The sequence below is a fragment of the Serratia sp. JUb9 genome (assembly GCF_014298095.1).
Lineage (GTDB): Bacteria > Pseudomonadota > Gammaproteobacteria > Enterobacterales > Enterobacteriaceae > Serratia_B > Serratia_B rhizosphaerae.
In genome coordinates this window covers 4,532,563-4,588,943 of the sequence record NZ_CP060416.1, presented here as the reverse complement: position 1 = coordinate 4,588,943, position 56,381 = coordinate 4,532,563, and the positions used below count along the sequence as shown (strand labels likewise).

The window sequence follows — 56,381 nt, the reverse complement described above, 5'->3', positions numbered from 1 at the left end:
CACGCGCAGGTCGACCGTCGCTGCCTGCGCCGTGGCGGAAATCAGCAGGGCGAGGGCGGATAATGCCAGCGGACGTTTCATCATTATTGGTGTTCTCCATACCATGATGTTTTTGGCGCCTTCTTGGTGAGAAGCCGCAAAGAACGATGTAATTATGCTTACTTGCCATCAGAAAACGTGAAGTGTGGCAGAAAATACCCGTTGGCACCGCGGGAAAGCTCACAGTTACGCGCCGGCAAACTTGAATTATTACCTGCCGTTACCACGCCGGGATGGATATTCCCGGCAAAAAAAACTAGTCTGCTAGCAAAGGTAGCGGGAGATTTCCCACGGAATTGTTTGATCTGAGGTGAATGATGTTAGAACAAATTTGCCAGCTTTCCCGCGAGGCGGGCGCAGCAATTATGGCGGTCTATCACGGCGAACAGCCGCTTGAGGCCGCGGTGAAAAAAGATGATTCACCGGTTACCGCCGCCGATTTAGCGGCCCATGGCATCATCAAGGCGGGCCTGGCGGCGCTGACGCCGGATATCCCGCTGCTGTCGGAAGAAGACCCGCCAGCGTGGGAAGAGCGCCAGCACTGGACGCGTTATTGGCTGGTGGACCCGCTTGATGGCACCAAGGAGTTTTTGCAGCGCAACGGTGAATTTACCGTCAACATCGCGTTGATTGAGGACGGCCAGGCGGTGATGGGCGTGGTGTATGCGCCGGCGCTGGACGTGCTGTATCTGGCGGAGCGCGGCAAGGCGTGGAAAGAAGAAAAAGGGCAGCGCCGGCCTATTCATGTGATGGAAGGGCAGCCGCCGTTGGTGGTGGTCAGCCGTTCGCACAGCGATGATGAGCTGAAGGACTACCTGAAACAGCTGGGCGTGCACCAAACCATCTCGGTGGGATCGTCGCTGAAATTCTGTCTGGTGGCGGAGGGCAAGGCGCAACTGTATCCGCGCTTTGGGCCGACCAATATCTGGGATACCGCAGCAGGGCATGCGGTGGCGATCGCTGCCGGGGCGCAGATTCACGATTGGCAAGGCAAGCCGTTGCTTTATTCGCCTCGTGAATCTTTCCTCAACCCCGGCTTCCGCGTGTCGCTGTTCTGATCGGTTAGCGCAGCATCTGGTGCAGCATGTTCATCACTTGCTGCACTTCTTCTTCCGTCAGCTTGCCGTCTTTGGCGAACTTCACCCGTCCCTGATCGTCCAGCACGATAATGGCCGAGCCGTTGCTTTGCAGATCCCAGGCCTTCTTCACGTAGCCCTTGTTGTCGACGATAAACTGCGACCACGGGAACTCTTTTTTGTTGTCTTCAATACTGCTGCGCACAAACATGCCGGTGCCGACGATGGCGTCATCAATATTGATGATTGTCGTCGTTTGGTAACGATCGCGTGGTAGTTTGGCGGCCTTGATGGCTTCAATCAATGGATCGTTCATGTCTTTGGCGGAACCGCGGCCGGCAATATGCTGAATTACCCGCACTTTTCCGCTGAGCTTGCCACTGCTCCATTTTTCGTAGCTGAAGTCGCCGTTAGCGTAATGTAGCTCGCCACGGTCAGTGACGCTGACCGGCGCTACGCGCTGCAGCAGTTGAAAGTTGTGCGCTGAGGCCAGTAGGGGGGCGAACAGCAGGGACATCATTAGCATGCGACTCTTTTTCATGCTTGCTCCTTGTTATGGGGGATAGTGCGAACAGTCTCCGCAGCCTAAATCTTAGGCAGTGATCGGAGGTCTGTCCTGTTAGCGCGATCTCAGTTTTCCCTATCGGTCTCTAACGCCTTTATTTTGAAGGGATATTCTGAATATGCCGTAAATAATCATATACAAATCTGTCAACAAGTGTAAATCCAGTGAAGACGTCCAGGCGAAAGTGAACAAAATGGTCTTAACTAGGTCTACACCACTGCAATCAATTGCGTTCTTGTATAAGAAACCGCCCGATTAGCGGTTCGAATGAACGCTAGGTCCAACGGAGGAGCACAGAACAAAATGAGAATCTTCCAGCGTTATAACCCTTTGAAAATTGCCAAATATGTGAAGACCCTATTCCGCGGACGTTTATATATCAAGGACGTTGGTGCATTTGAATTCGACAAAGGCCGAATCCTGGTGCCGAAAGTCCGCGACAAGCGTCATCTCAGCGTGATGTCTGAAGTTAATCGGCAAGTGCTGCTTTTGCAATCGGAAATGGGTTAAAACGTTGTTATGGCTGTAGCTTGAGGGCTGCCGCGATAACAGCGTACAGATGTAAGCGCGGCCCCAAACGGGGCCGCTGATGTTTTTAATGGCCGTAGCGCATCAGGCCGGCAGGTTTTCATCCGCCGCTTTCGGCAGCGTCGCCGCCGGCTTATCGCTCAGCTTGGTGACCAGCAGCTGGTCGATCTTGTAGCTGTCGATATCGACCACTTCAAACTTGTAGCCAGCATATTTGACGAAGTCGGTGCGTTTCGGGATCTTGCGCAGCATATACATCATAAAGCCGCCGATGGTTTCATAGTTGCCCGCCTGCGGGAACTCGTCAATATCCAGCACGCGCATCACGTCGTCGATTGGCGTACCACCTTCAATCAGCCAGGAGTTTTCGTCGCGTGCGACGATTTGCTCTTCCTGCCCTTGCCCCACCAGGTCGCCCATCAGGGTGGTCATCACGTCGTTGAGCGTGATAATCCCCACCACCAGCGCATATTCGTTCAGGATCACCGCGAAGTCTTCGCCGGCCGCCTTAAAGCTTTCCAGCGCCTCGGACAGCGTCAGGGTATCCGGCACAATCAGCGCGGAGCGGATCTGTACGCCGCTGCTCAGCACCAGGCTCTGATTGCCCAGTACGCGGTTCAGCAGGTCTTTGGAATCCACATAGCCCACTACCTGATCGATATGACCGTCACACACCAGGAATTTAGAGTGCGGATGGGTGGAGACTTTCTCTTTAATGCTCTCTTCGCTCTCGCGCAGGTCGAAATAGACCACGCTTTCACGGGAGGTCATCGAGGAAGGTACGGTACGTGATTCCAGCTCGAACACGTTCTCAATCAGCTCATGCTCCTGCTTGCGCAGTACGCCGGCCAGCGCGCCAGCTTCCACCACGGCGTAAATATCGTCGGACGTGATGTCGTCTTTACGCACCATCGGCAGTTTGAACAGGCGGAAAATCAGGTTCGCCATACCGTTGAACAGCCAGACCAGCGGACGGAAAATCATGATCGAGAAACGCATCGGGTTGATGATCCGGACGGCGACCGCCTCTGGTGCAATCATACCGATGCGCTTCGGGGTGAGATCTGCGAACAGGATAAACAGGCTGGTGACCAGTACGAATGAGCAGATAAAGCTGAGCTGTTGCGACAGTTCCGGCGACAGGAAGCGATCGAACAGCACCTGAAAGCTCGGGGAGAATGCCGCGTCGCCGACGATACCGCCCAAAATGGCGACGGCGTTAAGGCCGATTTGCACCACGGTAAAGAACAGGCCGGGTGTTTCTTGCAGTTTCAGCACTTTGGCCGCGTTGACGTTACCTTCGTCAGCCATCAGCTTCAGTTTAATCTTGCGCGAGGCGGCCAGAGAAATTTCCGATACAGAGAAGAAGGCGCTCACTGCGATCAGAAAAAGAATCAGTAAAATACTGTTTAACATAATCTATCCATACGTGCCGACGGGATGACGGCGCTCTTGAGGAAGGGCAATACATTGTAAAAAAGAGTTGCCGGACGCGTTTGACAGCGCCCGTTTTGCCGAAGCAAAAAGCAGGCCGCGTATCGGCGGCCTGGATAGTATAGCAGCAGCCCGATAAGGCCCGCCAGTGGTTAAAAATTAACGCGTTAGGCCTGCGGGGGCAGACAAACGCCGATGCCGCCCAGCCCGCAGTAGCCGCCCGGATTCTTTTCCAGGTATTGCTGGTGGTCGTCTTCGGCGTAGTAGAACGGCGCGGCCGGGGCGATTTCGGTGGTGATGACGCGCTGGTCTCCCGCGGTGTCCATCGCCTGTTGGAAGCTGGCCAGGCTGCGCTCGGCGTCGGCCTGCTGCTCCGGCGTCAGGTAGTAGATTGCAGAACGGTACTGGGTACCGATATCGCCGCCCTGACGCATGCCTTGGGCCGGATCGTGATTTTCCCAGAACACCTGCAGCAGCTGCGGATAGCTGATGACTTTCGGATCGAAGATCACGCGCACCGCTTCGGCGTGGCCGGTCTGGCCGGTGCACACCTCATGGTAGGCCGGATTCGGCGTGTAGCCGCCGGTGTAGCCGGCGGCGGTGCTGTAGACGCCCGGCTGTTGCCAGAACAGGCGCTCGACCCCCCAGAAGCAGCCCATGGCGAAAATCGCCACGTCCATACCGGCCGGCACCTCTGTCATAGAGTGCTGAGTGACGATGTTGAGCGCGGCGACCGGCACCGGCGTGGTGCGCCCCGGCAGCGCGTTGGCCTGGTCGACCAGGCGAGATTTATCTGTATTTTGCACCGCGATTGACTCCTGTTGTCTTCATAAGAATTGGCCCCAGACGGCATTGTGCGAGTTGTAACTCGTCGCTTATTTGCCCACAATAAGGCCGATGTTGCGTTTATGTGTAAGCTTAACGCAGTCTTTTGAGCGCAAAAAGCCAAGAATACGTCCTGTTTATGCCAATTTGTGCGCAGGTCGGTGGGAGTCGGCCATGGGAGAGTCGCCATTTTGATAGCGTGGCGGCATGGTCTGGCGATCTGAACGACGGTTTTTACAGGAAAGTACAATAAATTAAGGAGAACGTGTGCCACGTTACCGTGTCCTTTGCGTTTTATGCGCGCTATTTGTCGCGCCTGCGGCGCTGTCGGCCAATTTGCGGCTGCAGGTCGAAGGGCTGAGCGGAGAGTTGGAAAAAAACGTGCGGGTTCGTCTGTCAGCCATCACCCCCGAAGAGGTGAGCGCCGACGGTCGCTTTCGTGCGCGGGTAGAGCAGGCGGTGCGTCAGGGGCTGCGCGCGCTGGGCTATTATGAGCCGACCATTGAATTTACTCTCGACGACAACCCCAAGCTGTCGCGTCCGGTGCTGCATGCCAAGGTTAAGCCCGGCGAGCCGGTGCGTATTGCCGGCGCCAATATCACGCTGGAAGGCGGCGCTAAAACCGATGAAGACTATCTGGCGCTGGTGAAGAAGGGACGGCCGACCATCGGCGAGATCCTTAACCACGGCACCTATGAAAGCTTTAAAAGCTCCCTGAGCGGTCTGGCGCTGCGCAAAGGCTACTTTGACGCCGAGATGACCAAGAGCCAACTGGGCGTGTCGGAAGAGCTGCGTAAGGCGTACTGGGATTTCGACTTTAACAGCGGCGAGCGCTACCGCTTTGGTAAAGTGAAGTTCGAAGGTTCGCAAATCCGCGAAGACTATCTGCAAAACCTGATCCCCTTCCATCAGGGGGAGTATTACAGCTCGCAGGATTTGGCCGAGCTGAACCGCCGTTTGTCTGCCACCAACTGGTTTAACTCGGTGGTGGTGTCGCCTGATTTTGAAGATGCCAAAGAGAGCAAGATCCTGCCGCTGGATGCGCTGGTGACGCCGCGCAGCCGCAATACGCTGGAAACCGGCGTGGGTTATTCCACCGACGTCGGGCCGCGGATAAAGGGCACCTGGAAGAAGCCCTGGCTGAACGATCGCGGCCACAGTCTGGAAACCAGCGCCTATATTTCGGCGCCGGAGCAGCAGCTGGATCTGACGTATAAAATTCCGCTGCAGAAGAGCCCGCTGGAAGAGTATTACCTGATGCAGGGCGGCTATAAGCGCAGCGACCTGAACGACACCAAGTCAGACAGCACCAAGGTGGTGGTATCGCGTAACTGGGATAAATCCAGCGGCTGGCAGTACGCCATCAATATGACCGGTCGTTTTGACCACTTTACCCAAGGTAATGTCACCAACACCACCGTGCTGCTGTATCCGGGCGCCAGCCTCAGCCGCACCCGCTCGCGCGGCGGTCTGATGCCGACCTGGGGCGACAGCCAGCGCTATTCCATTGACGTTTCCGATACCACCTGGGGCTCAGGCGTCGATTTTGCGCTGCTGCAGGCGCAGAACGTCTGGATCCGCACGCTGGCGGATAAACACCGCTTTGTGGCGCGTGGTCAGGTGGGTTGGATTGAAACCAATGATTTCGATAAGGTGCCGCCGGATCTGCGCTTCTTCGCCGGCGGCGACCGCAGCATCCGCGGCTACAAATATAAAGACATCTCGCCGCGTGACGCAGACGGCAAGCTGACCGGCGCCTCTAAGATGCTGACCGGCTCGCTGGAGTATCAATACAACGTGACCGGCAAGTGGTGGGGCGCGGTGTTCGTCGACTCCGGCGAAGCGGTGAATGATATCAAACAGAGCAATTTCAAAACCGGCGCGGGCGTTGGCGTGCGCTGGCAATCGCCGGTCGGGCCGGTGAAACTGGATATTGCCGCCCCGGTCGGGGATAAGGAAACCCACGGGATGCAGTTCTATATCGGTTTGGGGCCTGAACTATGAGCCTGGTGAAAAAGATTTGTCTTGGGGCGCTGATCGTTCTGCTGTTGCTGGTGGGAGGCGTTGCCTACCTGCTCGGCACCACCAGCGGTCTGCATATGGTGCTCAACGGCGCGGCGCGCTGGGTGCCGGGGCTGGATATCGCCAGCGTCAGCGGCGGCTGGCGCGATCTGACGCTGAAAGGCGTGAAATACCAGATGCCGGGCGTGACGGTGAATGCCGGCCAGTTCCATCTGTCACTCGATTTGTCATGCTTTAAACGCAGTTCGCTGTGTGTGAACGCCTTGACCGCTGATGACGTCGACGTGGTGGTGAAAACCAGCGAAATGGCGCCGTCCGAGCCGGCGGCGGAGAGCAGCGAACCAACCACCGATCTCAGCACTCCCTACCCGATTATCCTGCGCAAACTGGCGCTGAATAACGTCAAGGTCAACGTTGACGACACCGCCATTTCACTCGGGGAGTTCAGCACCGGTGCCGAATGGCAGGAGCGCGCGCTGCAACTGCAGCCGACCAAAATCGCTTCGCTGTTGATTGCCCTGCCGAAAACGCCGGCCAATCCGCTACCGGAAGAAGTACAGCCGGCGGTCGATATGGTGAAGAAAGCCGGAGAGAAAGCGGGCGATGCGCCGAAAGCGGCGCCGCAGCCGGAAGAGAAACCGCTGGGCGAGACGTTGAAAGAACTGTTTGCCAAGCCGCTTCTGCCGGATCTGCCGGAAGTGCGTCTGCCGCTGGATATCACGGTGAAAGAGATCCGCGGTGAACAGCTGCGTCTGACCGGCGATACCGACGTGCTGATCACCAGCCTGCTGCTGAAGGCCAGCACCAAGGACCAGCATATCCAGCTGGACAACTTTGACGTCAGGTCGCCGCAGGGCACGCTGTTCGCGCACGGCCAGGCCACGCTGAAAGATAACTGGCCGGTGCAGATGAGCGCCAACAGCACGCTGAATATCGATCCGCTGAAAGGCGAAAAGGTGAAGCTGACCCTCGGCGGCGGCCTGCGTGAAGCGTTGAACGTAGCGCTGAACCTGTCCGGACCGGTGGGGGCGCAGCTCGATCTGCAGACCGAGCTGGCAGAGGCGGGTTTACCGCTCTCGCTGACGCTGCAGAGCAAACGGCTGAAGTGGCCGCTTACCGGCGTATCTCAGTACCAGGTGAATGACTTACGTCTGCGCCTTAACGGCAAAGCCACCGACTATGCGCTGTCGACGCGCGCCGATATCAAAGGGCAGGATCTGCCGCCGGCGCTGCTGACGTTGGACGGTAAAGGCAACGTCGAGCAGTTCAGACTTAACCGCCTGCGTCTGGCGGCGCTGCAGGGCAATACCGACCTGACCGCGCTGGTGGACTGGAGCAAGGCCATCAGCTGGACGTCGCAGTTGACGCTCAGCGGCATCAATACCGCCAAACAGTGGCCGGAATGGCCGGCGAAGCTGAACGGCAAAATCACCACCCGCGGCAGTCTGTACGGCGGCAGCTGGCAGCTGCAGGTGCCGACGCTGCAGCTGGACGGCAACGTGAAGCAGAACAAGGTGTCGGCTCGCGGCTCGCTGAGCGGCAACGCCGCCGGCCAGTGGAAGATTCCCGGCGTCGACCTGGCGCTGGGGCGTAATAGCCTGAACGTGAAAGGGCAGTTGGACGAGAAAAGCTGGAATCTGGACGCCAACATCGACGCGCCGCAGCTGGACGGCGCGCTGCCGGGTCTGGGCGGCACGGCGAAGGGCTTGCTGAAGCTGCGCGGCAATCTGCAGGCGCCGCAGCTGCTGGCGGACCTGACCGCGTCCGGCCTGCAATGGCAGGCGCTGCATATCAAACGGGTGAAAGTAGACGGCGACGTGCGCTCCACCGATCAGATTCAGGGCCAGCTGGCGGTGCGGGTCGAGCAGCTGAAGCAGGATGCGCTGGAGGTGAACCTGCTGCAGCTTGACGCTAAGGGCACGGAAAAGCAGCACACGCTGCAGTTGAAGGTTGACGGCAAGCCGGTCTCCGGCCAGCTGGCGCTGGCGGGCAGCTTCGATCGCCAGCAGCAGCGCTGGCGCGGCAATCTGAACAATACCCGTTTTGATACGCCGGTAGGCGAATGGCGCCTGACGCGCGCCATCGCGCTGGACTATCTGAATACCCAGCAAAAAATCAGCGTCGGCCCGCACTGCTGGCAGAACCCGGATGCCGAAGTCTGCGTGCCGAAAACCATCGAAGCCAGCGCCGCCAATGGCCAGGCCAGCGTGGTGCTGAACCGCTTTGATCTGAAAATGATCAAACCGTTCCTTGGCCCGGAAACCGCGCTGAACGGCGTCTTTACCGGCCGTGCCGACGTGAGCTGGAAAGAGGGCGCCGCGCTGCCGCAGGCGAAGGTATCGCTGGTGGGCAACGGGGTGAAAGTAGTGCAGCAGGTGCAGGGCAACGCGCTGCCGATCGCCTTTGATACGCTGAACCTCAACGCGGGTGTTAACAACGGTCGCGCGCAGGCCGACTGGCTGATTAAGCTGCATAACAACGGCCAACTGGACGGTAACATCCAGGTGACCGACCCGCAGAAGCAGCGCAATATCGCCGGTAACGTCAATATCGCCAATATTTCTCTGGCGATGATCAACCCGGCGCTGATGCAGGGTGAAAAAGCCGCCGGTATGCTGAACGCCAATCTGCGGCTGGGCGGCAATGCGCAAAAACCGCTGGTATATGGGCGTCTGGCGCTGGACAAGGTGGATATTGACGGCAGTTGGATGCCGTTCGATATGACCGACGGCCGGCTGGCGATTGACTTCAACGGCATGAATTCGACGCTGGATGGCCTCATTACCACCACGCGCGGCCAACTGAACCTGACCGGCGATGCCGACTGGCGCGATATCAACGCCTGGCGGGCGCGCATCGCCGCGAAGGGCGACAAACTGCGGGTGACGGTGCCGCCGATGGTGCGTATCGACGTGTCACCGGATCTGGTGTTTGAAGCAACGCCGCAGCTGTTCTCGCTGAACGGCAATGTGGATATCCCATGGGCGCGCATTACCGTGCAGGAGTTGCCGGAAAGCGCGGTCGGCGTCTCGTCGGATGAAGTGATGCTGGATAAACAGCTGAAACCGATCCAGCCGAAGAGCACCGCGGTGGCGATTAACAGCAACCTGATGATTCACGTGGGCGACGATGTGCGGCTGGATGCGTTCGGTCTGAAGGCTCGGCTCAAGGGCGACCTGAAAGTGGTGCAGGATAAGCGTGGCCTGGGGCTGAACGGCCAGATTGATATCCCGGCCGGCCGTTTCCACGCCTATGGTCAGGATCTTATCGTACGTAAGGGACAATTATTGTTCTCAGGCCCGCCGGATCAGCCATACTTGAATATGGAGGCGATTCGTAACCCGGAGGCCACCGAGGATGATGTGACCGCCGGGGTGCGCGTCACCGGACTGGCGGACGCGCCGAAGCTGGAAGTGTTCTCCGATCCGGCCAAATCGCAGCAAGAGGCGCTGTCTTACCTGCTGCGCGGACAGGGCCTCAGCAACTCCGGCGCCGACGGCAACGCGATGACGTCGATGTTAATTGGCATGGGGGTTGCACAAAGTGGTCAACTTGTGGGTAAAATCGGCGAAGCATTTGGCGTTAGTAATCTGGCACTTGATACCGCCGGCGTTGGCGACAGCTCCCAGGTTGTCGTGAGTGGTTATGTTCTCCCCGGCTTACAAGTAAAATATGGGGTGGGTATTTTCGACTCGCTGGCTACGTTGACGTTGCGTTACCGCCTGATGCCTAAGTTGTATCTTGAAGCGGTGTCTGGTCTCGACCAGGCGCTAGATTTGCTCTATCAGTTTGAGTTTTAGCAATGCGAATAATTGTCTACGGCAGTTTACGACGCAAACAGGGAAACAGCCATTGGATGACCAACGCCCAATGGTTAGGCGAGCATGAGCTCGACGGCTATCAGATTTATAATCTGGGCCATTACCCGGCAGCGATCCCTGGAGAGGGCACGATACACTGTGAGGTGTACCGTATTAACTCATCGATTTTGGCCGAGCTTGACGAGCTTAAAAGCAACACCAAGGACTATAAGCGCGAACTGATCCAGACGCCTTATGGTAGTGCGTGGATCTACCTGTATCGACACAGCGTAGAGGGGTATCCGCTGATTGAAAGCGGTGACTGGCTGAAGCGTCACGACGAAGCATAATAAAAAACACCGCTCATTGAGCGGTGTTTTTTTTCATCGGCGGCGCAAAAAATTATTTTTTAGCGGCGCGCTCGAAGGAAGCCACGATCTCTGCTTTAGCGGCAGCGGCGTCATCCCAACCTTCAACTTTCACCCACTTGCCTTTTTCCAGATCTTTGTAGTGCTCGAAGAAGTGAGCGATCTGGGCTTTCAGCAGTTCTGGCAGGTCGTTCACGTCTTTGATGTGATCGTACTCTTTGCTCAGCTTGCTGTGCGGTACGGCCAGCAGTTTGGCGTCTTCACCGGCTTCGTCGGTCATTTTCAGTACGCCAACCGGACGGCAGCGAATCACTGAGCCTGGCTGCAGCGGGTACGGGGTTGGCACCAGCACGTCAACCGGGTCGCCATCCAGAGACAGGGTGTTGTTGATGTAGCCGTAGTTGCACGGATAGAACATCGCGGTGGACATGAAACGGTCAACGAACAGCGCTCCGGTTTCTTTGTCAACTTCATATTTGATCGGGTCAGCGTTGGCCGGGATTTCGATCACAACGTAGATGTCTTCTGGCAGGTCTTTACCCGCAGGTACCTGATTCAAGCTCATGTCGGTTTCCTTTTTTCAAACCAGAAATGGAGTGCCGGGTATTATAGCCAAAACGTGATCAAAGTAATGACCTTTTTGGCTTCAGGTATGGTATGTGCGAGCATTTAGGACAGACGGCAATCGCCGCGGGTCTTGTCCCGCAGCGATTGCCGGAAGGGGCTTAGAACATCGGTTTTTGCGCCTTGAGGCCGAGGCCGTTGCGGACGATGGAGACAATACCGGAGCCGATGCCGAGGATGGCGGTCAGTGGCGACAAGCCTACCGCTGCGCCGATGCCGGCGCCCAGCAGCGCGCCTGACCCTTTGAAGTTAGAGTCACGGCCGGAAAGACGGTTGCCGGCATCAACGATGGAGCCGATCGCGGCGCCGAGAATGCCGCCGATAGGCGCGGTGATAAGGCCAAACAGACCGCCGCTGACTTCCTGCTGTTCGCTTACAGACAGTTCTCTCATGATAAATCTCCTTGAGTGATAAAATTTCCTGTAATATTCAAACGTTAAATCATTTAAATCGATGGGTGTTTAAATAACGAGCCCGAAGATAAAACGCCAATATTATTCTTGGTGGTTGATTTTTTACAGAAACCATATTTGTTTTTTGATATATGGTTCTGCCTGATTGCAGAGAACGAGGGAATAATTCGTCTTTAAGATCTGCTGGGCTAATGGTAGTAAAGTATGCCTGTTATCGAAAGCCTTTATTCTTGTTGTGGATCAATGAATGTTGTCTTTGTTTAATTACTCATAAGGTATTAATTTATTATTATTCGATAGCATTTTTATTATATATAGATTTGCTTGATTTGACCGTTAAACGGGTATGATCTGCTCTCCTCGTTGGGGGGCAGCGGTTGATTGCCCATGTTTGGTACCTTGCGGAGAGGTATCAGACAGCATCTGAGAGGCGGGTGTCGACAAGTCAGATTCATCATGACGCTTGTATGTCTGTTTATTTTATTCGGTTTGGTTTTACGCCTGATAAAATAGCGGTAATATCTGAAGTGTAATCAATTTAGCCTGTGGTTTAATCTGGGGTTATATTTCTTCGATGACTTATACGGTAATTATCCATTTGCTTTTCCCTTTTCATTTTTCTGCTTTTAATTACTCATTGACTGATTGTGGTGAATGCTATAGTGCCTATTTGTTTTAAGTGTGATGATATTTCGATAGCGCGCCATGACCAATCGCAAGATAAGATTGCTTCACCGGAATCAGTATTGTCTGTTGGTTGGGACGCATATATTGCTCCCGCACTGACCATGATATATGCCGTGACGCTCACCATCGATGCCCTGTCTGCACGGGGAATTTTAGGGATTCATCCTTGTTCAGCATCAAGTTTCCTCCTCGGTTGTCGATAACCTAGCAAATAACAATGACGTGCTGCGGCGACGTCCTGCGTCTTACCACCCTACATCTCAGTAACCACTTATTGTCGATAGCCAGGAAGAATCCATGCTAAATAAAATTACGGTGAAGGCCGGGCTGCTTGCCCTGCTTAGCCTGCTGACGGTATTGCTGATTATGGTCAGCATTATCGGTGTCAATGCCATCAACCAGGGGTCGCGCTCGCTGCATACCCTGAACCAGATCCTGGGCGAGGAGCTGGGGTCGCTGGCGAACAGTTCCAACCTGACGCTGCGCGCGCGTACCGCCGCGTCTCTGGCGGTACGCCAGCGTGAAGTGGGCCAGATCGCAGTGTCTGACGCTACAGTCGGGCGTATTTACGGCTATCTGGCGCAGTCGCAGCGTGAAATGGCGAAGTTCGTCGGCGTGGGGACGGTCACCGAGCGTGGCAAAGAGTTATCCGAGCATTTGCAGGCCAGTTATCGCGCTTACCAGGAACAGGGCGTGCGTCCGATGGCCGATGCCATCAAAGCCGGCCAGATTGACGAGTACTACCATATTCAGGAAACGCGAATTTCTAAGCTGAGCATCGCATTTGAAAACGATCTGAGTGAATTCCGCCGTTTTGCCATGGAAACCGGGCAGCTGCAGGTGAATGACGCAGAGGGCAACGCCAGCACCAAGATTGCGTTAATCGCGGTGGCCGGGATAGTCAGCGTGCTGCTGGCGGTGCTGGCCTGGTTTGCCCTGCGGCTGATCATTCTACGCCCGCTGGATGCGTCGATCGCCGAGCTGGAGCATATCGCCAACGGCGATCTGACCCGCGAGATTCGCGGCGAAGGAGAGACGGAAATGGGCCGTCTGATCCGGGCGATGCAGCGCATGCAGCAGTCGCTGGTGATGTCGGTCAGCAAAGTGCGCGACGCCAGCAGCCAGATTGACGTTGGCTCTCGCGAGCTGGCGGCCGGCAACGTTCACCTGGCGCAGCGTACCGAGGAGTCGGCAGCTTCGCTGGAAGAGACCGCCGCCAGCATGGAACAGCTGACCTCAACGGTTAAAATGAATGCGGAAAATGCCGAGCAGGCCAATCAACTGGCGCTCAGCGTGTCTGATGTCGCCGATCGCGGCAGCGACGTGGTCAGTCAGGTCAAAGACAAAATGCTGGCGATCACCGACAGTTCCCGCCGCATTGCCGATATTATCAGCGTGATGGACGGCATCGCGTTTCAGACCAATATTCTGGCGTTGAATGCGGCCGTTGAGGCTGCGCGAGCCGGTGAGCAGGGGCGCGGCTTTGCCGTCGTCGCCGGCGAAGTACGCAGTCTGGCGCAGCGCAGCGCGCAGTCGGCCAAGGAGATTAAAGGGCTGATTGAAGCGTCGCAGGCGCGGGTGCAAGAGGGTGAACAGATGGCGGAGTCAGCGGCGCAAACCATGAACGGCATTGCCGATGAAGTCGGGCGCGTCACGGCGCTGATGCGTGAAATCTCGGCGGCGACCCGCGAGCAGAGCAGCGGAATCGAACAGGTGAATCTGGCGGTGGCGCAGATGGATCAGGTGGCACAGCAGAATGCGGCACTGGTGGAAGAATCCGCCGCCGCAACGCGCTCGCTGGAGGAACAGGCCCAGTCGCTGGCGCAGAGCATGGCGGCGTTCAAGCTATAATATAACGCGATGACGGCGCAGCGTGCTGCGCCGTGGGGCCTGACGGCCCCGGCATCGAAGGCGTTACTCGTCCGGATAGTCGGCGATAAAGCGTTCGGCGTCTTCTACCATCGATTTGGTGCCGACGAAGAATGGCGCACGCTGGTGCAGTTTCTGCGGCGTGATGTCCAGGATACGGGTTTTACCGTCGCTGGCTTTACCGCCGGCCTGTTCGGCCAGAAACGCCATCGGGTTGCATTCATACAGCAAACGCAGCTTGCCTTGCGGATGGCTGGCGGTGCTTGGGTAAATATAAATGCCGCCCTTCAGCAGGTTGCGGTGGAAATCGGCAACCAGAGATCCGATATAGCGTGAGGTGTAAGGGCGCTGCGTTGCTTCGTCCTGTTCCTGACAGTATTTGATGTATTTCTTCACGCCGAGAGGGAACTTGATGTAGTTGCCTTCGTTGATGGAATACATATTGCCGGATTCTGGGAAGCGCACTTTCTCATGGGAGAGACAGAACACGCCCAGTGAAGGGTCGTAGGTAAAGGCATGGACGCCATAACCGGTGGTGTACACCAGCATGGTGGAAGAGCCGTAAACCACGTAACCGGCCGCGACCTGGGCGCTGCCCGGCTGCAGGAAGTCTTCTTCGGTCACCGGAGTGCCGATAGGGGTGATACGGCGATAGATGGAGAAGATCGTCCCGACGGAGACGTTAACATCGATGTTGGACGAGCCGTCCAACGGATCCATCAGCACTACATACTTGCCGTTTTCAGCACGGTCGCCGTCAAAGATGACGATCTCGTCTTCTTCTTCAGAAGCGATGCCCGCCACTTCGCCGCGCGCTTTCAGCGCTGCTTTCAGCTTTTCGTTCGCGTACAGGTCCAGTTTCATCTGAACTTCGCCCTGTACGTTGGAAACGCCGCTGGTGCCCAGAATATCCACCAGACCCGCTTTGTTGATGTCGCGGTGGATGATTTTTGCGCCCAGTTTGATGGCCGACAGCAGTGCGGTCAATTCGCCGGTGGCGTGAGAGAAGTCGTGTTGTTTCTCGACGATAAATTCGCCTAACGTTTTCATGACACAATCCCTGAATCTACGGATGGATAGCAGTTTTTAACAAACCGCCAACGTTTGTGCCAGCAGTGTAGCCCAAAGCGTCGCGCTATTCATAGGCAAATCCATTTCTTCTGGACGATTCTGAGCGTTAGAATAAGCGTACATTCGACGTACTCAAATGAGAAACCTATGCGCATTCACATTCTTGGCATCTGTGGCACCTTTATGGGCGGACTGGCGGTACTGGCCCGCTCGCTTGGACATGAGGTCACGGGTTCTGACGCTAACGTCTATCCACCGATGAGCACGTTGCTGGAAAACCAGGGGATCGCGCTGATCCAGGGGTACGATCCGGCACAGCTGGATCCGGCGCCGGATCTGGTGATCATCGGCAACGCCATGACGCGCGGTAATCCGTGCGTTGAAGCGGTGCTGGAGCAGGGTATCCCCTATGTATCCGGCCCGCAGTGGCTGCACGACTATGTGCTGCGTGACCGTTGGGTGCTGGCGGTGGCCGGCACCCACGGTAAAACCACCACCGCCGGTATGGCGGCCTGGATCCTGGAAGCCTGTGGTTATCAGCCCGGTTTTGTGATCGGCGGCGTACCCGGCAACTTTGACGTTTCCGCGCGGCTGGGCGGCAGCCCGTTCTTTGTGATTGAGGCCGATGAGTACGACAGCGCCTTCTTTGACAAGCGCTCCAAGTTTGTGCATTACAGCCCGCGTACGCTGATCATGAATAATCTGGAGTTTGACCACGCGGATATTTTCGACGACCTGAAGGCCATCCAGAAACAGTTTCACCATCTGGTGCGTATTGTGCCGGGCCAGGGCAAAATCATTCTGCCGGACAATGACGCCAACCTGAAACAAGTGATGGCAATGGGCTGCTGGAGCGAGCAGGAACTGGTGGGCGAAGAGGGAACCTGGCGCGCTGAGAAGCTGACCACCGACGCCAGCCATTACGCCGTCTGGCTGAACGGCGAGAAAGTGGGCGAGGTCAACTGGTCGCTGGTGGGGGAACACAATATGCACAATGGCCTGATGGCGATTGCGGCAGCCCGCCATGTCGGCGTTGCGCCGGCCGATGCCTGCCGTGCGCTGGGCGATTTTATCAACGCCCGCCGCCGTCTGGAACTGCGCGGTGAAGCCAGCGGTGTGACGGTCTATGATGATTTTGCCCATCATCCGACGGCGATTTTGGCCACCCTGGCAGCGCTGCGCGGCAAAGTGGGCGGCACCGCGCGTATTTTGGCGGTGCTGGAGCCGCGCTCCAACACTATGAAGATGGGCATCAGCAAAAACGATTTGGCACCTGCCCTTGGCCGTGCCGATGAAGTGTTCCTGTATCAGCCGGACCATAACCCGTGGCAGGTGGCGGAAGTGGCGGAAGCCTGCGTGCAGCCGGCCCACTGGAGCGCCGACGTGGATACGCTGGCGGAGATGGTGGTGAAAACCGCTCAGCCGGGCGATCATATTCTGGTGATGAGCAACGGCGGTTTCGGCGGTATTCACGATAAGCTGCTGGCGGCGTTGGCGCAGCGGGCAAAGTAAACCGACGGGCCGATGCTGGCGTTACATGCTGATGATAAAAAGCCGCTTTGCGGCTTTTTTCTTGCCCATAAAAAAAGCCCCCGCAAGCGGGGGCAATGGGGTTTCGTCGGATAGGACGACGAGGGGTTCTTCAGGGAATGCGTGTCAACGTCAGAACTCGGCAGTGGCAGTGACGAGGATAATCAGCTCAGTAGACACGTCCCTGAATGGTTATTTATAGATTTCGGCCGTGGCGTGCCAGTTGCCGTTCTCACGGGCTTCAATAATACGGTAGGCTGTGGCGCCCTGTTGGTCGGCCTTATCAGACAGCGCCTGACGAATGTCCGACGGTGAACCGGCGACGCCGGCGGCGGTCACGGTGCCGACAGACTGCAGGGTGCTGGCCTGTTCATTGCTCACCAGCGTGGCGGCGGAAGCGCCAAAAGAGACGGCTGACAGCAGCGCCATCGCTGCAATCGAAAATTTCATGTTCATGATGGTAAGTCCTTGATGCTAATCGGTAACGGCCTGGAAGGACGGGTTGTTTTTTTATTCTTGAAGACCGTTATGGGTATAGCGTTGCCAGAGATTTATTCGTCCGTTACCGGAGCGTTCTTTGAGTACTTATTTGTAGATTTCTGCCGTGGCGTGGAAGTTGCCTTCATTACGCGCTTCAATCACGCGAAAAGCGGTGGCGCCTTTGGCATCGGCTTTATCAGACAGTGCCTGACGGATATCGGAAGGCGCTGCGGCAACGCCGCTGACGGTAATGGTGCCTGCCGGCTGCAATTTTGCTGCCTGCTCCGTGCTAACGGATTGTGCTGCAAAAGTGCCGAATGAAAGCATGGACAGTACGCCAAGAGTCACAACAGTAGTTTTAACTTTCATGATTTGACCTCGTAGAATTCTTTTATCAGTTCCTGTGAACTGTGATTCATGTCACGGAAAGGAGTATACAGCTAGTAACCCGAAAAATTAATAGTTTGCTAACAATTCCCTATGAAACTTTATCATTGTGCTTACCATTTTTTATAACCGCCAGGAATAAAAAGTGATTATAAAATGGTCTTTTGATGTTAAATTTCTGTAATATCAAGCAAGTGAGCGACTTTGTCGAAAAGTGCGGAATCAGGTATCAGCGGAAAAGCGCAGTGATGAAATGCTACAAATAATGATATCCACGGGGCGATCGTCGTTATTGGCGTGACAGCGAAAAACTATGCAATGGCGTGGGGAAGGTGAAGAGCGTGCTGGATACGCGGTCGTAGACCGCGTAGTGATAGGGATAGATGATTACAGTTCCTGTTCGAACAGCGCCAAAATGGCCTCATACAGCTGGCGGGCGGTGAAGGCGCTGGCCGGCGTAACGAAGATGGTGTCATCACCGGCAATGGTGCCGAGGATACCTTCTGACTTGCCCAGCGAGTCGAGCAGGCGGGCGATCAATTGTGCTGCGCCAGGGCTGGTATGAATCACCACCACGGCGTCATTGTGGTCAACGTCGAGCACCAGATTCTTCAGCGGACTGGTGGTGGTAGGCACCCCCAGCTCGGCGGGAAGGCAATATACCATCTCCATTTTTGCATTACGCGTACGTACCGCGCCGAACTTGGTCAGCATGCGTGATACTTTGGATTGGTTAATGTTTTCGAAGCCTTCTTCTTGCAGCGCCAAAACGATCTCGCCTTGCGAACTGAATTTCTCTTCCTTCAATAACGCCTTGAACGCTTTGATCAGATCTTCCTGCTTTGCGGGATTACGCATTTTGCACCGTGGAATGTTGCCAATAGATGTCATTATTATGCATATAGATGAATTTTTATGCAATAAAAGCGGAGGTCGACCAGCAAAAAAATGGCCGGAACGACAGGGAAAGGGCGTTATTTTAACAAAATACGATTGTCATGAATATGCCCTTTCTCACAGGATTCATCGCGGGGAAAGGGTAAATAAAATGTTATTAAAATGATGTTGTTCTGATGTTGCGTAAGGGTGTAATGTAACGGCCGGTTAACTTGCGCGTGAATAACCTCGCACAATTTTCGATTACTGTGCGCTATGCCCTTCATGCACACGTTATTTAATCTAAAATGTCCGCGATCACGGCTATTTTATTGCGTCAGCTCTCAGTCCAACTGTTAAGAGATTGTTTTTAAAGGCGTGATAACATAAGTTCCGTAACCCAGAATTCACGGCGCTTTTATATTTAAGATAATACAAGGAGTATAGGATGAAAGTTGCAGTTCTCGGTGCAGCTGGCGGTATTGGCCAGGCCCTTGCCCTTCTTCTCAAGACCCAGCTACCTGCAGGTTCTGAACTCTCCCTCTACGACATTGCCCCCGTTACGCCAGGCGTTGCCGTTGACTTAAGCCACATTCCAACCGCCGTTAGCATTAAAGGCTTCAGCGGTGAAGACGCCACGCCAGCGCTGCAGGGCGCCGATGTGGTGCTGATTTCCGCCGGCGTAGCGCGCAAGCCGGGTATGGATCGTTCCGACCTGTTCAACGTTAACGCCGGCATCGTGCGTAACCTGATTGAACAAGTGGCGAAAACCTGCCCGAAAGCGTGCATCGGTATTATCACCAACCCGGTGAACACCACCGTTGCCATTGCGGCGGAAGTGCTGAAGAAAGCAGGCGTGTACGACAAAAACAAACTGTTCGGCGTGACTTCGCTGGATATTATCCGTTCCAACACCTTCGTGGCTGAGCTGAAAGGCAAAAAGCCGGAAGAGCTGAACGTGCCGGTCATCGGCGGCCACTCTGGCGTAACCATTCTGCCTCTGCTGTCCCAGATTCCGGGCGTGAGCTTTACCGATCAGGAAGTGGCCGACCTGACCAAGCGTATTCAGAACGCAGGTACTGAAGTGGTTGAAGCCAAAGCCGGCGGCGGATCGGCTACGCTGTCCATGGGCCAGGCGGCGGCGCGCTTTGGTTTGTCTCTGGTGCGTGCGCTGCAGGGTGAGCAAGGCGTTGTCGAATGCGCCTATGTGGAAGGCGACGGCAAATATGCGCGCTTCTTCGCACAGCCGCTGCTGCTGGGTAAAAACGGCGTTGAAGAACGTAAAGATATCGGCACGCTGAGCGCCTTTGAGCAGAAAGCGCTGAATGATATGTTGGATGTTCTGCATAAAGATATCGAACTGGGTGAGACGTTTATCAATAACTGATTGACCCGTAGCGTCAGATAAAGGCCGCCGGAGTGATTCCGGCGGTTTTTTTATGCCCTGACGTCAGGATTTGATCCGACTCTTGCGGTCCAGCAAGCGCCGGGTCTTGGGATCGAAATAGCGGCTTGGCCAGATCTCTGAAGGGTGAACATTCAGCGCCTCGGCGATCAGCCACTCGCCTTTCGGCCAGGGGCGGGACAGGGCGTTAGCCAGCGTCGACGAACTGAGCCCGGCGCTGCGCGATACCGCTGCCAGAGTGGTGCCTTTCTTGCGTAATGCTGCGATGACATCGGCAGGATGCCAATCTTCACTCCTTGAATTCATGTTGATCTTCCTTTTTTGATTAGCCAAAGTGACGTTAGTGGTATAACTAACGCGTTCGTATTAATCGTTCGTACAACGTGAATCGGTTATACGGAAACAAGAACACCATTATTTTTCCAAAAACAACCCTTTGCTTTCCAAAAATAATGGTGACGCATAATCTTCAGAGACGATGGCTATGAAAAGTGAGTGGTTTTCTGCCAAGGAATTGACTGGCATCGCGGGGTTGCCTTCCTCGCCACAGGGAATTAATCAGATGGCGCGTCGGGAAAAATGGGTGAGTCAGCGTCGGAAAGGCGTACAGGGCAAAGCGGTGGAATATCATATCGACAGCCTGCCGCCAGGCGTGCGTAATACTTTGATGCTGAAAGAGGATTCTGCTGGTTACACTGCTGAAAGACAGGATCCGCTGACGGTGTGGATCGCCTATTTTCACCATATGTCGGATGATGAAAGGGAGCGGATACAGGCGTTTTTGTTGCGTGAGGGCATTGGCGGACTGCTGGCGCTTATCGCCGAGGGGCGTCAGCGATAAGCACCGCTAAAGCGCCTGGGGAGCATTAGGCGCTCATTTCTTAAAACTCGCGCAGCCCCGCCAGATGTGCCACTCCTCCCAACGCGGCGCATTCATGTTGATCTTCTTTTTGTGATTAGCCAAAGTGGCGTTAGTGGTATAACTAACGCGTTCGTATTAATCGTTCATAAAACGTGAGCCGGTGATACGAAAAAACAACGCCATTATTTCTAAAAAATAACTTTTTTCCAGAAATAATGGTGGCGCATAATCTTCAGAGACGATGGCTATGAAAAGTGAGTGGTTTTCTGCCAGGGAATTGACGGGCATCGCGGGGTTGCCTTCCTCGCCACAGGGAATTAATCAGATGGCGCGTCGGGAAAAATGGGTGAGTCAGCGTCGGAAAGGCGTACAGGGTAAAGCGGTGGAATATCATATCGACAGCCTGCCGCCGGGCGTGCGTAATGCTTTGATGCTGAAAGAGGATTCTGCAGATTACACTGCTGAAAGACAGGATCCGCTGACGGTGTGGATCGCCTATTTTCACCATATGTCGGATGATGAAAGGGAGCAGATGCTGTCATTTCTGGTACGTGAGGGCATTGGCGGGCTGTTGGCGCTTATCGCTGAACGTCGCCAGCGATAAGCGCCTTGATATGCGCGGAAGCTATTGAGAAATATTTTCTTAAAATTCGCGCTGTACTGCCAGATGCGCCAGTCCTTCCAGCGCGGTGCGGTATTCTGACGGCGGCAGCGCTTCCAGCGCGCTGATGGCTTTGTCGGCTTCCTCTTCCGCACGTTGGCGGGTGTAGACCAGCGAGCCGCACTGTTCCATCGCTGCCAGCACCGGTTCCAGCAGATGACGGCCGTTGCCCTGTTCGATGGCGCCGCGAATCATTGCCGCCTGCTCCGGACTGCCGTTATGCATGGCGTGCAGCAGCGGCAGCGTAGGTTTGCCTTCATTCAGATCGTCACCGGTGTTTTTGCCCAGTGTGCTGCCGTCGGCGCTGTAATCCAGCAGATCGTCAATCAGCTGGAAGGCGGTGCCAAGATAGCGGCCGTAATCCTGCAGCGCCTGCTCCTGCTCCGGCGTGGCGCCGGATAAAATGGCGGAGGATTGCGCGGCGGCTTCAAACAGACGCGCCGTCTTGCTGTAGATCACCCGCATATAGCTCTCTTCGCTGATATCCGGGTCGTTGACGTTCATCAACTGCAGCACCTCGCCTTCGGCAATCACGTTGACCGCTTCCGACATCAGCGCCAACACGCGTAATGATTCCAGGCTGGTCATCATTTGGAAAGCGCGGGTATAAATAAAGTCGCCGACCAGCACGCTGGCCGCGTTGCCGAATGCGGCGTTGGCGGTTGCTTTGCCGCGGCGCATGTCGGATTCGTCAACCACATCGTCATGCAGCAGGGTCGCGGTGTGGATAAACTCAATCAGCGCCGCGATGGTCACGTGCTTGTCACCTTCCGACTGCAGCGCCCGGGCTGCCAGGACGGCGATCATCGGCCGGATGCGTTTACCGCCACCGCTGATAATGTAATAGCCAAGCTGATTGATGAGCGTGACTTCGGAATTCAACTGTTCGAGAATTGTTGCATTCACTGCCGCCATATCTTGCGCGGTTAACTCAATAATTTGATCTAGGTTCATTGTATTGTTTTCAGCTGTGTTTCTCTTCACCGCGATGAGAACGCTGCTCACATCGGTACATGGCGGTAACTGTGCCTATGATTGTACTTGAAAAACGGCTTAGATAAACGCCACGAAAGAAACTGTGCTTTTTTTCTTCTTTTTTCTACTTCAGTCGAGATTCTGCTCTTGTCATGTGCTGTATTTTTGCGTAGAATTCGCGCCCTATTGTGAATATTTATAGCGCGCTCTGTACTAATCATCGAGCACGCGGAAAGCGGAGTTTTATATGTACGCGGTTTTCCAAAGTGGTGGTAAACAACACCGAGTAAGCGAAGGTCAGACCGTTCGCTTGGAAAAGCTGGACATCGCAACTGGTGAAGCGGTTGAGTTTGACCAGATTCTGATGATCGCTAATGGCGAAGATATCAAAATCGGCGTTCCTTTCGTCGATGGCGGCAAGATCAAAGCTGAAGTCGTTGCACACGGTCGTGGCGAGAAAATTAAAATCGTTAAGTTTCGTCGTCGTAAACACCACCGTAAGCAGCAGGGCCACCGTCAGTGGTTCACTGACGTTAAAATCACCGGCATCAGCGCTTAAGTTAGGAGAGCGGATTAATGGCACACAAAAAGGCTGGCGGCTCGACTCGTAACGGTCGCGATTCAGAAGCTAAACGTCTGGGCGTAAAACGCTTTGGCGGCGAAGCAGTACTGGCAGGCAGCATCATCGTTCGTCAGCGTGGCACCAAGTTCCACGCAGGCACCAACGTAGGTTGCGGCAAAGACCACACTCTGTTTGCTTTGAAAGACGGTAAAGTCAAATTCGAAGTTAAAGGCCCGAGCAATCGTAAATTCATCAGCATCGAAGCTGAATAATTTTTCGAGCCTTAATAAATAGATGTAAGCCCCGCAATTCGTTGCGGGGCTTTTTACATTTATAGCCAACCCATTTCAAACCTTGGCTATTCGGGATAGACAGCGCGCAGGCAGATGACGCATGGAAACAAAACAGCAGGTCGGGGTCGGTATTTCTCTGGCGTTAACCACGGCGGTGTGCTGGGGTGCGTTGCCGATAGCCATGAAAGAAGTTCTCCAGGTGATGACGCCGTTTACCATCGTCTGGTATCGCTTTAGCATTGCGGCGATTGGGTTGGGCATTATTCTGACGCTGCGCGGCCGCTTGCCGCCGGTGAAAATTTTTCGCCAGCCGCGTTGGCTGCTGCTGCTGGCGATCGCCACCGCCGGGCTGCTGGGGAACTTCGTATTTTTCAGCTCCTCGCTGCAGTACCTTAGCCCGACGGCCTCGCAGGTGATCGGTCAGCTGTCGCCGGTGGGCATGATGTTTGCCAGCGTGCTGATCCTGAAAGAGCGGATGCGTATTACCCAGGTGATTGGCGCGCTGATGCTGATTTGCGGGCTGATGCTGTTTTTCAACGTCAGTCTGGTTGAGATTTTTACCCGCCTGACGGATTACACCCTGGGGGTGCTGTTGGGTGTCTGTGCCGCGACGGTGTGGGTTACCTATGGCCTGGCGCAAAAGGTCTTGCTGCGCCGGCTGGCGTCGCCGCAGATCCTGGTAATGTTGTACACTTTATGTGCAGTTGCATTATTCCCGCTGGCACAGCCGGCGATGATTTTTCAGCTGAGCGGCTGGCAGCTGGCCTGCCTGCTGTTTTGCGGCGCGAATACGCTGATTGGCTATGGCGCGCTAGCGGAGGCGATGGCGCGTTGGCAGGCGGCGCAGGTGAGCGCGTTAGTAACGTTGACGCCGCTGTTTACCCTGTTGTTTTCAGATTTATTGGCGTTGGCATGGCCGCAGATGTTTGCCGCCCCGACGTTGAATGTCGTCGGTTACGTGGGCGCTTTTGTGGTGGTTGCGGGCGCAATGTTTTCCGCAATTGGTCACCGGTGGTGGCCGCGACGGGCAGAAAACCTCCTGGTTGCTCCTATCAAGCAGCCCGGTGAATGATTTACGGAGACGGAAAATGAAGTTTGTAGATGAAGCAGCGATATTGGTCGTTGCAGGTGACGGTGGTAATGGTTGCGTCAGCTTCCGTCGCGAAAAATATATCCCGAACGGCGGCCCGGATGGCGGCGACGGCGGCGACGGCGGCGATGTCTACCTGCTGGCGGACGAAAACCTGAACACGCTGATCGACTATCGCTTTGAGAAGTCCTTCCGTGCAGAACGCGGTCAGAACGGCCAGAGCCGTGACTGTACCGGCAAGCGCGGTAAAGATATCGTGATCAAAGTGCCGGTCGGCACCCGGGTGAAGGATCAGGGCACCGGCGAGATTCTCGGCGATATGACGCGCCATCAGCAGCGCCTGATGGTAGCGAAGGGCGGTTGGCATGGCCTGGGCAACACCCGTTTCAAATCCTCGGTCAACCGTGCCCCGCGCCAGAAAACCAACGGTACGCCGGGTGAAGCGCGCGATGTCCTGCTGGAGCTGATGCTGCTGGCGGATGTCGGCATGCTCGGCCTGCCGAACGCGGGCAAATCCACCTTTATCCGCGCGGTATCTGCCGCCAAGCCGAAAGTGGCGGACTACCCGTTCACCACGCTGGTGCCAAGCCTGGGCGTGGTGCGTATGGACAGCGAACAGAGCTTCGTGGTGGCGGATATTCCAGGGCTGATTGAAGGTGCGTCTGAAGGTGCCGGTCTGGGCATTCGTTTCCTGAAGCACCTGGAACGTTGCCGCGTGCTGCTGCACCTGGTGGATATCGATCCGATTGACCAGACCGATCCGGTAGAAAACGCCCGCGTGATCATCAACGAGCTGAATCAGTACAGTGACAATCTGGCGCAGAAACCGCGCTGGCTGGTGTTCAACAAAGTTGACCTGCTGGACGAAGAGGAAGCCGCAGAGCGCGCCAAGGCGATTGTCGACGCGCTGGGCTGGGAAGATAAGTACTACATGATCTCTGCGGCCAGCCATTTTGGCGTCAAAGAGCTGTGCTGGGACGTGATGAACTTTATCAACAGCCAGCCGAAAGCGATGGCGATCGAAGAGAGCGCACCGGAAAAGGTCGAGTTTATGTGGGACGATTACCACCGTAAACAGCTGGCGGAAGTAGAAGCCGAAGCCGACGACGACTGGGATGATGACTGGGATGAAGATGACGACGAAGGCGTCGAAATCATTTACCAGAAATAATCATCACGACAGCTATCAGGCCCCGCACTGCGGGGCTTTTTTATGGCTTCAGCGGGTTGGCGGGCAGCCAGCAGCGCGCGTTAAGGCCGCTGGCGTTATGGCGGTTTTTCAGCGCCAGTCGCCCTTGGTGCAGCTGGATGATGCGGATGACGATATTTAGCCCCAATCCGCTGCCGCCATAGCGCTGGTCCATTCTTCTGAAGGCCTGGGTTAGCTCTCCGGCCATCTCTTGCTTAATGCCCGGCCCTTCATCGATCACCTGCAGCTGATGGCCGCCGTTTTGCGCGTCGAGGCGGATTTGGATGGCGCTGTCCGGCGGGCTATAGCGATGGGCATTTTCCACCAGATTTCGCAGCAACAGGCGAAGTAATACCGGATCGCCATGAGTGACGGCCTCCACCGGCAGTTGCCACGTCAGCTGCTGATTGCGTTGTTGCGCCAGTTCTGTCAGTTCTTCGCGCAGTGGCGTCATCACGTCCGCGACCCAGTCGAAACGTTGATAGTGGCCGCCGGCAAACTTCTGCCCGGCGCGCGACAGCATCAGCAATTGTTCTACGGTATGCATCAGTTGGTCGATGCGCGCGATCAGCGGCGTACTTTCCCGCACCCCCTGCTGCTCCATCAGTTCCAGATGCAGCCGGATGCCGGCCAGCGGCGTACGCAGTTCGTGGGCCGCGTCGGCGGTAAACAACCGCTCCTGCTGAATGGTGTTATCGAGCCGCGAGAAGAGTTGATTGAGCGCGGTGGTGACCGCCATCACTTCCCGGCTGTCGTTATTGACCGGCAGCGGTGACAGGTTGTCGGCGGAACGCTTTTCCAGCCGGTTTTGCAACTGATTAAGCGGGCGGATAATCCAGCTGATGGCCCAGAACGAGGCGATCAACGTGACAATCATCATAATCAGCGACGGCGCCAATAATGAGGCGATCGCTTCGGCGATTTCACCGTCGACCTTTTCGGTGCGCACCTGGGCCGACAGGGTTTCATCGACCAGAAAACCGATCTGTTCCCGGCTTTCGTGCCATAGCCACAGCGCGCTGATCAATTGGGTGACCAGCAGAATAAGCGCCAGCATCAGCAACAGGCGACGCCGCATGCTGATCATGGCAACGGCTCCAGACGGTAGCCGATGCCGCGTACCGTGCGGATACGATCCTTGCCCAGCTTGCGGCGCAGGTTATGGACGTGCACTTCGAGCGTATTGGAGCCGAGATCGTCGTTCCAGGCGTATAAATCCTGTTGCAGCAGTTCACGGTTGACCGTCTGGCCAGCGCGCATAATCAGCCGCGACAGAAGGGCAAACTCTTTTGGCGTGATGTCGATAGGCTGCTGTTGCAGGTAAACCTGCTGGCTGGAGAGATTGAGCGTGAGATCGTCCTGCTGTAGCAGGTTGTCGCTGTGGCCCTGATAGCGGCGGATGAGCGCCCTGACGCGAGCCTGCAGCTCAATCAGCGCAAAGGGTTTGATCAGATAGTCATCGGCGCCGGCGTCCAGCCCGTCGACGCGGTCTTCCAGCGCATCGCGGGCGGTGAGAATCAACACCGGCAAGTCCAGTTGCCGGCGGCGCCATTGCCGCAGCAAGGCGCCGCCGTCCACGTCGGGCAGGCCGAGATCGAGGATGACCATGCTGTACTGACTGGTGTCGATCAGCGTATTGGCCTGCGCCGCCGTCAGGGCGCAATCGCAGGCGTAACCTTCGGCAGCCAGCGCCATGGCCAGCCCCTGTTGCAATAGCTCATCGTCTTCGACAATCAATAGCTTCACGTCGGGGCTCCCAGGGCGTGGTTACTCAGTTATTCTGATAAATATCCCGATATAGCCGGCTTTCGAAACGTACCAGCGGTATCCGGCGCTGGCGCTGATCTTCCGGTGGTACGGCGTAGCCTGACAGATACTGCACAAACGCCATACGCTGGCCGCTGGCGGTGGTGATAAAGCCGGCCAGATTGTAAACGCCCTGCAGCGCCCCGGTTTTCGCCGAGACTTTGCCGTCCACGCCGGCCTCATGCAGCCCGCCGCGGTAGCGCAGCGTGCCGTCGTAGCCGGCGAGCGGCAGCATCGAGATGAAATTCAGCTCGCTGTCATGCTGGGCGATATATTGCAGCGCCTGCATCATGGTCGCCGGCGCCAGCAGATTGTGGCGCGACAGGCCGGAACCATCCACCACGATGCTGTTGCCCAGATCGACTCCGGCTTTCTGACGTAGCACCTGACGCACCGCGTCGGCGCCGGCGCGCCAGGTGCCCGGCACGCCGAAGCGCTCGTGGCCGATGGTGCGGAAGACGGTATCGGCGATCATATTGTCGGATTTTTTCAGCATCACTTTCAGCAGATCATGCAGCGGCGCTGATTGGGTACGGGCGATCACCGTGCCGCTCATGCCCGGCTGTGTCTGGCGCTTCAGGTGGCCGTCAATCTGGATGCCGGCCTGGGTCAGTTCATCTTTCAGAATAGCGCCGGCGTAGCTGGCCCCGTCCTGAATGGCGAACGCCAGCGGCAGCGGCTCGCTGCGCTGCGTCAGGCAGCCGGTGAGGGTAAAGCGGTTCAACTCGCCCGGCACCACGTCCAGCTCGCAGTATTGGGCATCCGGCGAACCTTTGGCCAGCGTACGCACCTGGCTGAACATGTTAACCGGATAATAGGAGGCGACGCGGATAAAGGCGATATCGCCCGGCTTGGCCGCGCTGTACAGCGACACCGAGAAGCAGTTGCGATCGACAATCGCCGCCGCCGGTGGGGCGCTGAAGCACTGCGTCATATCGTTCCACGGCCAGCCGGGCGCCTTGTCGTGGCTGGCGAATACCGAAGTATCGACCAGCACGTCGCCGCTAATCTGTTTTACGCCCTGTTTCTTCAGTTCGGCGACCATATTGCGCAGGTTCTGGCGTTTAAAGGTCGGGTCGCCGCCGAAGCGTGCGATCAGATTGCCCTGCAGTACGCCATCGTTAATCTTACCCTGGCTTTCCAGCGTGGTGGTAAAGCGGTAGTCTGGGCCGAGCTGTAACAGGGCCGCCAGCGCGGTCAGCACCTTCTGGGTGCTGGCGGGCAACGCCATCTGCTGCGCGTGGTAATCAATCGTCGGCGTGCTGGCGCCGATTTTTTGCACCATCAGGGCAAGGTTGGCTCCATCAGGCAAATATTGTGTGTAATCTTCGACCGGGGCGGCATTTACATTCAAAACAAATGCGCACGCCAATGCACTGACAATTCGTGAAAAACGCATAATCTCTGGCTAACTGCTGGGTAACGTGCCGTCATACTACGGCGCATTCAGGGAAAAAGTAAACGATGACCCTCAAGGAACTCTACGCTAAAATGCGTATCAAAATGCAAAATCGATCCTGACTTGGAAGAATTTTCCGGGTTAGGGTTCTTTTGTTTGTCGCCTGGAGGCGGCTGGCGATAGCCATCCGTGTTTTCATACGAATACGTCAGGATGACGGCTATTTGAACAGGAAAGATTTAGAGGTATTGAAATTATGCAACAGATTCCGATGACCCTGTTTGGCGCTGAAAAATTGCGCGAAGAACTGGAATATTTGAAAAGCGTTCGCCGTCCGAAAATCATTGCGGACATCGCGGAAGCGCGTGAACACGGCGACTTGAAAGAAAACGCGGAGTACCATGCGGCGCGTGAGCAGCAGGGTTTCTGTGAAGGACGTATTCAGGAAATTGAAGCTAAGCTGTCGAACGCGCAGGTGATCGACGTAACCAAAATGCCGAACAACGGCCGGGTGATTTTCGGCGCGACGGTATCGGTGCTGAACCTGGATACCGAGGATGAGGTGACCTACCGCATCGTGGGTGACGACGAGGCCGATTTCAAGAAAAATCTGATTTCGGTGAATTCCCCGATGGCGCGTGGTTTAATCGGTAAAGAACAAGACGACGTGGTGGTGATTAAGACACCGGGCGGCGATGTGGAATATGAAATCCTGAAGGTGGAATACCTCTGATCGACAGCGTTTGCTCAGAAGTTAATCAGGTTTTTGTAAAGAAAGGAAAAAGGCCGCGTGGCGGCCTTTTATCAGGTGCAGGTGCATGGCACCTTTTCGTTAAAATGACGACACTTAACGCGGTAGACTGATCTTGCGCTCTTCTGAAGGGCGGTAAAGAATAAGGGTATTACCGATAATTTGTACGTTGCAGGCATTTGTTTCACGCACGATAGCGTCAGCGATCAAGGCTTTGGTTTCGCGATCTTCCGTTGCGATTTTCACTTTGATCAGCTCATGATGCGTCAGCGCCTGATCAATTTCAGCCAGCACCCCTTCGGTGAGACCGTTATTGCCCAGCATGACGACCGGTTTTAACGGATGCGCCAAGCCTTTCAGGTGCTGTTTTTGTTTATTATTCAGATTCATTGTCTTTTTTGCTTAAGTTGGGATTGAAAACGGTACATTCTACCGCCATCTCATGGGTATCACCAAATCGGTCTTGCACCGTGATGGCAATATGAGCAGCGAACTTGGCATAAGTCTCTTTTTAGGATAGTTGGAAACTCGATGACAGGTAAAAAGCGTTCGGCCAGTTCTAGCCGCTGGCTTCAGGAACACTTTAGCGACAAATATGTGCAGCAGGCGCAGAAAAAAGGGCTGCGCTCGCGCGCCTGGTTTAAACTGGATGAAATACAGCAGAGCGACAAGCTGTTTAAACCGGGTATGACGGTTGTTGATTTGGGGGCGGCGCCAGGCGGCTGGTCGCAGTATGTTGTTACCCAGATCGGCGGTTCTGGGCGAATTATCGCCTGTGATATTTTACCGATGGATCCTATCGTCGGCGTTGATTTCCTCCAGGGAGATTTTCGTGATGAACTGGTGCTGAAGGCGCTGCTGGATCGCGTAGGTGAAAAGAAGGTTCAGGTGGTCATGTCCGATATGGCCCCGAATATGAGTGGCAACCCGGCGGTCGATATTCCAAGATCGATGTATCTGGTGGAATTAGCACTGGAAATGTGTCGTGATGTCCTCGCACCAGGCGGAAGTTTCCTGGTGAAGGTGTTCCAGGGAGATGGCTTTGACGAGTACCTACGGGAAATTCGCTCCCTGTTTACGAAGGTTAAGATTCGTAAGCCAGACGCTTCGCGCGCTCGTTCGCGTGAAGTGTACATTGTAGCGACAGGGCGCAAACTGTAGTACCCTAACGCTGTTTGTTAACACAGTTGTAATATGAGGTTAATCCCTTGAGTGACATGGCGAAAAACCTAATTCTCTGGCTGGTCATCGCAGTTGTGCTGATGTCCGTATTCCAGAGCTTTGGGCCCAGCGAGTCGAATGGCCGTAGGGTGGATTACTCTACCTTCATGTCCGAACTGACCCAGGATCAGGTTCGCGAAGCGCGAATTAACGGACGTGAGATCAACGTTACCAAGAAAGATAGTAACCGATACACGACTTATATCCCCGTCAACGATCCTAAGCTGTTGGATACGTTATTGACGAAGAATGTGAAAGTTGTCGGTGAACCGCCGGAAGAGCCGAGTTTGCTGGCTTCTATCTTTATTTCATGGTTCCCGATGCTGTTGCTGATCGGGGTCTGGATCTTCTTTATGCGGCAAATGCAGGGCGGCGGCGGCAAGGGCGCGATGTCCTTTGGCAAGAGCAAAGCCCGTATGCTGACTGAAGATCAGATCAAAACCACCTTTGCCGACGTCGCCGGCTGCGACGAAGCAAAAGAAGAAGTGAGCGAACTGGTTGAATACCTGCGCGAACCGAGCCGTTTCCAGAAGCTGGGCGGCAAGATTCCGAAAGGCGTGCTGATGGTCGGCCCGCCGGGTACCGGTAAGACGCTGCTGGCGAAAGCCATTGCCGGCGAGGCGAAAGTGCCGTTCTTTACCATTTCCGGTTCCGACTTCGTGGAAATGTTTGTCGGCGTGGGTGCGTCCCGCGTACGTGATATGTTCGAACAGGCGAAAAAAGCCGCTCCGTGCATCATCTTTATCGATGAAATCGACGCCGTCGGCCGCCAGCGTGGCGCCGGTCTGGGTGGCGGTCACGATGAACGTGAGCAGACGCTGAACCAGATGCTGGTTGAGATGGACGGCTTTGAAGGCAACGAAGGCATCATCGTCATCGCTGCGACCAACCGTCCGGACGTGCTTGACCCGGCGCTGCTGCGTCCAGGCCGTTTCGACCGTCAGGTAGTGGTTGGTCTGCCGGATGTGCGTGGTCGTGAGCAGATTCTGAAGGTGCATATGCGCCGCGTGCCGCTGGCAGCCGATATCGACGCCTCCGTCATTGCACGTGGTACACCGGGCTTCTCCGGTGCGGATTTGGCTAACCTGGTCAACGAAGCTGCGCTGTTTGCCGCCCGTAGCAACAAACGTGTGGTGTCGATGGTTGAGTTCGAAAAGGCCAAAGACAAAATCATGATGGGTGCGGAACGTCGCTCCATGGTAATGACCGAAGCGCAGAAAGAGTCGACCGCATATCACGAAGCCGGCCACGCCATTATCGGCCGTCTGGTGCCGGAACACGATCCGGTTCACAAGGTGACGATTATTCCGCGCGGCCGTGCGCTTGGCGTAACTTTCTTCCTGCCTGAGGGCGATGCCATCAGCGCCAGCCGTCAGAAACTGGAGAGCCAAATCTCCACGCTGTACGGCGGCCGTCTGGCGGAAGAGATTATTTACGGTGCCGAGCATGTTTCTACCGGCGCATCGAACGACATTAAAGTGGCGACCTCTATCGCACGCAACATGGTGACCCAATGGGGCTTCTCCGAGAAGCTGGGGCCGCTGCTGTATGCGGAAGAAGAGGGCGAAGTGTTCCTGGGCCGCTCTGTGGCCAAGGCGAAACATATGTCTGACGAAACGGCGCGTATTATCGACCAGGAAGTGAAATCCCTGATTGAACGTAACTACACGCGCGCCCGTACGCTGTTGATGGAAAACATGGATATCCTTCATTCAATGAAGGATGCCCTGATGAAGTATGAAACCATCGACGCGCCGCAGATCGACGATCTGATGAACCGTAAGGACGTCCGTCCGCCGGCAGGCTGGGACGATCCGAACAAAGGCAGCAACTCCGACAACGGCGGCACTCCAAAGGCCCCGACGCCGGTTGATGAGCCGCGGACGCCAAATCCAGGCAATCCTCTGTCTGAACAGCTCGACAAGTAACATCGACTGTGTAATAACATCAAACCCCGGCATGCCGGGGTTTTTTTATGCCCGTCATCTGCGGTGCGGCCGTATACCGGCCACCGCCAGGCCGCCGTATCAGACGGTCAGGCCTTTTTGCCCGCCCGGCAGTGAAATCAGCAACAGACAGTAAGGTGGAATCTTCATGCAATTAACCGTGCGCGACATGGCTTTCGATCTCTCCCATCCTCGGGTGATGGGCATTCTCAATGTGACTCCGGACTCGTTTTCCGACGGAGGACGGCATAATTCGCTGAATGACGCCCTGCTGCATGCCCACGCGCTGATTTCCGCCGGCGCCACCATGATCGACGTTGGCGGTGAGTCGACCCGTCCCGGCGCGGCGGAGGTGAGCGAAGAGGAGGAGATCGAGCGGGTGGTGCCGGTGGTGGAAGCGATTGCCCGGCGTTTTGAGGTGTTTATTTCGGTCGATACCTCCAAGCCCGGAGTCATTCGCGAGTCGGCTAACGCCGGCGCGCATCTGATCAATGATGTACGCTCGCTGCAGGAGCCTGGCGCGCTGGAGGCGGCGGCGGCCAGCGGGTTGCCGGTATGCCTGATGCATATGCAGGGCGAGCCGCGTACCATGCAACAGGCGCCGCACTATGAGGATTTAATGGGCGAGGTCAACGCCTTTTTCCAGCAGCATATTGCACGCTGTACTGCGGCGGGCATAGCAAAACAGAAATTGTTGCTCGACCCGGGCTTCGGTTTCGGTAAGAATTTAGCGCATAATTATCAGCTTCTGGCCCGATTGTCGGAATTTCATCATTTCGGCCTGCCGCTGCTGGTTGGCATGTCGCGTAAATCGATGATTGGACAACTGCTGAACGTACCGCCGGAACAGCGGACGATCGGCAGCGTTGCCTGTGCGGTAATTGCCGCGATGCAGGGCGCACAGATCGTCAGAGTGCATGATGTTAAAGAAACCGTCGAGGCGATGCGCGTCGTCGAGGCAACACTTTCAGCTAAGGGACAGTAGAGACATGAGCGAGCGTAAATATTTTGGTACCGACGGCATTCGTGGGAAGGTCGGCGACAGCCCGATTACTCCGGATTTCGTCCTTAAGCTCGGCTGGGCTGCGGGTAAAGTGCTGGCGCGCCATGGATCACGCAAAATTATTATCGGCAAAGACACCCGCATTTCCGGCTATATGCTGGAGTCGGCGCTGGAGGCCGGTTTGGCAGCCGCAGGGCTTTCCGCTTCTTTTACCGGCCCGATGCCGACGCCGGCAGTCGCCTATCTGACGCGCACCTTCCGCGCCGAGGCCGGCATTGTGATCTCCGCATCGCATAACCCGTATTACGACAATGGCATCAAATTCTTCTCCATCGACGGCGCCAAACTGCCGGACAACGTGGAAGAAGCGATCGAAGCGGAGATGGAAAAGCCGCTGACCTGCGTAGAGTCCGCCGAACTGGGTAAAGCCAGCCGTATTATTGATGCCGCCGGGCGCTATATCGAATTTTGTAAGGGCACCTTCCCAAGCGAATTAAGCCTGAAGGGCCTGAAGATCGTCGTTGACTGCGCCAACGGGGCGACTTATCACATCGCGCCGAGCGTGTTGCGCGAGCTGGGTGCCAAGGTGATTGCCATCGGCTGCGAGCCGGACGGTATGAACATCAACGAGAAATGCGGGGCGACCGACGTTCGCCAGCTGCAAGAGCGTGTACTGGCGGAGAAAGCCCATGTGGGGCTGGCGTTTGACGGCGACGGTGACCGGGTGATGATGGTGGATCACTTGGGCAACAAGGTGGACGGCGATCAGATCCTGTACATCATCGCGCGTGAAGGGCTGCGCCAGGGGCAACTGCGCGGCGGGGCGGTCGGCACGCTGATGAGCAACATGGGGCTGGAGCTGGCGCTGAAGCAGTTGGGTATTCCATTTGCCCGCGCCAAAGTCGGCGACCGCTACGTGCTGGAAAAACTGCAGGAGCTGGGCTGGCGCATCGGCGCTGAAAACTCCGGCCATGTGATCCTGCTGGATAAAACCACCACTGGCGACGGCATTGTGGCCGGCTTACAGGTGCTGACCGCCATGGTGCGAAACAGCATGAGCCTGCACGATCTGTGCAGCGGCATGCAGCTGCTGCCGCAGGTGCTGGTCAATGTGCGCTTTGCCGGCGAACATAATCCGCTGGAATCGGAAGCCGTCGTCAGCGTTACCAAAAGCGTGGAGGCGGAACTGAACGGCCGCGGCCGCGTATTGCTGCGCAAATCCGGTACGGAACCGCTGATCCGCGTGATGGTGGAAGGCGAGGACGAAAAACAGGTGACCGAGCTGGCGAACCGCATCGCCGACGCGGTGAAATCTGCAGGTTAAAACAGGTGGTTAACGCCCAAACGTGCAGTTTGGGTGTGTAAATTGCGTCGGGTTGCTGTTTTTTTCCGCAATCGCGCCGGTGGCGGTAAATTGCCCTTGCGCGCTGTGGCGCCTTTGGTTAGTATTCACACCCGCTTCAGTAGGCGGTTTTACATAACGTCTGCGACTTCTGACTAGAAGCCTATGGGGCGAGAAGCATTTGGCACGCGGTGATGCCGCAAGGATACGGGTACGACTATGTACGAAGCTCTTCTGGTAATTTTCCTGCTGGTTTCGATCGGGCTTGTTGCTATGATCATGCTGCAGCAAGGTAAAGGCGCTGATATGGGAGCCTCATTCGGAGCAGGTGCGTCTGGCACATTGTTCGGTTCGAGTGGTTCCGGTAACTTCATGACCCGCATGACGGCTGTGCTGGCGACGCTGTTTTTCGTCATCAGTCTGATTCTGGGCAACCTGAGCAGCAACCAGAGCAAAAAAGGCAGCGAGTGGGAAAACCTCGGTCAGCCGGTGAAAACCGAGCAGACAACCGCGCCGGCGGCACCAGCCAAGCCGAGCAGCGATATCCCGCAGTAAGCAGCAGCAAAGTTTTAAACGGTGGTTGATGTCAGACATCAACGGCCGTAGCAGTAAAAAGAATCAGTACCGAGGTGGTGGAATTGGTAGACACGCTACCTTGAGGTGGTAGTGCCCTAACGGGCTTGTGGGTTCGAGTCCCATCCTCGGTACCAAATCCCAGAGATAACTTGCAATTTTGCGATTATCAGCGTAGTATTTGCCACGATTTCGGACGCGGGGTGGAGCAGCCTGGTAGCTCGTCGGGCTCATAACCCGAAGGTCGTCGGTTCAAATCCGGCCCCCGCAACCACTTTCCTTTGAAGTGTTTATTTTCAAATACACTATTTCGATTGAATCCGCTTTTCTCGAACAACATTTGAAAATGACACTTGTCAGAAAGTTGTACCGAAGCCGCAGTGCGGCAAACAGGGTCCAGTTGCATAAAGCCCCGATTTTTCGGGGTTTTTTGTTATTTGGCAACAGAATCACTGGGCTATTTAGCCCTTTTTTTATGTCTTGGGGGTGGGCTTGTCCACATTAGAGCAAAAATTAACAGAGATGCTTTCGGCACCGGTAGAGGCGTTGGGCTTTGAGCTTGTAGGCATTGAATTTATTCGTGCGCGCCAATCTACGCTCCGCATCTATATTGATAGTGAAGACGGCATCAATGTTGATGATTGTGCTGATGTCAGCCACCAGGTCAGCGCGGTGCTGGACGTTGAAGATCCGATCACCGTCGCTTACAACTTGGAAGTCTCCTCTCCTGGCCTTGATCGCCCGATGTTCACCGCAGAGCACTACACGCGTTTCCTCGGTGAAGAAGTCAGCATGGTGCTGCGCATGGCGGTACAGAACCGCCGCAAATGGCAGGGCATCATCAAGTCCGTCGATGGCGAGATGATCACGGTTACTGTGGATGGGAAAGATGAAGTGTTCGCGCTGAGCAATATTCAGAAAGCGAATCTGGTACCCCACTTTTAAAGTTTGGATGAGGCAACTAGGATGAATAAAGAGATTCTGGCTGTTGTTGAAGCAGTTTCCAATGAGAAATCCCTTCCGCGTGAGAAGATTTTTGAAGCGTTGGAAACCGCATTAGCCACCGCAACCAAGAAAAAATACGAGCAGGAAATCGACGTTCGCGTTAGCATCGATCGCAGAACTGGCGACTTCGACACCTTCCGCCGTTGGGTTGCCGTAGAAGAAGTGACCCAGCCTACGCGTGAAATCACGCTGGAAGCTGCGCAGTTTGAAGATCCGAGCATCGAGCTGGGCGGTTTTATCGAAGATCAGATCGAATCTGTCACCTTTGACCGCATCACCACCCAAACCGCGAAGCAGGTTATCGTCCAGAAGGTGCGTGAAGCTGAACGTGCGATGGTGGTCGACGCATTCCGCGGGCACGAAGGTGAAATCATCACCGGCGTGGTGAAAAAAGTAAACCGCGACAACATTTCTCTGGATATCAAAGCCTCTGATGGCAGCGGTACCAGTGCGGAAGCCGTGATCCTGCGTGAAGATATGCTGCCGCGTGAGAACTTCCGTCCGGGCGACCGCATCCGCGGCGTACTGTATGCGGTGCGTCCAGAAGCGCGCGGCGCGCAGCTGTTCGTCAGCCGTTCTCGTCCAGAGATGCTGATTGAACTGTTCCGCATCGAAGTGCCGGAAATCGGTGAAGAAGTGATTGAAATTAAAGCGGCAGCCCGCGATCCGGGTTCCCGTGCGAAAATTGCCGTGAAAACCAATGACAAGCGTATCGACCCGGTCGGCGCCTGCGTGGGGATGCGCGGCGCTCGCGTTCAGGCCGTATCGAGCGAACTGGGCGGCGAGCGTATTGATATTGTGCTGTGGGACGATAATCCTGCGCAGTTCGTGATCAACGCCATGGCGCCGGCAGACGTTGCCTCTATCGTGGTGGACGAAGACAAGCACACTATGGATATTGCCGTTGAAGCCAGCAATCTGGCACAGGCGATCGGCCGTAACGGCCAAAACGTGCGTTTGGCTTCTCAGCTCAGCGGCTGGGAACTGAACGTGATGACGGCGGACGATCTGCAGGCCAAGCACCAGGCCGAGGCTCATGCCGCCATTGATACCTTCACCAAGTATCTTGATATCGACGAAGAGTTCGCCACCGTACTGGTCGAAGAAGGCTTCTCAACGCTTGAAGAATTGGCGTATGTGCCAATCAATGAGCTGCTGGAAATCGACGGTCTGGATGAAGATACGGTTGAAGCGTTGCGCGATCGCGCCAAAGCTGCATTGACCACGCTGGCACTGGCTCAGGAAGAAAGCCTGGGTGACCAGAAGCCTGCTGAAGACCTGCTCAACCTGCCAGGGCTTGAGCGCAGCATGGCCTTTAAACTGGCCGCGCGTGGGGTTTGTACGCTGGAAGATCTTGCCGAGCAGGGTGTTGACGATCTGGCTGATATTGAAGGGCTTGACGATGAGCAAGCCGGCGAGCTGATCATGGCCGCCCGTAATATCTGTTGGTTTGGCGACAACGCGTAATAACTGTAGCAGGAAGGAACAGCATGACGACAGATGTAACCGTAAAATCGCTGGCAGCAGAGATTCAGACTCCGGTTGATCGCCTGGTACAGCAGTTTGCTGATGCAGGGATCAACAAGTCGGAAACCGACTCTGTTACCCAGCAAGAGAAAGAAACCTTATTGGCGCACCTGAACCGTGAGCACGGCAGCGCGCCGGGTAAACTGACGCTGCAGCGTAAAACGCGCAGCACCTTGAATATTCCGAGCACCGGCGGTAAGAGTAAATCGGTGCAAATTGAGGTCCGCAAGAAACGCACTTATGTAAATCGCGATACGCAAGAAGCCCAACAGGCGGAAGCGGCAGAGCAGGCACAGCGTGAAGCGGAAGAGCAGGCACGGCGCGAAGCAGAAGAGCTCGCTAAACGCGAAGCAGAAGCGAAGCGCGCAGCCGAAGAGCAAGCCAAACGTGAGGCCGCTGAAAAAGCTAAGCGTGATGCAGCGGAAAAAGAAAAAGTGACCAATCAACAAACCGACGAAATGACCAAGCCAGCTCAGGCTGAAAAAGCGCGCCGCGAAGCCGAAGCCGCAGAACTGAAGCGTAAAGCCGAAGAAGAAGTGCGCCGCAAGGTGGAAGAAGAAGCCAAGCGCGTCGCTGAAGAAGCGCGCCGCATGGCGGAAGAAAATGGCGAGAAGTGGGCAGCGGCTGAAAAATCCACTGAGTCTGAAACTGCAGACTACCACGTGACCACCTCTCAGCATGCGCGTGCCGCAGAAGATGAGAACGACGCCAAAGTTGAAGGCGATCGCCGCACCCGCACCCGCGGCGGCAAATCCGCCAAACAGAAGAAAGGCAGCAAGCTGTCCGAATCCAAAGCGGATCGCGAAGAAGCACGCGCCGTTACCCGTGGTGGCAAAGGCCGTCGTAAGCCAAGCACCCTGCAGCAGGGCTTCAACAAGCCGGCTCAGGTGGTTAACCGTGACGTCGTTATCGGCGAAACCATCACCGTGGCCGAACTGGCCAACAAGATGGCGGTGAAAGGCTCTCAGGTTATCAAAACCATGATGAAGCTGGGCGCGATGGCGACCATCAACCAGGTTATCGATCAGGAAACCGCACAGCTGGTTGCCGAAGAGATGGGCCACAAGGTTATCCTGCGTCGTGAGAACGAGCTGGAAGAAGCGCTGATGAGCGATCGCGATACCGGTGCAGCAGCAGCTGAACCGCGTGCGCCGGTTGTGACCATCATGGGTCACGTTGACCACGGTAAAACCTCCCTGCTGGACTACATCCGTTCCACTAAAGTGGCATCGGGCGAAGCGGGCGGCATTACCCAGCACATCGGTGCTTACCACGTTGAAACCGATAACGGCATGATCACCTTCCTGGATACCCCGGGCCACGCCGCATTTACCTCAATGCGTGCTCGCGGTGCTCAGGCGACCGATATCGTGGTTCTGGTGGTTGCAGCGGACGACGGCGTGATGCCACAGACCATCGAAGCTATCCAGCACGCGAAAGCGGCCAAGGTACCGTTGGTTGTTGCGGTCAACAAAATTGACAAGCCGGAAGCCGATCCGGATCGCGTGAAGAACGAACTGTCCCAGTACGGCGTGATGCCAGAAGAGTGGGGCGGTGAAGCACAGTTCGTCCACGTCTCTGCGAAAGCAGGCACCGGCATCGACGAGCTGCTGGACGCTATCCTGCTGCAGTCTGAAGTTCTCGAACTGAAAGCGGTGCGCACCGGTATGGCGAGCGGCGTGGTTATCGAGTCCTTCCTGGATAAAGGCCGTGGCCCGGTAGCGACCGTCCTGGTTCAGGAAGGTACGCTGAACAAAGGCGATATCGTACTGTGCGGCTTCGAATACGGCCGTGTGCGTGCGATGCGCGACGAACTGGGTCGTGAAGTGACCTCGGCCGGCCCATCCATTCCGGTGGAAATCCTGGGTCTGTCCAGCGTTCCGGCGGCAGGTGATGAAGCGACCGTAGTGCGTGACGAGAAGAAAGCGCGTGAAGTGGCGCTGTATCGTCAGGGCAAATTCCGCGAAGTCAAACTGGCGCGTCAGCAGAAATCCAAACTGGAAAACATGTTCTCCAACATGACCGACGGTGAGGTTTCCGAGCTGAACATCGTACTGAAGTCCGACGTACAGGGCTCTTGCGAAGCGATCAGCGATGCGTTGCTGAAGCTGTCCACCGACGAAGTGAAGGTGAAGATTGTCGGCTCCGGCGTAGGTGGTATCACCGAAACCGACGCCACGCTGGCCGCGGCATCCAACGCCATCATCCTGGGCTTCAACGTCCGTGCCGACGCTTCTGCGCGCCGCGTGATTGAAGCAGAAAGCCTGGATCTGCGTTACTACTCCGTCATCTATAGCCTGATTGACGAAGTTAAGCAGGCGATGAGCGGCATGCTGGCTCCTGAATACAAACAGCAGATTATCGGCTTGGCCGAAGTGCGTGACGTGTTCAAATCACCGAAATTCGGCGCTATCGCTGGCTGTATGGTTACCGAAGGCAACATCAAGCGTCACAACCCAATCCGCGTACTGCGCGACAACGTGGTTATCTATGAAGGCGAGCTGGAATCCCTGCGCCGCTTCAAGGATGACGTTAACGAAGTCCGTAACGGTATGGAATGTGGTATCGGCGTGAAGAACTACAACGACGTGCGCGTTGGCGACATGATCGAAGTCTTCGAAATCATCGAGATCCAGCGCACCATCGATTAACGGTTGCACATCTGCTTAATCTGTTCTGGGGGGCCTTTGTGCCCCCCGATTTGTCTGGAGAAAATAACATGGCAAAAGAATTCAGCCGCGGCCAGCGCGTCGCGCAAGAGATGCAGAAAGAGATTGCGATCATTCTGCAGCGTGAAATCAAAGACCCGCGCGTTGGCATGGCGACCGTTTCCGGCGTTGAAATTTCCCGCGACCTGGCGTATGCCAAAGTTTACGTCACCTTCCTCAACGTGCTGACGGAAAACCACGATCCTGAACTGGTGAACAAGGGCGTCAAGGCGTTGCAAGACGCGTCCGGCTATATTCGTACGCTGCTGGGCAAGGCGATGCGCCTGCGCGTGGTGCCGGAACTGACCTTCGCGTACGACAACTCGTTGGTTGAAGGTATGCGCATGTCCAACCTGGTGACCAACGTGGTGAAAAACGATGCCGAGCGCCGCTCCGCATCAGGCGATGACGAGGAGGCTTAATGAGTCGCCCTCGTCGCCGCGGCCGCGATATTCACGGCGTGCTGTTGCTGGATAAGCCGCAGGGCCTGTCCTCCAATGACGCGCTGCAAAAAGTAAAGCGTTGTTATAACGCCAACCGCGCGGGCCATACCGGCGCGCTCGATCCGCTGGCGACCGGCATGCTGCCGATCTGCCTGGGGGAAGCCACCAAGTTTTCCCAGTTCCTGTTGGATTCCGACAAGCGCTATCGGGTGATTGCCCGCCTGGGGCAGCGTACCGATACTTCGGACGCAGACGGCCAGATCGTGCAGGAACGCCCGGTGAATATTACCCAGCAGCAGCTTGATGCGGCGCTGGAGACTTTCCGCGGCGACATCCAGCAGGTGCCGTCGATGTACTCCGCGTTGAAGTATCAGGGCAAAAAACTGTATGAATACGCGCGTCAGGGCATTGAAGTGCCGCGTGAAGCGCGCAGCATTACGGTTTACGAGCTGAAGTTTATCCGCTGGGAAGGCGATGAGCTGGAGCTGGAAGTTCACTGTTCCAAAGGCACCTATATCCGTACCATTACCGACGATCTGGGCGAACTGCTGGGCTGTGGCGCGCACGTGATTTATCTGCGTCGTCTGCAGGTGGCGAAATATCCGATCGAACGTATGGTGACGCTGGAACAACTGAACGCGCTGCTGGAACAGGCGCAGGCCGAAGGCGTGGCGCCGGGCGAACTGCTCGATCCGCTGCTGATGCCGATGGACAGCCCATGCGCCGATTTCCCTGAAGTGAACTTGCTGCCGGCGGTGGCGGGTTATGTCAAGCAGGGCCAGCCGGTGCAGGCTGCCGGCGCGCCGGCTTCCGGCATGGTGCGTATCACTGAAGGCGATGCGCATAAATTTATCGGCGTCGGCGAGATTGCCGACGACGGTCGTGTGGCGCCTAAGCGTTTGGTTGTCGAACATTTCGACTAATCGGCGAAAAACGCCTCATCTTGCGATCGTTCTGCGCTAAGAGTAGAATGACGCAGCTTGGGCCATGACTCTCGCTTGAGGGGTATGGCCCAATTATCGGGCTGCTGAATTAGAGATCGGCGCCTGCATTTTTTTATCTATAATTTGGAGTATTACAATGTCTCTAAGTGTTGAAGCTAAAGCTAAAATCGTAGCTGATTTCGGTCGTGGTACTAACGACAGCGGTTCTACCGAAGTTCAGGTTGCCCTGCTGACCGCGCAGATTAACCATCTGCAAGGCCACTTCTCCGAGCACAAAAAAGATCACCACAGCCGTCGTGGTCTGCTGCGTATGGTTTCTCAGCGTCGTAAGCTGCTGGACTACCTGAAGCGTAAAGATGTAGCACGTTACACCAGCCTGATCGAGCGTCTGGGTCTGCGTCGCTAATCGAACCAGTTTCAGTAGAAAGGGGCCTATTTTGGCCCCTTTCTTCTAGGAAGCATAAGTAAATCAGGTTAATGTACTAACGAGGATCTTCCGTTACAGAGGTTCGCGCGGCTAATGAGAGACTTTATTCCGCCAGGTGAATAAGGGTTGTCATTAGTCGCGAGGATGTAGTGAGAAGGTCAGTGATTCACTGGCGCGCCGAGCCGTCGAGGTGATTGCGCGCCACATCTAAGGATAAAATTTTGCTGACACCGACTATTCGCAAATTCCAGTATGGCCAGCATACCGTCACCATTGAGACCGGTATGATGGCGCGTCAGGCGACTGCCGCCGTTATGGTAAGCATGGACGACACTGCCGTATTCGTTACGGTTGTAGGCCAGAAAAAAGCCAAGCCTGGCCAGAGCTTCTTCCCGCTGACCGTGAACTATCAGGAGCGTACCTACGCCGCCGGCCGTATCCCGGGCAGCTTCTTCCGCCGTGAAGGCCGTCCAAGCGAAGGCGAAACCCTGACTTCCCGTCTGATTGACCGTCCAATCCGCCCACTGTTCCCGGATCACTTCCTGAACGAAGTGCAGGTGATTGCGACCGTGGTTTCCGTTAACCCGCAGGTTAACCCGGATATCGTGGCGATGATCGGCGCATCTGCGGCACTGAGCCTGTCAGGCATTCCGTTCAGTGGCCCAATCGGCGCAGCGCGCGTGGGTTACATCAACGACCAGTATGTACTGAACCCGACCGTTGACGAGCTGAAAGAGAGCCGTCTGGATCTGGTGGTTGCCGGTACCGCTGGCGCAGTGCTGATGGTTGAGTCCGAAGCCGAAGTTCTGAGTGAAGATCAGATGCTGGGCGCCGTGGTGTTTGGCCACGAGCAGCAGCAGGTGGTTATCGACAACATCAACTCACTGGTTGCTGAAGTCGGCAAACCTAAGTGGGACTGGCAGCCGACCCCGGTTAACGAAGCGCTGCAGGCGCGCGTAGCCGAACTGGCGCAAAGCCGTCTGGGTGATGCTTACCAGATCACTGAAAAGCAGGAGCGCTACGCACAGGTTGACGCCATCAAAGAAGACGTCACCGCCGCGCTGCTGGAGCAAGACGAAACGCTGGACGCTGCAGACATTCAGGATGCCCTGGGCGATCTGGAGAAGAACGTGGTGCGTAGCCGCGTACTGCGCGGCGAGCCGCGTATCGACGGCCGTGAAAAAGACATGATCCGTGGTCTGGACGTGCGTACCGGCGTGCTGCCGCGTACCCACGGTTCCGCGCTGTTCACCCGTGGTGAAACGCAGGCTCTGGTTACCGCCACTCTGGGTACCGCGCGCGACGCGCAGAACCTGGATGAGCTGATGGGCGAAAAGACCGACAGCTTCCTGTTCCACTACAACTTCCCTCCGTACTCCGTGGGCGAAACCGGCATGGTCGGTTCACCTAAGCGTCGTGAAATTGGTCACGGTCGCCTGGCGAAACGCGGCGTATTGGCTATGATGCCTAAACCGGAAGATTTCCCGTACACCGTTCGCGTGGTGTCCGAGATCACTGAATCCAACGGTTCTTCTTCCATGGCTTCCGTCTGTGGCGCATCTCTGGCGCTGATGGATGCAGGTGTGCCAATCAAGGCCGCGGTTGCAGGTATCGCCATGGGTCTGGTAAAAGAAGACGAAAACTTTGTGGTACTGTCGGACATTCTGGGCGATGAAGATCACCTGGGCGACATGGACTTCAAAGTGGCCGGTAGCCGTGACGGCATCACCGCGCTGCAGATGGATATTAAAATTGAAGGCATCACCCGCGAAATCATGCAGGTGGCGCTGAACCAGGCCAAGGGTGCGCGTCTGCACATTCTGGGCGTGATGGAACAGGCGATCAGCACGCCGCGCGGCGATATCTCTCAGTTCGCACCGCGTATCCACACCATGAAGATCAATCCGGACAAAATTAAGGATGTGATCGGTAAAGGCGGCTCTGTGATTCGTGCGCTGACCGAAGAGACTGGCACTACCATTGAAATCGAAGATGATGGTACAGTTAAAATCGCAGCGACCGACGGTGAGAAAGCGAAATACGCGATTCGTCGTATTGAAGAGATCACCGCCGAGATCGAAGTTGGCCGCATTTACCAGGGTAAAGTGACCCGTATCGTTGACTTTGGCGCCTTTGTGGCCATCGGCGGCGGTAAAGAAGGCCTGGTGCATATTTCTCAGATCGCCGACAAGCGCGTTGAGAAAGTGACCGACTATCTGCAGATGGGCCAGGAAGTGCCGGTTAAGGTGCTGGAAGTTGATCGCCAGGGCCGTGTGCGCCTGAGCATCAAGGAAGCCACTGCCTCTGAAGCGGCGGCGCCTGCTGCGCCTGAAGCAGAATAAACTGTAACACAGTTTTGACAGTTCCCCGCCGCAGGGCGGGGGCTGTCCGTATACGCGCGGGTAGGATATCCGCGTTTTAGCAAGCGGAGGACAGGACGTTATCCAATGTTTGTCTTCGGGAGTGGGAAATGAAGCTTTTCTTACGCTGGTGTTACGTTGCGACAGCGCTCATGCTGGCAGGATGCAGCAACAATGATTGGCGTAAAGACGAAGTTTTGGCGATCCCGTTGCAGCCGACGCTGCAGCAGGAAGTGATCCTGGCGCGCATGGAACAAATACTTGCCAGCCGGGCACTGACGGACGATGAACGCGCACAGCTTTTATATGAGCGCGGTGTGCTGTATGATAGCCTCGGGCTACGTGCACTGGCGCGCAATGATTTTTCACAAGCGCTGGCGATACGTCCTGATATGCCGGAAGTTTTCAACTACCTGGGCATTTACTTAACGCAGGCAGGCAATTTTGATGCTGCCTATGAAGCGTTTGATTCTGTACTAGAGCTTGATCCAACTTACAATTACGCGCGTTTAAACCGGGGCATCGCACTGTATTATGGCGGCCGCTTCCCGTTGGCGCAGGATGATCTGCAGGCGTTTTATCAAGACGACCCAAACGATCCCTTCCGTTCGTTATGGCTGTATCTGGTGGAAAGAGAAATCGATCCCAAGATGGCCGTCACCGCGCTCCAGCAGCGTTATGACAAAGCGGACAGAGGGCAATGGGGATGGAATATTGTCGAATTCTACCTGGGCGATATCAGCGAAAACACGCTGATGGAACGCCTCAAGGCAGATGCAACGGATAACACTTCGCTCGCTGAGCATCTCAGTGAAACTGACTTCTATTTGGGTAAACACTACCTGAGTCTGGGGGACAAGAACTCCGCTTCGGCGTTGTTCAAACTGACGGTCGCTAACAACGTTCATAACTTTGTTGAGCACCGCTATGCATTGTTGGAATTGGCGCTTTTGGGCCAAGAACAAGACGACCTATCGGAATCGGACCAGCAATAGCTGACGAACACTAATTTTCTGCCGGATAGACCATGGCGTTTTGCCATCGCTATCGCCTTAACGGGTGAGGGCTTTTTTGTTCGTTTTATAATCTAATTTGAGCCGGTTCACACTTTTCAATGAAAATGACTGAAAATTTTCGCGATGAGTTATGTAGACTGGCAGCCATTATTAATGAGGCACGTGTACATGACTACTGAGCTTGAAACCTCTTTTGCTGACCTGGGGCTGTCTGCTCCGATCATTTCTGCTCTGAACGACCTGGGCTATGTTAAGCCATCACCTATTCAGGCTGAGTGTATTCCTCACCTGTTGAACGGCCGCGATGTGCTGGGTATGGCACAAACCGGCAGCGGCAAGACTGCGGCGTTCTCGCTGCCGCTGTTGCACAATATCGACGCTTCTCTGAAGGCACCGCAAATCCTGGTGCTGGCGCCAACCCGCGAACTGGCGGTACAGGTTGCTGAAGCGATGACCGATTTCTCCAAACACATGAACGGCGTAAACGTCGTGGCCCTGTACGGCGGCCAACGTTACGACGTACAGCTGCGCGCCCTGCGTCAGGGCCCACAAATCGTGGTGGGTACCCCAGGCCGTCTGCTGGACCACCTGAAGCGCGGTACCCTGAACCTCTCTAACCTGAGCGGTCTGGTGCTGGATGAAGCCGACGAAATGCTGCGCATGGGCTTTATCGAAGACGTTGAAACCATCATGGCGGAAATCCCGGCTGAACATCAGACCGCGCTGTTCTCCGCCACCATGCCGGAAGCGATTCGCCGCATCACCCGCCGCTTTATGAAAGAGCCGCAGGAAGTGCGCATCCAGTCCAGCATCACCACCCGTCCGGACATCAGCCAGAGCTACTGGACGGCGTACGGCATGCGTAAAAACGAAGCGCTGGTGCGTTTCCTGGAAGCGGAAGACTTTGATGCGGCGATTATCTTCGTGCGCACCAAAAACGCGACGCTGGAAGTGGCAGAAGCGCTGGAGCGTAACGGCTACAGCAGCGCCGCGCTGAACGGCGACATGAACCAGGCGCTGCGTGAGCAGACCCTGGAGCGCCTGAAGGACGGCCGCCTGGATATCCTGATCGCCACCGACGTTGCGGCGCGTGGTCTGGACGTTGAGCGTATCAGCCTGGTGGTAAACTACGACATCCCGATGGACGCAGAATCTTACGTTCACCGTATCGGTCGTACCGGCCGTGCCGGTCGTGCCGGTCGCGCGCTGCTGTTCGTGGAAAACCGCGAACGTCGCCTGCTGCGCAACATCGAGCGCACCATGAAGCTGACCATCCCGGAAGTTGAACTGCCGAATGCAGAACTGCTGGGCAAACGCCGTCTGGAGAAATTCGCGGCTAAAGTACAGCAGCAGTTGGAAAGCAGCGATCTGGATATGTACCGCGCTCTGCTGGCGAAACTGCAGCCGGAAGAAGAGCTGGAAATGGAAACGCTGGCCGCCGCGCTGCTGAAAATGGCGCAGGGTGAACGTCCGCTGATCCTGCCGCCGGATCCGGTGTTCAAGCCGCGTAAACCACGTGAGTTCAACGATCGTGATGATCGTCGTGGCGATCGTCGTGACGGTGACCGTCCGCGTCGCGAGCGTCGTGACGTTGGCGAAATGCAGCTGTACCGCATTGAAGTGGGTCGTGATGACGGTGTAGAAGTGCGTCACATCGTAGGCGCTATCGCCAACGAAGGTGACATCAGCAGCCGTTACATCGGTAACATCAAGCTGTTTGGTTCCCACTCCACCATCGAGCTGCCAAAAGGCATGCCGGGCGAGATCCTGAATCACTTCACTCGCACCCGCATTCTGAACAAGCCGATGAACATGCAGCTGCTGGGTGATGCACAGCCGCACGATCGTCGCGAGCGTCGCGACGGCGGCAACCGTCGTCCGTTTAACGGCGAACGTCGTGAAGGCGGCCCACGTCGTTCTTTCGGCGAGCGTCGTGAAGGCGGTAATGCAGCCGGCAACGGCGAGCGTCGTGGCGGTAACGCTAACCGTGAGCGCGCACCACGTCGTCGTTTCGGCGACGCATAATAGGGATTCGTCAATCCGTTGAAAAACCAGCCTGCGGGCTGGTTTTTTTATGCCTGAAATCTGCCTTTCCGTGCTAAATGGCGTATCATTTACAAGGTTTTTCTTAATGAATTAACGGACAGGGGATGCCGTGAACTGGCAACAATTTAAAACTGACTATCTGGTGCGCTTCTGGGCGCCGCTGCCGGCGGTGATCGCCGCCGGTCTGCTGGCTACCTACTACTTTGGCCTCACCGGCACCTTCTGGGCGGTCACCGGGGAGTTTACCCGCTGGGGCGGCCACGTCCTGCAATGGCTGGGGCTGCATCCCGAGCAGTGGGCCTACTTCAAGGTGATTGGGCTGGAGGGCACGCCGCTGACGCGTATCGACGGCCGGATGATTATCGGCATGTTTGCCGGCTGTATCGCCGCCGCGCTGTGGGCCAACAATATCAAGCTGCGCCGGCCGCAGCACCGCATCCGCATCGTTCAGGCGCTGCTGGGCGGCATTATCGCCGGCTTTGGCGCGCGTCTGGCAATGGGCTGCAACCTGGCGGCATTTTTTACCGGCATCCCGCAGTTTTCGCTGCACGCCTGGCTGTTTGCGCTGGCGACCGCCGCCGGCTCTTACTTTGGCGCCAAATTCACCCTGTTGCCGCTGTTCCGCGTGCCGATAAAACTGCAGAAGGTGCAGGCCGCCGCGCCGCTGACCCAGCTGCCGCAACAGGCGCGCCGCCGTTTTCGTCTGGGGATGCTGGTCTTCCTGCTGATGAGCGCCTGGTCGCTGTGGACGCTGTTTGATGCGCCGAAGCTGGGCATCGCCATGCTGTTCGGCATTGCCTTCGGTCTGTTGATAGAGCGGGCGCAGATTTGCTTCACCTCGGCGTTTCGCGACCTGTGGATTACCGGCCGCACCCATATGGCGCGGGCGATTATTTTAGGCATGGCGGTCAGCGCGATCGGCATCTTCAGCTATGTGCAGCTGGGCGTCGCGCCCAAAATCATGTGGGCCGGGCCGAACGCGCTGATTGGCGGTCTGCTGTTTGGCTTTGGCATTGTGCTGGCCGGCGGCTGTGAAACCGGCTGGATGTACCGCGCGGTGGAAGGGCAGGTGCACTACTGGTGGGTCGGGCTCGGCAATATCATTGGCGCGACGCTGCTGGCCTACTACTGGGATGCGCTGGCGCCGTCGCTGGCCACCGACTATGACAAGATCAACCTGCTGGAGGTCTTCGGCCCGACGGGCGGGTTGCTGGTGACTTATCTGCTGCTGGCGCTGGCGTTGGTCGCCATGCTGTGGTGGGAAAAACGCTTTTTCCGCGCCAAAGCGCGGGCGGAGCGGGTTGATGCGAGGAGTATGTGATGACGCAACAAACGATAGTGCCGGATTACCGCCTGGACATGCTGGGTGAGCCCTGTCCTTATCCGGCGGTAGCGACGCTGGAGGCGATGCCGCAGCTGAAGGCCGGCGAAATCCTGGAGGTGATCAGCGATTGCCCGCAGTCGATCAATAACATCCCGCTCGACGCGCGTAATCACGGCTACAAAGTGCTGGATATCCAGCAGGACGGGCCGACCATCCGCTACCTGATCCAACGTTAACCGTGCGGGCCACCGCCCGCCGTTACTCCGCGCCGCCGCTCAGCTGTTGCAGGCGGCGCTCACTCTGTTCATCCGCCGGTATATACACCAGCATCCGGTCGCCGTTGCGCGGGGCTGACCACCAGTTATTCTGCCGCAGGCTCATTTCCCCGACCTGCGGGTGGAGGAAGCGCTTGACGTTATTATCGATGCTGCGCACCTCGTGGCGTTCCCACAGCGCGCGAAAATCCTCCGAGACCGACAGATAGCGCGCCAACTGCCGTTCCCAGACCGGGTCGCCCAGGTGTTCCGCCATTTGCGCGCGGAACAGCGCCACCATTTTCGGCATGATATCGTCCCAGTCCAGCTGGCTGGCGCGCCACTGCTCGTGGGTGAACGCCAGATAGATGCAGTTGCGGTCCTCGGGCGGCAGCGTCGCCAGATCGACCCCCATCAGCAGGCAGTAGGCGCGGTTAAAACCCAGAATATCAAAGCGTGCGTTAGAAATGATCGCCGGCAGCGGATCAAGCTGATCCAGCAGGCGTTGTCCGTAAGGCGACAGTTTTTCACAGCCGCCGTGCTGGGCGCTGGCCGGCAGGCTTTGACCGGCCAGCCTGAACAGATGATGGGTTTCCGCCTCATTGCACTGCAGCGCGTGGGCGATGGCGCTCAGGGTTTTCGTCGAGGCCTGAATCGCCCGACCCTGCTCCAGCCAGGTGTACCAGGTAATGCCGACGTCGGCCAACTGCGCCACTTCTTCCCGGCGCAGGCCGGGCGTACGGCGCTGGCGCATGCGCGGCAGGCCAAGCCGGTTCGGGTCGAGACTTTCACGGCGCGCGCGCAGAAATGCGCCCAGCTGCTTGCGGTTATCCGCCTGTCCAGCGTCGGTTGGGGATGTAATTTCAGACATAAATAGTTTCCCTCCGCAATAAGACCGGTAGTTTTTATACCATGATAATCAAGAACTGGTACCCGTTTAATTTAATGGTGATGCTAGTCACATTCCTGGTTTGATACAAGGGTAGGACACGATGAGCACACCATCATCCGCGGCCGTTCTGGGCCGTGCGGGGTTGATAATTTTACTGGCGGGGCAACTGTTGCCGATGATCGACTTTTCCATCGTTAACGTCGGGCTGGATGCGATGGCGCAGTCGCTGCACGCCACGCCGACGCAGCTGGAGTTGATTGTCGCGGTTTACGGCGTGGCGTTTGCCGTTTGTCTGGCGATGGGCGGCCGGATGGGGGATAACCTGGGGCGTCGCCGCCTGTTTTTATGGGGCGTGCGGCTGTTCGCCCTGGCCTCGCTGATGTGCGGGCTGGCGAACTCGGTCTGGCTGCTGCTGGTGGCGCGTACGCTGCAGGGGGTCGGCGCGGCGATGATCGTGCCGCAGATCATGGCGACCATTCACGTTTGCCTGCGCGGGCGCGAACACGCCCGGGCGATGGCACTTTACGGCGGCATCGGCGGGCTGGCGTTTATTATCGGCCAGGTGCTGGGCGGGCTGCTGATTTCGCTGGATATCGCCGGTTACGGCTGGCGCAGCGTCTTTTTGATCAATATTCCGCTGTGCGTGCTGGTGCTGGTCTGCGCCCATCGTTGGGTGCCGGACACGCGCGCGCAACGGCGGGTCAATATCGACTGGCCGGGCACCTTGCTGCTGGTGCTGACCATCGTTTGCCTGCTGTTTCCGCTGGCGTTGGGGCCGGTGTGGCACTGGCCGTGGCCGTGTCTGGTGCTGCTGGCCCTCAGCGGGCCGCTGTTGCTGCAGCTGTGGCGTGTGGAACGGCGCCAGGAACGGCGCAATAACTTCCCGCTGCTGCCGCCGGCGCTGCTGCGGCTGGCGAGCGTCAGATTCGGGCTGACCATCGCCATTCTGTTCTTCTCCTGCTGGAGCGGCTTTATGTTTGTGATGGCGCTGACGCTGCAGGCGGGGGCGAAGCTGAATGCATTCCAGTCGGGTAATGCGTTTATTGCGCTCGGGGTGGCATATTTTATTTCCTCGCTGCTGAGCAGCACGGTGATTGAGCATTTCGGCAAGGTGCGCACGCTGCTGTTTGGCTGCCTGATCCAGATCGGCGGGCTGTTGGCGCTGATGCTGACTATGCTGCTGGTATGGCCGCAGCCGGACATCGTCAATTTAATCCCGGCAACGCTGCTGATCGGTGCCGGTCAGGCGCTGATCGTCAGCGGTTTCTTCCGTATTGGCCTGGCTGATGTGCCGGTCGAGCATGCCGGCTCCGGCAGCGCCCTGTTGGCGACGGTGCAACAAACGTCGCTGGGGCTGGGGCCTATTTTGCTAGGGACGGTATTGGTGCAGGTGCTGCATGCGTCGCCGGGTGACTATCTGCATGCGCTGCTGGCGGCATTGGTGCTGGAGCTGCTGTTGATGCTGGCGCTGCTGCTGCGCACCCTACTGGTACTACGCGCCGATCGGCGGCTGGCGGCCGGACAGCCGTCCCGCACCTGAAACGAGGGCGGGGGAAGGCTCCCCCGCCGCAGTGCGCGGCGTTTAGCCGCGCGTTAACGCATCCTTCACCTGCGCGACGATCTCAAACGAGCGCAGTCGTGCCTGATGGTCGAAGATCTGCCCGTTAACCATAATCTCGTCGGCCTCGGTTTCGCGCAGCAGCGCCTGCAGGCCTTCACGCACGTTATTTTCATCGCCGACGATCGACATTCTCAGCGCCTGCTCGACGCCATACTGCTCGCCGGCGCTCCACAGCGCGTGAATATTGTCTACCGGCGGCGGCAGCGGCCCCGGCTCGCCGCGGCGCAGGTTGATAAACTGCTGCTGCATGGAGCTGAACAGGAAGCGCGCGTCGCGCTCGCTGTCGGCGGCAATGACGTTGACGCATACCATCGCATGCGGCTGCGGCCAGCGTTCGGAAGGCTGATAGTTTTCCCGGTACAAGCGCAGCGCCTGGAACAGCATATCCGGCGCGAAGTGGGAGGCGAAGGCGAACGGCAGGCCAAGCTTGGCGGACAGCTGGGCGCTGTACAGGCTGGAACCCAGCAGCCAGATCGGCACGTGCAGCCCCTGGCCCGGCACCGCCTGCACCGGTTGCCCGGGCTGTACCTCGGCAAAGTAGTGCTGCAGCTCCTGCACGTCGCGTGGGAAGTTATCCACCTCGCCGGACAGGTGGCGGCGCAGCGCCATCATGGTGCGTTGGTCGGTGCCCGGCGCGCGGCCCAGCCCCAAATCGATACGGCCAGGGTACAGCGACTCCAGCGTGCCGAACTGTTCGGCGATCACCAGCGGCGCATGGTTGGGCAGCATCACGCCGCCGGAGCCCAGCCGAATGGTGTCGGTGCCGGCGGCCAGATAGCCGAGCAGCACCGAGGTCGCCGCGCTGCCGATACCGGTCATATTGTGATGTTCCGCCAACCAATAGCGCTGGAACCCCCACTTTTCAGCATGTTGTGCTAAATCTAAAGAGCAGTGAAACGCGTCGCGCGCTTTTGCTCCCTGAGGAATCGGGGAAAGATCCAGTACCGAAAGCGGAACTGATGCGTTTTGTGTCATATCATTCGTCCATTGTTGCAAGTTTCATCGCTTAAAGGGCGAGTGCAGGGATCTGCAATTTCACGTTAAAAGCATAATGCAAATTGCGGTTATAAAAGAGGATATATGTGCTTGTGATATCCTTACCGCAGATATGGCCTTTGGGGAGAGACCTACGTTGTATGGATCGTCACATTTTCGCTTGCCGCTTACGTTCAGGGAGCTTGATGCATGAATAAAAAGACCTTATTTACCCTGCTGCTGGTGGTGATCGCGATTGCGATGGCGGTATTATTCCGCTCGCATAATCAGGACTTATTACTGCAGGGAGAGGTGGACGCGCCGGAAGTGATCGTGGCGTCGAAAGCCAAGGGACGGGTGGTGGAACGCCTGATTGAACGCGGCGACGACGTGAAGGCCGGCCAGGTGATGATTACACTGGACAGCCCGGAGCTGTTGGCGCAGCTGCGTTCGGCACAGGCAACGCGCGATGAGGCCAAGGCGCAGCTCGACCAGTCGCTGCACGGCACGCGTGAAGAGAATATCCGCAGCCTGCGCGCCAGTCTGGCACAGGCGCAGGCCGAACTGCGCAACGCGCAGCATGATTACGATCGTAACCGCAGCGTGGCGGCCAAAGGCTATATCTCCAAGTCTGAGCTGGACAGTTCGCGCCGTTCGCGCGACACCGCCTACCAACAGGTACAGGATGCGAAGGCCAAGCTGGATGAAGGCATCAACGGCGACCGTATCGAGCTGCGTCAGCAATATGCCGCGGCGCTGCGTGCAGCGGAAGAAAACCTGCTAGAAGTGCAGGCGCAGGCTGATGACCTGCAGGTGAAGGCGCCGGTCGACGGCGAAGTGGGGCCGATTCCCGCCGAAGTCGGTGAGCTGCTGAACGCTTCCAGCCCGTTGGTGACGCTGATCCGCCTGCCGGATGCCTACTTTGTGTTTAACCTGCGTGAAGACATTCTGGCCAATATACGCAAAGGCGATAAAGTGAAGCTGCGCGTACCGGCGCTGAAAGATAAAGTCATCGATGCCGAAGTGCGTTATATCGCCCCGCTGGGGGACTACGCCACCAAGCGTGCTACGCGCGCCACCGGCGATTTCGACCTGAAAACCTTTGAAGTCCGCCTGTACCCGGCCCAGCCGATTGAAGGCCTGCGCCCAGGGATGAGCAGCTTATGGCAATGGAAAGAGTAAGGGCCGGATGGCGCTGCTTCAGCCACGCGTTTAGCCGGGAATGCCGGGTTGCTTTCCGCAGCCCGGTGATCCACTGGCTGGGCTGGCTGTTCCCGCTGATCCTGTTTGGCCTTATCAGCAGCAACTTCTCGGAGGGAACGTTGCTGAACCTGCCGGTTTCGGTGGTGGATAACGACCACAGCCCGCTGTCAAAATCGCTGGTCCGTAAACTGGACGCCGGCTCTCATGCTCACGTGGAGGCTCATGACGGCGGGTTGAGTGAGTCGCTGCGCCGGCTGCGCAGCGCGCAGGACTATGCGCTGCTGTATGTGCCGCCCGATCTTGAGGCGAATGCCCTGGCGGGCAAGCAGCCGAGCATCGTGCTGTATTACAACGCCCTGTTCTACGGCGCCGGGCTTTACTCCACCCAGGATTTCAGCGGCCTGATAACGGAAACCAACGGCAGTTACCGTTCGATTATCGCCGCCAGCATGGGGAAAACGCTGCCGCCGCTGGCGGATGTGACGCTTAACTACGGCAGTCTGTTTAACGCCAGCGGCAGTTATATTTATTACCAGCAGTTCGCCGCGACCATTCACCTGCTGCAGTTGTTTGTCGTTACCTGCATGATCTACGTGATGGCGCGCAGCAAGTCGCTGCTGAGCGCACGACCGTTCAGCCTGGCGCTGTTGGGCAAACTGGCGCCGTACACCATCAGCTTTACCACGCTGCTGATGATTGAGATTGCCGCACTGGTGGGTATTTTTGACGCACGCGTCAGTGGTAACCCGCTGTTTATGCTGCTGATCGGCTTTTTCTACGTGGCGGCGGCGCAGAGCATCGGCCTGCTGCTGTTTACCTTTACCGGCAGCGCGATTACCGCCTACAGCCTGATCGGTATTCTGGTCAGTATCGCGATGACCTATTCCGGCATGGCGGTGCCGGAGCTGTCGATGCCGCTGCCGGCGCGGATTATTTCCAATATCGAACCGTTGACGCACGCGTTGTACGCGATGTTTGACGTTTTTCTGCGTCAGGTGCCGGCGCGGGCGATTTTCGGCGTCTGCGCGCTGCTGTTGGTCTATCCGCTGGTGACCGCATTTTTGGTGCGCAACCGGCTGCCGAAGCGGCTGGCTAAGGACGAGGGAGCGCTATGAAGAGTTACTGGCAAACCTTTAGCCGGGTGCTGATCGGCATGCTGGAACGGCCGATGTGGCTGATGTTGATCCTGTCGCTGTGCGTAATGAGCCTGGTGTATGCCAACCGTTCGGTGTGGGATCTGCCGGTGGGGGTGATCGATCAGGATCACAGCAGCGCCAGCCGCGAGCTGATCCGTCAGCTGGACGCCACCTCGAAAATCGCTATCAAAACCTACGACAGTCTGGATCAGGCGCAGCGCGATCTGGGCTGGCGCGAGCTGTTTGCGGTGATCATTATGCCGGTGGATCTGGAGAAGAAGATCCTGCACGGTGAGAACATTGTGGTACCGGTGTACGGCGACGCCACCAACCGGCTGGCTAACGGGCAGATCCAGCAGGACGTGGTGACCGCTTATCAGCAGCTGCTTAATCAGTACAACACGTCGCTGCTGCTGCGCAGCGGCTTTAGCGAGCGGCAGGCGCAGATTATCCTGACGCCGATTCAGGGGCAGACGCTGGACGTGTTTAACCCTGGCATCAGCTTTGCGGCAATCGTCTTCCCCGGCTTGCTGGTCATGCTGCTGCAGCACTCGTTGCTGATCGCCAGCGTGCGCGTCAGCATTGCGCTGAAAAGCGCGCCGAGCGGCAAACCGTCGATCCCGGTGTATCTCGGCGGTCTGTCGGCGTTGCTGCCGATCTGGCTGTTTTTGTCGATCGTATTGTTTGTGCTGTGGCCGTGGGTGCTGGGCTACCGGCAGACGGCGAACATTGCGGAAGTGCTGTTGCTGACCTTCCCGTTCCTGCTGGCGGTGTTGGGGTTAGGGAAGCTGGTGACCGAGTGCCTGCGCAGCGTGGAGATGATTTACC

General features: G+C 56.6%; 54 protein-coding genes and 2 tRNA genes (2 of these 56 only partly in view). 38 read left to right on the top strand and 18 right to left on the bottom strand.

All coding sequences use genetic code 11. The annotated features are described in order from the left end of the window. Positions 1-84 carry the 5' portion of a bifunctional 2',3'-cyclic-nucleotide 2'-phosphodiesterase/3'-nucleotidase gene (locus HF675_RS21670; protein ID WP_105229498.1) on the bottom strand. Its footprint begins 1,887 nt before the window's first position, so the window shows 84 of its 1,971 coding nt (coding positions 1-84); its start codon is at positions 82-84; the stop codon falls past the left edge of the window. 272 nt (positions 85-356) lie between these two features. On the opposite strand from HF675_RS21670, the gene cysQ reads away from it, so the two are divergent. Next, positions 357-1,097: a 3'(2'),5'-bisphosphate nucleotidase CysQ gene (gene cysQ / locus HF675_RS21665; RefSeq protein ID WP_172606356.1), complete on the top strand. Its 741-nt coding sequence runs from the start codon at positions 357-359 to the stop codon at positions 1,095-1,097. 4 nt (positions 1,098-1,101) lie between these two features. Here the strand turns inward: cysQ and HF675_RS21660 are convergent, their stop codons facing one another. Next, on the bottom strand, positions 1,102-1,656 hold the full coding sequence (locus tag HF675_RS21660) for a YtfJ family protein (RefSeq protein ID WP_105229500.1): 555 nt from the start codon (positions 1,654-1,656) through the stop codon (positions 1,102-1,104). 327 nt (positions 1,657-1,983) lie between these two features. Between HF675_RS21660 and HF675_RS21655 the strand changes: the two genes are divergently transcribed. Further along, complete coding sequence (locus tag HF675_RS21655; protein WP_015670582.1) at positions 1,984-2,190, top strand: DUF1107 domain-containing protein; 207 nt, start codon at positions 1,984-1,986, stop codon at positions 2,188-2,190. Between the two features lie 102 nt (positions 2,191-2,292). Here HF675_RS21655 and HF675_RS21650 read toward each other — a convergent pair whose 3' ends face one another. Then, the gene (locus HF675_RS21650; protein WP_105229501.1) at positions 2,293-3,624 is read right to left on the bottom strand and encodes a hemolysin family protein; all 1,332 of its coding nucleotides are present in this window, start codon (positions 3,622-3,624) and stop codon (positions 2,293-2,295) included. 185 nt (positions 3,625-3,809) lie between these two features. Next, positions 3,810-4,448 (bottom strand): peptide-methionine (S)-S-oxide reductase MsrA, encoded by a 639-nt coding sequence (gene msrA, locus HF675_RS21645; protein ID WP_187043777.1) that lies wholly within the window; start codon positions 4,446-4,448, stop codon positions 3,810-3,812. 286 nt (positions 4,449-4,734) lie between these two features. Between msrA and HF675_RS21640 the strand changes: the two genes are divergently transcribed. Genes HF675_RS21640 through HF675_RS21630 form a run of 3 tightly spaced genes read left to right on the top strand, consistent with a single transcriptional unit; the run spans position 4,735 to position 10,639 of the window. Continuing rightward, positions 4,735-6,471: an autotransporter assembly complex family protein gene (locus HF675_RS21640; protein WP_105229503.1), complete on the top strand. Its 1,737-nt coding sequence runs from the start codon at positions 4,735-4,737 to the stop codon at positions 6,469-6,471. Further along, positions 6,468-10,289: a translocation/assembly module TamB domain-containing protein gene (locus HF675_RS21635; RefSeq protein WP_111737860.1), complete on the top strand. Its 3,822-nt coding sequence runs from the start codon at positions 6,468-6,470 to the stop codon at positions 10,287-10,289. Before HF675_RS21640 ends, HF675_RS21635 begins: the two co-directional genes overlap by 4 nt. A gap of 2 nt (positions 10,290-10,291) precedes the next feature. Next, complete coding sequence (locus HF675_RS21630) at positions 10,292-10,639, top strand: gamma-glutamylcyclotransferase (protein WP_105229505.1); 348 nt, start codon at positions 10,292-10,294, stop codon at positions 10,637-10,639. 52 nt (positions 10,640-10,691) lie between these two features. Here HF675_RS21630 and ppa read toward each other — a convergent pair whose 3' ends face one another. Together ppa and HF675_RS21620 are read right to left on the bottom strand one after the other, a co-directional pair. Next, complete coding sequence (gene ppa / locus HF675_RS21625; RefSeq protein WP_105229506.1) at positions 10,692-11,222, bottom strand: inorganic diphosphatase; 531 nt, start codon at positions 11,220-11,222, stop codon at positions 10,692-10,694. Positions 11,223-11,382: 160 nt separating this feature from the next. Continuing rightward, positions 11,383-11,673: a hypothetical protein gene (locus tag HF675_RS21620; protein WP_105229507.1), complete on the bottom strand. Its 291-nt coding sequence runs from the start codon at positions 11,671-11,673 to the stop codon at positions 11,383-11,385. A 1,005-nt stretch (positions 11,674-12,678) separates the two neighbouring features. On the opposite strand from HF675_RS21620, the gene HF675_RS21615 reads away from it, so the two are divergent. Then, the gene (locus HF675_RS21615; RefSeq protein ID WP_105229508.1) at positions 12,679-14,232 is read left to right on the top strand and encodes a methyl-accepting chemotaxis protein; all 1,554 of its coding nucleotides are present in this window, start codon (positions 12,679-12,681) and stop codon (positions 14,230-14,232) included. Between the two features lie 63 nt (positions 14,233-14,295). Here HF675_RS21615 and fbp read toward each other — a convergent pair whose 3' ends face one another. After that, positions 14,296-15,300 carry a class 1 fructose-bisphosphatase gene (gene fbp / locus HF675_RS21610; protein WP_105229509.1) on the bottom strand — a complete coding sequence of 335 codons (1,005 nt, stop codon included), beginning with the start codon at positions 15,298-15,300 and terminating at the stop codon, positions 14,296-14,298. Positions 15,301-15,468: 168 nt separating this feature from the next. On the opposite strand from fbp, the gene mpl reads away from it, so the two are divergent. After that, positions 15,469-16,833: a UDP-N-acetylmuramate:L-alanyl-gamma-D-glutamyl-meso-diaminopimelate ligase gene (gene mpl / locus HF675_RS21605; protein ID WP_105229510.1), complete on the top strand. Its 1,365-nt coding sequence runs from the start codon at positions 15,469-15,471 to the stop codon at positions 16,831-16,833. 210 nt (positions 16,834-17,043) lie between these two features. Here mpl and yhcN (HF675_RS21600) read toward each other — a convergent pair whose 3' ends face one another. The 3 genes from yhcN (HF675_RS21600) to argR all read right to left on the bottom strand — a co-directional run bounded on the left by yhcN (HF675_RS21600) (position 17,044) and on the right by argR (position 18,576). After that, positions 17,044-17,307: a peroxide/acid stress response protein YhcN gene (gene yhcN / locus HF675_RS21600; protein ID WP_105229511.1), complete on the bottom strand. Its 264-nt coding sequence runs from the start codon at positions 17,305-17,307 to the stop codon at positions 17,044-17,046. A gap of 129 nt (positions 17,308-17,436) precedes the next feature. Next, positions 17,437-17,700: a peroxide/acid stress response protein YhcN gene (gene yhcN / locus HF675_RS21595; protein WP_105229512.1), complete on the bottom strand. Its 264-nt coding sequence runs from the start codon at positions 17,698-17,700 to the stop codon at positions 17,437-17,439. A 405-nt stretch (positions 17,701-18,105) separates the two neighbouring features. Continuing rightward, a complete protein-coding gene (argR, locus tag HF675_RS21590; protein ID WP_041411702.1) occupies positions 18,106-18,576 on the bottom strand; it encodes a transcriptional regulator ArgR in 471 nt (156 codons plus the stop codon). Between the two features lie 466 nt (positions 18,577-19,042). On the opposite strand from argR, the gene mdh reads away from it, so the two are divergent. After that, a complete protein-coding gene (gene mdh / locus HF675_RS21585; protein ID WP_105229513.1) occupies positions 19,043-19,981 on the top strand; it encodes a malate dehydrogenase in 939 nt (312 codons plus the stop codon). A 63-nt stretch (positions 19,982-20,044) separates the two neighbouring features. On the opposite strand, the gene HF675_RS21580 is transcribed toward mdh, so the two are convergent. After that, complete coding sequence (locus HF675_RS21580; RefSeq protein WP_105229514.1) at positions 20,045-20,305, bottom strand: helix-turn-helix transcriptional regulator; 261 nt, start codon at positions 20,303-20,305, stop codon at positions 20,045-20,047. Between the two features lie 178 nt (positions 20,306-20,483). Between HF675_RS21580 and HF675_RS21575 the strand changes: the two genes are divergently transcribed. Both HF675_RS21575 and HF675_RS21570 read left to right on the top strand, forming a co-directional pair. Continuing rightward, entirely contained in the window at positions 20,484-20,840 is a 357-nt protein-coding gene (locus tag HF675_RS21575; RefSeq protein WP_105233190.1) for a DNA-binding protein, read from the top strand. A 268-nt stretch (positions 20,841-21,108) separates the two neighbouring features. Next, the gene (locus HF675_RS21570; protein ID WP_105229515.1) at positions 21,109-21,465 is read left to right on the top strand and encodes a DNA-binding protein; all 357 of its coding nucleotides are present in this window, start codon (positions 21,109-21,111) and stop codon (positions 21,463-21,465) included. A gap of 39 nt (positions 21,466-21,504) precedes the next feature. Here the strand turns inward: HF675_RS21570 and ispB are convergent, their stop codons facing one another. After that, entirely contained in the window at positions 21,505-22,476 is a 972-nt protein-coding gene (gene ispB, locus HF675_RS21565) for an octaprenyl diphosphate synthase (protein ID WP_105229516.1), read from the bottom strand. Between the two features lie 268 nt (positions 22,477-22,744). On the opposite strand from ispB, the gene rplU reads away from it, so the two are divergent. The 4 genes from rplU (at position 22,745) to cgtA (ending at position 25,613) form a co-directional block, all read left to right on the top strand. Beyond that, complete coding sequence (gene rplU / locus HF675_RS21560) at positions 22,745-23,056, top strand: 50S ribosomal protein L21 (RefSeq protein WP_004933561.1); 312 nt, start codon at positions 22,745-22,747, stop codon at positions 23,054-23,056. 17 nt (positions 23,057-23,073) lie between these two features. After that, the gene (rpmA, locus tag HF675_RS21555; RefSeq protein ID WP_004933559.1) at positions 23,074-23,331 is read left to right on the top strand and encodes a 50S ribosomal protein L27; all 258 of its coding nucleotides are present in this window, start codon (positions 23,074-23,076) and stop codon (positions 23,329-23,331) included. Positions 23,332-23,452: 121 nt separating this feature from the next. Further along, complete coding sequence (locus HF675_RS21550) at positions 23,453-24,424, top strand: DMT family transporter (RefSeq protein ID WP_105229517.1); 972 nt, start codon at positions 23,453-23,455, stop codon at positions 24,422-24,424. A 16-nt stretch (positions 24,425-24,440) separates the two neighbouring features. Further along, positions 24,441-25,613, top strand: a complete 1,173-nt coding sequence (gene cgtA / locus HF675_RS21545) for an Obg family GTPase CgtA (RefSeq protein ID WP_105229518.1) — start codon at positions 24,441-24,443, stop codon at positions 25,611-25,613. A gap of 40 nt (positions 25,614-25,653) precedes the next feature. On the opposite strand, the gene pmrB is transcribed toward cgtA, so the two are convergent. Genes pmrB through dacB form a run of 3 tightly spaced genes read right to left on the bottom strand, consistent with a single transcriptional unit; the run spans position 25,654 to position 28,836 of the window. After that, positions 25,654-26,718 (bottom strand): two-component system sensor histidine kinase PmrB, encoded by a 1,065-nt coding sequence (gene pmrB / locus HF675_RS21540; RefSeq protein ID WP_105229519.1) that lies wholly within the window; start codon positions 26,716-26,718, stop codon positions 25,654-25,656. Then, complete coding sequence (pmrA, locus tag HF675_RS21535; protein WP_105229520.1) at positions 26,715-27,377, bottom strand: two-component system response regulator PmrA; 663 nt, start codon at positions 27,375-27,377, stop codon at positions 26,715-26,717. Before pmrA ends, pmrB begins: the two co-directional genes overlap by 4 nt. A gap of 25 nt (positions 27,378-27,402) precedes the next feature. Continuing rightward, positions 27,403-28,836, bottom strand: a complete 1,434-nt coding sequence (dacB, locus tag HF675_RS21530) for a serine-type D-Ala-D-Ala carboxypeptidase (protein WP_105229521.1) — start codon at positions 28,834-28,836, stop codon at positions 27,403-27,405. A 256-nt stretch (positions 28,837-29,092) separates the two neighbouring features. Here dacB and greA point away from each other — a divergent pair, with 256 nt between their 5' ends. Next, a complete protein-coding gene (gene greA / locus HF675_RS21525; RefSeq protein ID WP_061321556.1) occupies positions 29,093-29,569 on the top strand; it encodes a transcription elongation factor GreA in 477 nt (158 codons plus the stop codon). Between the two features lie 114 nt (positions 29,570-29,683). Here greA and yhbY read toward each other — a convergent pair whose 3' ends face one another. Then, positions 29,684-29,977, bottom strand: a complete 294-nt coding sequence (gene yhbY, locus HF675_RS21520; protein WP_105229522.1) for a ribosome assembly RNA-binding protein YhbY — start codon at positions 29,975-29,977, stop codon at positions 29,684-29,686. Between the two features lie 141 nt (positions 29,978-30,118). Between yhbY and rlmE the strand changes: the two genes are divergently transcribed. From rlmE to yedF, 19 genes are all read left to right on the top strand, one after another. After that, a complete protein-coding gene (rlmE, locus tag HF675_RS21515; protein WP_015670607.1) occupies positions 30,119-30,748 on the top strand; it encodes a 23S rRNA (uridine(2552)-2'-O)-methyltransferase RlmE in 630 nt (209 codons plus the stop codon). A gap of 56 nt (positions 30,749-30,804) precedes the next feature. Then, positions 30,805-32,736 (top strand): ATP-dependent zinc metalloprotease FtsH, encoded by a 1,932-nt coding sequence (gene ftsH / locus HF675_RS21510; protein WP_105229523.1) that lies wholly within the window; start codon positions 30,805-30,807, stop codon positions 32,734-32,736. Positions 32,737-32,902: 166 nt separating this feature from the next. Beyond that, positions 32,903-33,739, top strand: coding sequence for a dihydropteroate synthase (gene folP / locus HF675_RS21505; RefSeq protein WP_105229524.1), 837 nt, complete (start codon positions 32,903-32,905; stop codon positions 33,737-33,739). 4 nt (positions 33,740-33,743) lie between these two features. Then, positions 33,744-35,081 (top strand): phosphoglucosamine mutase, encoded by a 1,338-nt coding sequence (gene glmM / locus HF675_RS21500; protein ID WP_105229525.1) that lies wholly within the window; start codon positions 33,744-33,746, stop codon positions 35,079-35,081. Positions 35,082-35,318: 237 nt separating this feature from the next. Next, positions 35,319-35,654 carry a preprotein translocase subunit SecG gene (gene secG / locus HF675_RS21495; RefSeq protein ID WP_015670611.1) on the top strand — a complete coding sequence of 112 codons (336 nt, stop codon included), beginning with the start codon at positions 35,319-35,321 and terminating at the stop codon, positions 35,652-35,654. A 68-nt stretch (positions 35,655-35,722) separates the two neighbouring features. Continuing rightward, positions 35,723-35,809 (top strand) — tRNA-Leu (locus HF675_RS21490). 60 nt (positions 35,810-35,869) lie between these two features. After that, a tRNA-Met gene (locus HF675_RS21485) sits at positions 35,870-35,946 on the top strand. Positions 35,947-36,164: 218 nt separating this feature from the next. Beyond that, on the top strand, positions 36,165-36,617 hold the full coding sequence (gene rimP / locus HF675_RS21480) for a ribosome maturation factor RimP (protein ID WP_145961162.1): 453 nt from the start codon (positions 36,165-36,167) through the stop codon (positions 36,615-36,617). A gap of 21 nt (positions 36,618-36,638) precedes the next feature. After that, entirely contained in the window at positions 36,639-38,144 is a 1,506-nt protein-coding gene (gene nusA / locus HF675_RS21475) for a transcription termination factor NusA (protein ID WP_105229527.1), read from the top strand. A gap of 23 nt (positions 38,145-38,167) precedes the next feature. Further along, positions 38,168-40,855, top strand: coding sequence for a translation initiation factor IF-2 (gene infB, locus HF675_RS21470; RefSeq protein WP_105229528.1), 2,688 nt, complete (start codon positions 38,168-38,170; stop codon positions 40,853-40,855). Between the two features lie 68 nt (positions 40,856-40,923). Continuing rightward, the gene (gene rbfA, locus HF675_RS21465) at positions 40,924-41,334 is read left to right on the top strand and encodes a 30S ribosome-binding factor RbfA (RefSeq protein WP_105229529.1); all 411 of its coding nucleotides are present in this window, start codon (positions 40,924-40,926) and stop codon (positions 41,332-41,334) included. Next, on the top strand, positions 41,334-42,278 hold the full coding sequence (gene truB / locus HF675_RS21460; RefSeq protein ID WP_105229530.1) for a tRNA pseudouridine(55) synthase TruB: 945 nt from the start codon (positions 41,334-41,336) through the stop codon (positions 42,276-42,278). Before rbfA ends, truB begins: the two co-directional genes overlap by 1 nt. A gap of 157 nt (positions 42,279-42,435) precedes the next feature. Further along, positions 42,436-42,705, top strand: coding sequence for a 30S ribosomal protein S15 (gene rpsO / locus HF675_RS21455; protein WP_010279698.1), 270 nt, complete (start codon positions 42,436-42,438; stop codon positions 42,703-42,705). Between the two features lie 242 nt (positions 42,706-42,947). Continuing rightward, on the top strand, positions 42,948-45,068 hold the full coding sequence (gene pnp, locus HF675_RS21450) for a polyribonucleotide nucleotidyltransferase (protein WP_105229531.1): 2,121 nt from the start codon (positions 42,948-42,950) through the stop codon (positions 45,066-45,068). 128 nt (positions 45,069-45,196) lie between these two features. Then, positions 45,197-46,081, top strand: coding sequence for a lipoprotein NlpI (gene nlpI / locus HF675_RS21445; RefSeq protein WP_105229532.1), 885 nt, complete (start codon positions 45,197-45,199; stop codon positions 46,079-46,081). A gap of 119 nt (positions 46,082-46,200) precedes the next feature. Continuing rightward, positions 46,201-46,281: a protein YrbN gene (gene yrbN, locus HF675_RS24020; protein ID WP_105229533.1), complete on the top strand. Its 81-nt coding sequence runs from the start codon at positions 46,201-46,203 to the stop codon at positions 46,279-46,281. Next, a complete protein-coding gene (locus HF675_RS21435; RefSeq protein WP_105229534.1) occupies positions 46,271-48,127 on the top strand; it encodes a DEAD/DEAH family ATP-dependent RNA helicase in 1,857 nt (618 codons plus the stop codon). The genes yrbN and HF675_RS21435 overlap by 11 nt, the downstream gene beginning before the upstream one ends. A gap of 130 nt (positions 48,128-48,257) precedes the next feature. After that, positions 48,258-49,469, top strand: coding sequence for a selenium metabolism membrane protein YedE/FdhT (gene yedE, locus HF675_RS21430; protein ID WP_105229535.1), 1,212 nt, complete (start codon positions 48,258-48,260; stop codon positions 49,467-49,469). Then, positions 49,469-49,708, top strand: a complete 240-nt coding sequence (yedF, locus tag HF675_RS21425) for a sulfurtransferase-like selenium metabolism protein YedF (protein WP_105229536.1) — start codon at positions 49,469-49,471, stop codon at positions 49,706-49,708. The genes yedE and yedF overlap by 1 nt, the downstream gene beginning before the upstream one ends. 22 nt (positions 49,709-49,730) lie before the next feature. Here yedF and HF675_RS21420 read toward each other — a convergent pair whose 3' ends face one another. After that, positions 49,731-50,597: a helix-turn-helix transcriptional regulator gene (locus HF675_RS21420; protein ID WP_187043776.1), complete on the bottom strand. Its 867-nt coding sequence runs from the start codon at positions 50,595-50,597 to the stop codon at positions 49,731-49,733. A 121-nt stretch (positions 50,598-50,718) separates the two neighbouring features. Here HF675_RS21420 and HF675_RS21415 point away from each other — a divergent pair, with 121 nt between their 5' ends. Beyond that, positions 50,719-52,158, top strand: coding sequence for an MFS transporter (locus HF675_RS21415; RefSeq protein ID WP_187043775.1), 1,440 nt, complete (start codon positions 50,719-50,721; stop codon positions 52,156-52,158). Positions 52,159-52,200: 42 nt separating this feature from the next. Here the strand turns inward: HF675_RS21415 and HF675_RS21410 are convergent, their stop codons facing one another. Further along, positions 52,201-53,214 carry a luciferase-like monooxygenase gene (locus HF675_RS21410; protein WP_111737852.1) on the bottom strand — a complete coding sequence of 338 codons (1,014 nt, stop codon included), beginning with the start codon at positions 53,212-53,214 and terminating at the stop codon, positions 52,201-52,203. 210 nt (positions 53,215-53,424) lie between these two features. Between HF675_RS21410 and HF675_RS21405 the strand changes: the two genes are divergently transcribed. The 3 genes in view from HF675_RS21405 to HF675_RS21395 are tightly spaced (each overlapping or abutting the next) and all read left to right on the top strand, a layout consistent with a single transcriptional unit that may run on beyond the window. Continuing rightward, a complete protein-coding gene (locus HF675_RS21405; protein ID WP_105229540.1) occupies positions 53,425-54,396 on the top strand; it encodes an HlyD family secretion protein in 972 nt (323 codons plus the stop codon). Further along, positions 54,378-55,532 carry an ABC transporter permease gene (locus HF675_RS21400; RefSeq protein ID WP_111737851.1) on the top strand — a complete coding sequence of 385 codons (1,155 nt, stop codon included), beginning with the start codon at positions 54,378-54,380 and terminating at the stop codon, positions 55,530-55,532. Before HF675_RS21405 ends, HF675_RS21400 begins: the two co-directional genes overlap by 19 nt. Further along, a protein-coding gene (locus HF675_RS21395; RefSeq protein WP_105229542.1) for an ABC transporter permease crosses the window boundary here: on the top strand, positions 55,529-56,381 show its 5' portion. Its footprint extends 287 nt past the window's final position; 853 of the gene's 1,140 nt are visible here — the first part of the coding sequence; it begins with the start codon at positions 55,529-55,531; its stop codon lies beyond the right edge, outside the window. The genes HF675_RS21400 and HF675_RS21395 overlap by 4 nt, the downstream gene beginning before the upstream one ends.

What these genes read in the sequence shown, in the direction of transcription:
- cysQ (WP_172606356.1), top strand. Translation starts at nt 357, where the DNA reads ATGTTAGAACAAATTTGCCAGCTTTCCCGCGAGGCGGGCGCAGCAATT.
- HF675_RS21660 (WP_105229500.1), bottom strand. Translation starts at nt 1,656, where the DNA reads ATGAAAAAGAGTCGCATGCTAATGATGTCCCTGCTGTTCGCCCCCCTA.
- HF675_RS21655 (WP_015670582.1), top strand. Translation starts at nt 1,984, where the DNA reads ATGAGAATCTTCCAGCGTTATAACCCTTTGAAAATTGCCAAATATGTG.
- HF675_RS21650 (WP_105229501.1), bottom strand. Translation starts at nt 3,624, where the DNA reads ATGTTAAACAGTATTTTACTGATTCTTTTTCTGATCGCAGTGAGCGCC.
- HF675_RS21635 (WP_111737860.1), top strand. Translation starts at nt 6,468, where the DNA reads ATGAGCCTGGTGAAAAAGATTTGTCTTGGGGCGCTGATCGTTCTGCTG.
- HF675_RS21630 (WP_105229505.1), top strand. Translation starts at nt 10,292, where the DNA reads ATGCGAATAATTGTCTACGGCAGTTTACGACGCAAACAGGGAAACAGC.
- ppa (WP_105229506.1), bottom strand. Translation starts at nt 11,222, where the DNA reads ATGAGCTTGAATCAGGTACCTGCGGGTAAAGACCTGCCAGAAGACATC.
- HF675_RS21620 (WP_105229507.1), bottom strand. Translation starts at nt 11,673, where the DNA reads ATGAGAGAACTGTCTGTAAGCGAACAGCAGGAAGTCAGCGGCGGTCTG.
- HF675_RS21615 (WP_105229508.1), top strand. Translation starts at nt 12,679, where the DNA reads ATGCTAAATAAAATTACGGTGAAGGCCGGGCTGCTTGCCCTGCTTAGC.
- fbp (WP_105229509.1), bottom strand. Translation starts at nt 15,300, where the DNA reads ATGAAAACGTTAGGCGAATTTATCGTCGAGAAACAACACGACTTCTCT.
- mpl (WP_105229510.1), top strand. Translation starts at nt 15,469, where the DNA reads ATGCGCATTCACATTCTTGGCATCTGTGGCACCTTTATGGGCGGACTG.
- yhcN (WP_105229511.1), bottom strand. Translation starts at nt 17,307, where the DNA reads ATGAACATGAAATTTTCGATTGCAGCGATGGCGCTGCTGTCAGCCGTC.
- yhcN (WP_105229512.1), bottom strand. Translation starts at nt 17,700, where the DNA reads ATGAAAGTTAAAACTACTGTTGTGACTCTTGGCGTACTGTCCATGCTT.
- argR (WP_041411702.1), bottom strand. Translation starts at nt 18,576, where the DNA reads ATGCGTAATCCCGCAAAGCAGGAAGATCTGATCAAAGCGTTCAAGGCG.
- mdh (WP_105229513.1), top strand. Translation starts at nt 19,043, where the DNA reads ATGAAAGTTGCAGTTCTCGGTGCAGCTGGCGGTATTGGCCAGGCCCTT.
- HF675_RS21580 (WP_105229514.1), bottom strand. Translation starts at nt 20,305, where the DNA reads ATGAATTCAAGGAGTGAAGATTGGCATCCTGCCGATGTCATCGCAGCA.
- HF675_RS21575 (WP_105233190.1), top strand. Translation starts at nt 20,484, where the DNA reads ATGAAAAGTGAGTGGTTTTCTGCCAAGGAATTGACTGGCATCGCGGGG.
- HF675_RS21570 (WP_105229515.1), top strand. Translation starts at nt 21,109, where the DNA reads ATGAAAAGTGAGTGGTTTTCTGCCAGGGAATTGACGGGCATCGCGGGG.
- ispB (WP_105229516.1), bottom strand. Translation starts at nt 22,476, where the DNA reads ATGAACCTAGATCAAATTATTGAGTTAACCGCGCAAGATATGGCGGCA.
- rplU (WP_004933561.1), top strand. Translation starts at nt 22,745, where the DNA reads ATGTACGCGGTTTTCCAAAGTGGTGGTAAACAACACCGAGTAAGCGAA.
- rpmA (WP_004933559.1), top strand. Translation starts at nt 23,074, where the DNA reads ATGGCACACAAAAAGGCTGGCGGCTCGACTCGTAACGGTCGCGATTCA.
- HF675_RS21550 (WP_105229517.1), top strand. Translation starts at nt 23,453, where the DNA reads ATGGAAACAAAACAGCAGGTCGGGGTCGGTATTTCTCTGGCGTTAACC.
- cgtA (WP_105229518.1), top strand. Translation starts at nt 24,441, where the DNA reads ATGAAGTTTGTAGATGAAGCAGCGATATTGGTCGTTGCAGGTGACGGT.
- pmrB (WP_105229519.1), bottom strand. Translation starts at nt 26,718, where the DNA reads ATGATCAGCATGCGGCGTCGCCTGTTGCTGATGCTGGCGCTTATTCTG.
- dacB (WP_105229521.1), bottom strand. Translation starts at nt 28,836, where the DNA reads ATGCGTTTTTCACGAATTGTCAGTGCATTGGCGTGCGCATTTGTTTTG.
- greA (WP_061321556.1), top strand. Translation starts at nt 29,093, where the DNA reads ATGCAACAGATTCCGATGACCCTGTTTGGCGCTGAAAAATTGCGCGAA.
- yhbY (WP_105229522.1), bottom strand. Translation starts at nt 29,977, where the DNA reads ATGAATCTGAATAATAAACAAAAACAGCACCTGAAAGGCTTGGCGCAT.
- rlmE (WP_015670607.1), top strand. Translation starts at nt 30,119, where the DNA reads ATGACAGGTAAAAAGCGTTCGGCCAGTTCTAGCCGCTGGCTTCAGGAA.
- ftsH (WP_105229523.1), top strand. Translation starts at nt 30,805, where the DNA reads ATGGCGAAAAACCTAATTCTCTGGCTGGTCATCGCAGTTGTGCTGATG.
- folP (WP_105229524.1), top strand. Translation starts at nt 32,903, where the DNA reads ATGCAATTAACCGTGCGCGACATGGCTTTCGATCTCTCCCATCCTCGG.
- glmM (WP_105229525.1), top strand. Translation starts at nt 33,744, where the DNA reads ATGAGCGAGCGTAAATATTTTGGTACCGACGGCATTCGTGGGAAGGTC.
- secG (WP_015670611.1), top strand. Translation starts at nt 35,319, where the DNA reads ATGTACGAAGCTCTTCTGGTAATTTTCCTGCTGGTTTCGATCGGGCTT.
- nusA (WP_105229527.1), top strand. Translation starts at nt 36,639, where the DNA reads ATGAATAAAGAGATTCTGGCTGTTGTTGAAGCAGTTTCCAATGAGAAA.
- infB (WP_105229528.1), top strand. Translation starts at nt 38,168, where the DNA reads ATGACGACAGATGTAACCGTAAAATCGCTGGCAGCAGAGATTCAGACT.
- rbfA (WP_105229529.1), top strand. Translation starts at nt 40,924, where the DNA reads ATGGCAAAAGAATTCAGCCGCGGCCAGCGCGTCGCGCAAGAGATGCAG.
- truB (WP_105229530.1), top strand. Translation starts at nt 41,334, where the DNA reads ATGAGTCGCCCTCGTCGCCGCGGCCGCGATATTCACGGCGTGCTGTTG.
- rpsO (WP_010279698.1), top strand. Translation starts at nt 42,436, where the DNA reads ATGTCTCTAAGTGTTGAAGCTAAAGCTAAAATCGTAGCTGATTTCGGT.
- nlpI (WP_105229532.1), top strand. Translation starts at nt 45,197, where the DNA reads ATGAAGCTTTTCTTACGCTGGTGTTACGTTGCGACAGCGCTCATGCTG.
- yrbN (WP_105229533.1), top strand. Translation starts at nt 46,201, where the DNA reads ATGAAAATGACTGAAAATTTTCGCGATGAGTTATGTAGACTGGCAGCC.
- HF675_RS21435 (WP_105229534.1), top strand. Translation starts at nt 46,271, where the DNA reads ATGACTACTGAGCTTGAAACCTCTTTTGCTGACCTGGGGCTGTCTGCT.
- yedF (WP_105229536.1), top strand. Translation starts at nt 49,469, where the DNA reads ATGACGCAACAAACGATAGTGCCGGATTACCGCCTGGACATGCTGGGT.
- HF675_RS21420 (WP_187043776.1), bottom strand. Translation starts at nt 50,597, where the DNA reads ATGTCTGAAATTACATCCCCAACCGACGCTGGACAGGCGGATAACCGC.
- HF675_RS21415 (WP_187043775.1), top strand. Translation starts at nt 50,719, where the DNA reads ATGAGCACACCATCATCCGCGGCCGTTCTGGGCCGTGCGGGGTTGATA.
- HF675_RS21410 (WP_111737852.1), bottom strand. Translation starts at nt 53,214, where the DNA reads ATGACACAAAACGCATCAGTTCCGCTTTCGGTACTGGATCTTTCCCCG.
- HF675_RS21405 (WP_105229540.1), top strand. Translation starts at nt 53,425, where the DNA reads ATGAATAAAAAGACCTTATTTACCCTGCTGCTGGTGGTGATCGCGATT.
- HF675_RS21400 (WP_111737851.1), top strand. Translation starts at nt 54,378, where the DNA reads ATGGCAATGGAAAGAGTAAGGGCCGGATGGCGCTGCTTCAGCCACGCG.